This window comes from Rhodobacter ferrooxidans, from assembly GCF_000176015.1.
GTDB classification, from domain to species: Bacteria; Pseudomonadota; Alphaproteobacteria; order Rhodobacterales; family Rhodobacteraceae; genus Pseudorhodobacter_B; species Pseudorhodobacter_B ferrooxidans.
The window spans coordinates 1-54,290 of sequence record NZ_ACYY01000020.1 but is presented as its reverse complement, the minus strand read 5'-3'; the positions used below and the strand labels follow the sequence as shown (position 1 = coordinate 54,290).

The 54,290-nt window shown below is 63.5% G+C and carries 58 protein-coding genes and 1 pseudogene (1 of these 59 running past the window's edge); 11 read left to right on the top strand and 48 right to left on the bottom strand.

Going from position 1 to position 54,290, the window contains the following annotated elements; translation table 11 throughout:
• The 15 genes from RSW2DRAFT_RS13510 to RSW2DRAFT_RS13445 all read right to left on the bottom strand — a co-directional run.
• Positions 1–99, bottom strand: the start of a protein-coding gene (locus tag RSW2DRAFT_RS13510) for a hypothetical protein (RefSeq protein ID WP_008031861.1). The gene continues 378 nt to the left of window position 1, outside the view; the window shows 99 of its 477 coding nt (coding positions 1–99); it begins with the start codon at positions 97–99; its stop codon lies beyond the left edge, outside the window.
• Between the two features lie 476 nt (positions 100–575).
• Positions 576–827 (bottom strand): hypothetical protein, encoded by a 252-nt coding sequence (locus RSW2DRAFT_RS13505; RefSeq protein WP_008031860.1) that lies wholly within the window; start codon positions 825–827, stop codon positions 576–578.
• Positions 827–1,501, bottom strand: a complete 675-nt coding sequence (locus tag RSW2DRAFT_RS13500; RefSeq protein ID WP_008031859.1) for a YcbK family protein — start codon at positions 1,499–1,501, stop codon at positions 827–829. The genes RSW2DRAFT_RS13505 and RSW2DRAFT_RS13500 overlap by 1 nt, the downstream gene beginning before the upstream one ends.
• Positions 1,502–1,572: 71 nt before the next feature.
• Complete coding sequence (locus RSW2DRAFT_RS13495; RefSeq protein WP_008031858.1) at positions 1,573–1,881, bottom strand: hypothetical protein; 309 nt, start codon at positions 1,879–1,881, stop codon at positions 1,573–1,575.
• A 10-nt stretch (positions 1,882–1,891) separates the two neighbouring features.
• Positions 1,892–3,814, bottom strand: a complete 1,923-nt coding sequence (locus RSW2DRAFT_RS13490; RefSeq protein WP_008031857.1) for a DUF2793 domain-containing protein — start codon at positions 3,812–3,814, stop codon at positions 1,892–1,894.
• 10 nt (positions 3,815–3,824) lie between these two features.
• Positions 3,825–7,775: a baseplate multidomain protein megatron gene (locus RSW2DRAFT_RS13485; protein WP_008031856.1), complete on the bottom strand. Its 3,951-nt coding sequence runs from the start codon at positions 7,773–7,775 to the stop codon at positions 3,825–3,827.
• Positions 7,776–7,778: 3 nt separating this feature from the next.
• Complete coding sequence (locus tag RSW2DRAFT_RS13480; protein ID WP_008031855.1) at positions 7,779–8,231, bottom strand: NlpC/P60 family protein; 453 nt, start codon at positions 8,229–8,231, stop codon at positions 7,779–7,781.
• Positions 8,231–9,115 carry a DUF2163 domain-containing protein gene (locus RSW2DRAFT_RS13475; protein ID WP_008031854.1) on the bottom strand — a complete coding sequence of 295 codons (885 nt, stop codon included), beginning with the start codon at positions 9,113–9,115 and terminating at the stop codon, positions 8,231–8,233. The genes RSW2DRAFT_RS13480 and RSW2DRAFT_RS13475 overlap by 1 nt, the downstream gene beginning before the upstream one ends.
• A complete protein-coding gene (locus RSW2DRAFT_RS13470; RefSeq protein ID WP_008031853.1) occupies positions 9,112–9,738 on the bottom strand; it encodes a DUF2460 domain-containing protein in 627 nt (208 codons plus the stop codon). The genes RSW2DRAFT_RS13475 and RSW2DRAFT_RS13470 overlap by 4 nt, the downstream gene beginning before the upstream one ends.
• Complete coding sequence (locus RSW2DRAFT_RS13465; protein ID WP_008031852.1) at positions 9,738–12,164, bottom strand: phage tail tape measure C-terminal domain-containing protein; 2,427 nt, start codon at positions 12,162–12,164, stop codon at positions 9,738–9,740. The genes RSW2DRAFT_RS13470 and RSW2DRAFT_RS13465 overlap by 1 nt, the downstream gene beginning before the upstream one ends.
• Positions 12,157–12,315, bottom strand: a complete 159-nt coding sequence (locus RSW2DRAFT_RS18725; RefSeq protein ID WP_449314183.1) for a DUF7697 family protein — start codon at positions 12,313–12,315, stop codon at positions 12,157–12,159. The genes RSW2DRAFT_RS13465 and RSW2DRAFT_RS18725 overlap by 8 nt, the downstream gene beginning before the upstream one ends.
• Before the next feature lie 71 nt (positions 12,316–12,386).
• Positions 12,387–12,824, bottom strand: coding sequence for a hypothetical protein (locus tag RSW2DRAFT_RS13460; RefSeq protein WP_008031850.1), 438 nt, complete (start codon positions 12,822–12,824; stop codon positions 12,387–12,389).
• A gap of 84 nt (positions 12,825–12,908) precedes the next feature.
• A complete protein-coding gene (locus RSW2DRAFT_RS18335; RefSeq protein ID WP_008031849.1) occupies positions 12,909–13,808 on the bottom strand; it encodes a DUF1186 domain-containing protein in 900 nt (299 codons plus the stop codon).
• A gap of 88 nt (positions 13,809–13,896) precedes the next feature.
• The gene (locus tag RSW2DRAFT_RS13450) at positions 13,897–14,835 is read right to left on the bottom strand and encodes a phage tail tube protein (RefSeq protein ID WP_008031848.1); all 939 of its coding nucleotides are present in this window, start codon (positions 14,833–14,835) and stop codon (positions 13,897–13,899) included.
• A gap of 25 nt (positions 14,836–14,860) precedes the next feature.
• Positions 14,861–15,283 (bottom strand): hypothetical protein, encoded by a 423-nt coding sequence (locus RSW2DRAFT_RS13445; protein ID WP_008031847.1) that lies wholly within the window; start codon positions 15,281–15,283, stop codon positions 14,861–14,863.
• A gap of 127 nt (positions 15,284–15,410) precedes the next feature.
• On the opposite strand from RSW2DRAFT_RS13445, the gene RSW2DRAFT_RS13440 reads away from it, so the two are divergent.
• Positions 15,411–15,908, top strand: coding sequence for a hypothetical protein (locus RSW2DRAFT_RS13440; protein ID WP_156790723.1), 498 nt, complete (start codon positions 15,411–15,413; stop codon positions 15,906–15,908).
• Positions 15,905–16,690, top strand: a complete 786-nt coding sequence (locus RSW2DRAFT_RS13435; RefSeq protein WP_008031846.1) for a DUF1828 domain-containing protein — start codon at positions 15,905–15,907, stop codon at positions 16,688–16,690. Before RSW2DRAFT_RS13440 ends, RSW2DRAFT_RS13435 begins: the two co-directional genes overlap by 4 nt.
• A gap of 53 nt (positions 16,691–16,743) precedes the next feature.
• Here RSW2DRAFT_RS13435 and RSW2DRAFT_RS13430 read toward each other — a convergent pair whose 3' ends face one another.
• The 9 genes from RSW2DRAFT_RS13430 to RSW2DRAFT_RS13390 are packed head-to-tail and all read right to left on the bottom strand — an operon-like array spanning position 16,744 to position 24,811.
• Positions 16,744–17,373, bottom strand: a complete 630-nt coding sequence (locus RSW2DRAFT_RS13430) for a DUF6441 family protein (protein WP_008031845.1) — start codon at positions 17,371–17,373, stop codon at positions 16,744–16,746.
• Complete coding sequence (locus tag RSW2DRAFT_RS13425; RefSeq protein ID WP_008031844.1) at positions 17,370–17,684, bottom strand: head-tail joining protein; 315 nt, start codon at positions 17,682–17,684, stop codon at positions 17,370–17,372. The genes RSW2DRAFT_RS13430 and RSW2DRAFT_RS13425 overlap by 4 nt, the downstream gene beginning before the upstream one ends.
• A gap of 12 nt (positions 17,685–17,696) precedes the next feature.
• Positions 17,697–18,719 carry a major capsid protein gene (locus RSW2DRAFT_RS13420; protein ID WP_008031843.1) on the bottom strand — a complete coding sequence of 341 codons (1,023 nt, stop codon included), beginning with the start codon at positions 18,717–18,719 and terminating at the stop codon, positions 17,697–17,699.
• 24 nt (positions 18,720–18,743) lie between these two features.
• Positions 18,744–19,124 (bottom strand): head decoration protein, encoded by a 381-nt coding sequence (locus tag RSW2DRAFT_RS13415; protein WP_008031842.1) that lies wholly within the window; start codon positions 19,122–19,124, stop codon positions 18,744–18,746.
• 32 nt (positions 19,125–19,156) lie between these two features.
• Positions 19,157–20,530, bottom strand: a complete 1,374-nt coding sequence (locus tag RSW2DRAFT_RS13410; protein ID WP_040672228.1) for a S49 family peptidase — start codon at positions 20,528–20,530, stop codon at positions 19,157–19,159.
• Positions 20,530–22,062 (bottom strand): phage portal protein, encoded by a 1,533-nt coding sequence (locus tag RSW2DRAFT_RS13405; RefSeq protein ID WP_008031840.1) that lies wholly within the window; start codon positions 22,060–22,062, stop codon positions 20,530–20,532. The genes RSW2DRAFT_RS13410 and RSW2DRAFT_RS13405 overlap by 1 nt, the downstream gene beginning before the upstream one ends.
• A 1-nt stretch (position 22,063) precedes the next feature.
• Positions 22,064–22,279 carry a phage head-tail joining protein gene (locus RSW2DRAFT_RS13400; RefSeq protein ID WP_008031839.1) on the bottom strand — a complete coding sequence of 72 codons (216 nt, stop codon included), beginning with the start codon at positions 22,277–22,279 and terminating at the stop codon, positions 22,064–22,066.
• Between the two features lie 5 nt (positions 22,280–22,284).
• The gene (locus tag RSW2DRAFT_RS13395) at positions 22,285–24,309 is read right to left on the bottom strand and encodes a phage terminase large subunit family protein (RefSeq protein ID WP_008031838.1); all 2,025 of its coding nucleotides are present in this window, start codon (positions 24,307–24,309) and stop codon (positions 22,285–22,287) included.
• A complete protein-coding gene (locus tag RSW2DRAFT_RS13390; protein WP_008031837.1) occupies positions 24,257–24,811 on the bottom strand; it encodes a hypothetical protein in 555 nt (184 codons plus the stop codon). The genes RSW2DRAFT_RS13395 and RSW2DRAFT_RS13390 overlap by 53 nt, the downstream gene beginning before the upstream one ends.
• A 123-nt stretch (positions 24,812–24,934) precedes the next feature.
• Between RSW2DRAFT_RS13390 and RSW2DRAFT_RS13385 the strand changes: the two genes are divergently transcribed.
• Genes RSW2DRAFT_RS13385 through RSW2DRAFT_RS13365 form a run of 5 tightly spaced genes read left to right on the top strand, consistent with a single transcriptional unit; the run spans position 24,935 to position 26,602 of the window.
• Entirely contained in the window at positions 24,935–25,156 is a 222-nt protein-coding gene (locus tag RSW2DRAFT_RS13385; protein ID WP_008031836.1) for a hypothetical protein, read from the top strand.
• A gap of 9 nt (positions 25,157–25,165) precedes the next feature.
• Entirely contained in the window at positions 25,166–25,567 is a 402-nt protein-coding gene (locus RSW2DRAFT_RS13380; protein WP_008031835.1) for a hypothetical protein, read from the top strand.
• Complete coding sequence (locus RSW2DRAFT_RS13375; RefSeq protein WP_008031834.1) at positions 25,564–25,791, top strand: hypothetical protein; 228 nt, start codon at positions 25,564–25,566, stop codon at positions 25,789–25,791. Before RSW2DRAFT_RS13380 ends, RSW2DRAFT_RS13375 begins: the two co-directional genes overlap by 4 nt.
• Positions 25,781–26,005: a hypothetical protein gene (locus RSW2DRAFT_RS13370; RefSeq protein ID WP_008031833.1), complete on the top strand. Its 225-nt coding sequence runs from the start codon at positions 25,781–25,783 to the stop codon at positions 26,003–26,005. The genes RSW2DRAFT_RS13375 and RSW2DRAFT_RS13370 overlap by 11 nt, the downstream gene beginning before the upstream one ends.
• A 9-nt stretch (positions 26,006–26,014) precedes the next feature.
• Positions 26,015–26,602: a DUF3489 domain-containing protein gene (locus RSW2DRAFT_RS13365; RefSeq protein ID WP_008031831.1), complete on the top strand. Its 588-nt coding sequence runs from the start codon at positions 26,015–26,017 to the stop codon at positions 26,600–26,602.
• A 96-nt stretch (positions 26,603–26,698) separates the two neighbouring features.
• Here RSW2DRAFT_RS13365 and RSW2DRAFT_RS13360 read toward each other — a convergent pair whose 3' ends face one another.
• The 18 genes and pseudogenes from RSW2DRAFT_RS13360 to RSW2DRAFT_RS17495 form a co-directional block, all read right to left on the bottom strand.
• A complete protein-coding gene (locus tag RSW2DRAFT_RS13360; RefSeq protein ID WP_008031829.1) occupies positions 26,699–26,893 on the bottom strand; it encodes a hypothetical protein in 195 nt (64 codons plus the stop codon).
• Positions 26,894–26,934: 41 nt separating this feature from the next.
• A complete protein-coding gene (locus tag RSW2DRAFT_RS13355; RefSeq protein ID WP_449314182.1) occupies positions 26,935–27,123 on the bottom strand; it encodes a DUF7220 family protein in 189 nt (62 codons plus the stop codon).
• Between the two features lie 22 nt (positions 27,124–27,145).
• Positions 27,146–27,655 (bottom strand): hypothetical protein, encoded by a 510-nt coding sequence (locus RSW2DRAFT_RS13350; RefSeq protein ID WP_008031827.1) that lies wholly within the window; start codon positions 27,653–27,655, stop codon positions 27,146–27,148.
• Positions 27,652–29,016: a site-specific DNA-methyltransferase gene (locus tag RSW2DRAFT_RS13345; protein ID WP_008031825.1), complete on the bottom strand. Its 1,365-nt coding sequence runs from the start codon at positions 29,014–29,016 to the stop codon at positions 27,652–27,654. The genes RSW2DRAFT_RS13350 and RSW2DRAFT_RS13345 overlap by 4 nt, the downstream gene beginning before the upstream one ends.
• Positions 29,013–30,272 carry a site-specific DNA-methyltransferase gene (locus RSW2DRAFT_RS13340; protein ID WP_008031822.1) on the bottom strand — a complete coding sequence of 420 codons (1,260 nt, stop codon included), beginning with the start codon at positions 30,270–30,272 and terminating at the stop codon, positions 29,013–29,015. Before RSW2DRAFT_RS13340 ends, RSW2DRAFT_RS13345 begins: the two co-directional genes overlap by 4 nt.
• Positions 30,273–30,768: 496 nt before the next feature.
• Positions 30,769–32,859 carry a 3'-5' exonuclease gene (locus tag RSW2DRAFT_RS13335; RefSeq protein ID WP_008031821.1) on the bottom strand — a complete coding sequence of 697 codons (2,091 nt, stop codon included), beginning with the start codon at positions 32,857–32,859 and terminating at the stop codon, positions 30,769–30,771.
• Between the two features lie 4 nt (positions 32,860–32,863).
• Positions 32,864–33,787: an HNH endonuclease gene (locus RSW2DRAFT_RS17220; protein ID WP_008031818.1), complete on the bottom strand. Its 924-nt coding sequence runs from the start codon at positions 33,785–33,787 to the stop codon at positions 32,864–32,866.
• The gene (locus tag RSW2DRAFT_RS13325; protein ID WP_008031816.1) at positions 33,787–36,711 is read right to left on the bottom strand and encodes a site-specific DNA-methyltransferase; all 2,925 of its coding nucleotides are present in this window, start codon (positions 36,709–36,711) and stop codon (positions 33,787–33,789) included. Before RSW2DRAFT_RS13325 ends, RSW2DRAFT_RS17220 begins: the two co-directional genes overlap by 1 nt.
• A gap of 3 nt (positions 36,712–36,714) precedes the next feature.
• Positions 36,715–37,557, bottom strand: coding sequence for a DNA damage-inducible protein D (gene dinD, locus RSW2DRAFT_RS13320; RefSeq protein WP_008031814.1), 843 nt, complete (start codon positions 37,555–37,557; stop codon positions 36,715–36,717).
• On the bottom strand, positions 37,554–40,622 hold the full coding sequence (locus RSW2DRAFT_RS13315; RefSeq protein ID WP_008031812.1) for a BPTD_3080 family restriction endonuclease: 3,069 nt from the start codon (positions 40,620–40,622) through the stop codon (positions 37,554–37,556). The genes dinD and RSW2DRAFT_RS13315 overlap by 4 nt, the downstream gene beginning before the upstream one ends.
• Positions 40,615–40,824, bottom strand: a complete 210-nt coding sequence (locus RSW2DRAFT_RS17505; protein ID WP_008031810.1) for a helix-turn-helix domain-containing protein — start codon at positions 40,822–40,824, stop codon at positions 40,615–40,617. The genes RSW2DRAFT_RS13315 and RSW2DRAFT_RS17505 overlap by 8 nt, the downstream gene beginning before the upstream one ends.
• A 57-nt stretch (positions 40,825–40,881) precedes the next feature.
• Entirely contained in the window at positions 40,882–41,562 is a 681-nt protein-coding gene (locus RSW2DRAFT_RS13310; protein WP_008031807.1) for a hypothetical protein, read from the bottom strand.
• A complete protein-coding gene (locus tag RSW2DRAFT_RS18555; RefSeq protein ID WP_008031805.1) occupies positions 41,559–42,305 on the bottom strand; it encodes a hypothetical protein in 747 nt (248 codons plus the stop codon). Before RSW2DRAFT_RS18555 ends, RSW2DRAFT_RS13310 begins: the two co-directional genes overlap by 4 nt.
• Positions 42,214–42,750, bottom strand: a pseudogene (locus tag RSW2DRAFT_RS18800) (DNA cytosine methyltransferase); the annotation flags it as partial. The pseudogene RSW2DRAFT_RS18800 and the gene RSW2DRAFT_RS18555, both read right to left, overlap by 92 nt.
• A 71-nt stretch (positions 42,751–42,821) precedes the next feature.
• Complete coding sequence (locus RSW2DRAFT_RS13295; protein WP_008031802.1) at positions 42,822–43,829, bottom strand: helix-turn-helix domain-containing protein; 1,008 nt, start codon at positions 43,827–43,829, stop codon at positions 42,822–42,824.
• Positions 43,826–44,221 carry a hypothetical protein gene (locus tag RSW2DRAFT_RS13290; protein WP_008031800.1) on the bottom strand — a complete coding sequence of 132 codons (396 nt, stop codon included), beginning with the start codon at positions 44,219–44,221 and terminating at the stop codon, positions 43,826–43,828. Before RSW2DRAFT_RS13290 ends, RSW2DRAFT_RS13295 begins: the two co-directional genes overlap by 4 nt.
• Positions 44,218–44,481 (bottom strand): hypothetical protein, encoded by a 264-nt coding sequence (locus RSW2DRAFT_RS13285; RefSeq protein ID WP_008031798.1) that lies wholly within the window; start codon positions 44,479–44,481, stop codon positions 44,218–44,220. Before RSW2DRAFT_RS13285 ends, RSW2DRAFT_RS13290 begins: the two co-directional genes overlap by 4 nt.
• Positions 44,478–44,726 carry a transcriptional regulator gene (locus RSW2DRAFT_RS17495; protein ID WP_394295241.1) on the bottom strand — a complete coding sequence of 83 codons (249 nt, stop codon included), beginning with the start codon at positions 44,724–44,726 and terminating at the stop codon, positions 44,478–44,480. Before RSW2DRAFT_RS17495 ends, RSW2DRAFT_RS13285 begins: the two co-directional genes overlap by 4 nt.
• 563 nt (positions 44,727–45,289) lie before the next feature.
• Between RSW2DRAFT_RS17495 and RSW2DRAFT_RS13280 the strand changes: the two genes are divergently transcribed.
• Positions 45,290–46,582, top strand: a complete 1,293-nt coding sequence (locus tag RSW2DRAFT_RS13280; protein ID WP_008031793.1) for a tyrosine-type recombinase/integrase — start codon at positions 45,290–45,292, stop codon at positions 46,580–46,582.
• 25 nt (positions 46,583–46,607) lie between these two features.
• On the opposite strand, the gene RSW2DRAFT_RS13275 is transcribed toward RSW2DRAFT_RS13280, so the two are convergent.
• On the bottom strand, positions 46,608–47,207 hold the full coding sequence (locus tag RSW2DRAFT_RS13275; RefSeq protein WP_008031792.1) for a hypothetical protein: 600 nt from the start codon (positions 47,205–47,207) through the stop codon (positions 46,608–46,610).
• A 303-nt stretch (positions 47,208–47,510) separates the two neighbouring features.
• Here RSW2DRAFT_RS13275 and RSW2DRAFT_RS18010 point away from each other — a divergent pair, with 303 nt between their 5' ends.
• Together RSW2DRAFT_RS18010 and RSW2DRAFT_RS13270 are read left to right on the top strand one after the other, a co-directional pair.
• Positions 47,511–47,732 carry a hypothetical protein gene (locus RSW2DRAFT_RS18010; protein ID WP_156790720.1) on the top strand — a complete coding sequence of 74 codons (222 nt, stop codon included), beginning with the start codon at positions 47,511–47,513 and terminating at the stop codon, positions 47,730–47,732.
• 282 nt (positions 47,733–48,014) lie between these two features.
• A complete protein-coding gene (locus tag RSW2DRAFT_RS13270) occupies positions 48,015–48,230 on the top strand; it encodes a hypothetical protein (RefSeq protein ID WP_008031790.1) in 216 nt (71 codons plus the stop codon).
• Positions 48,231–48,243: 13 nt separating this feature from the next.
• Here RSW2DRAFT_RS13270 and RSW2DRAFT_RS13265 read toward each other — a convergent pair whose 3' ends face one another.
• The 5 genes from RSW2DRAFT_RS13265 to RSW2DRAFT_RS13245 are packed head-to-tail and all read right to left on the bottom strand — an operon-like array spanning position 48,244 to position 52,315.
• Positions 48,244–48,558, bottom strand: coding sequence for a hypothetical protein (locus RSW2DRAFT_RS13265; protein WP_008031787.1), 315 nt, complete (start codon positions 48,556–48,558; stop codon positions 48,244–48,246).
• Entirely contained in the window at positions 48,555–48,899 is a 345-nt protein-coding gene (locus tag RSW2DRAFT_RS13260) for a DUF2190 family protein (RefSeq protein WP_008031785.1), read from the bottom strand. The genes RSW2DRAFT_RS13265 and RSW2DRAFT_RS13260 overlap by 4 nt, the downstream gene beginning before the upstream one ends.
• Before the next feature lie 2 nt (positions 48,900–48,901).
• Positions 48,902–49,111 carry a phage head-tail joining protein gene (locus RSW2DRAFT_RS13255; protein WP_008031783.1) on the bottom strand — a complete coding sequence of 70 codons (210 nt, stop codon included), beginning with the start codon at positions 49,109–49,111 and terminating at the stop codon, positions 48,902–48,904.
• Complete coding sequence (locus tag RSW2DRAFT_RS13250) at positions 49,111–50,913, bottom strand: prohead protease/major capsid protein fusion protein (RefSeq protein ID WP_008031780.1); 1,803 nt, start codon at positions 50,911–50,913, stop codon at positions 49,111–49,113. The genes RSW2DRAFT_RS13255 and RSW2DRAFT_RS13250 overlap by 1 nt, the downstream gene beginning before the upstream one ends.
• On the bottom strand, positions 50,906–52,315 hold the full coding sequence (locus RSW2DRAFT_RS13245; protein WP_008031778.1) for a phage portal protein: 1,410 nt from the start codon (positions 52,313–52,315) through the stop codon (positions 50,906–50,908). The genes RSW2DRAFT_RS13250 and RSW2DRAFT_RS13245 overlap by 8 nt, the downstream gene beginning before the upstream one ends.
• Positions 52,316–52,536: 221 nt before the next feature.
• Here RSW2DRAFT_RS13245 and RSW2DRAFT_RS18005 point away from each other — a divergent pair.
• The coding region (locus RSW2DRAFT_RS18005) for a hypothetical protein (RefSeq protein ID WP_156790719.1) at positions 52,537–54,290 on the top strand (1,754 nt) is incomplete at its 3' end.

Genomic DNA, 54,290 nt, shown 5'->3' with positions numbered 1-54,290 from the left:
TTTGTGCGCAGCCAAGGCCGGGATGGCTTCCCGCCAAGTTCGAAAAGCGTCCACCGAAATGGACAGCAGCTCACGAATCTGGCTCTGAGTGTAACGCATGATACCTTCTTAGCCGGGAATATTCCCCGTATCAATCCGGGGTCGGCCCCGTGTTTATATTTGGTTTGTTCAATTTCTTTGTGCCAAAGGTTCTAAGTAGGCGCTCCGCTCGACATATTTGAGCGACCAAGAAGAGTAACTAAGCTGCTCGCTGTGGGGTGCGCGCGGGTCGGCCTCTGCAAGGCGACGGCTTGTGCACTATCCGGCAGTGGGGGAAGTTCCCTGCAGCTCCTTTAAACCGTAAACCTGTGAAACGGGCCGGGCATGGCCCTGCAGTCAAGGCGTCAGGCGTTTCCTGCTGGCTATTTGCCCGGCCCGGCTTTCACCGACACGCCCGCGCCTGATCGCGAATTACGGCGTAATCGCTGAGCATCCGAACGACCATCGCACTATCCGGCAGCGCATCCACTTCGTCGGCAACACGGGCCTGTTCGACCGGGCTGTATTCGACGACAGACGGGCACGGGGCCTGCCCTTCAAAACCGGCCATCGCGCATGCGCTGAGCCAGAGCATCGCGATCAGCGGGGCGGTGGCTGGCGGCGTCCAGCATCTGGCGTTGGATTTCATGGGTTCTCTCCGATGTTGAAAGACGCTCGGCCAACCGCCCGGCGCGCTCACCGGCGCGGCGGAGGTTCAGCAGGAACAGGGCGATGGTGAGGGCGGCCAGCAGGAGGCCCAGCGCTTTGCGCGCCGGGCCGCTTGCGAGGATGGCGGTGATCCAGCCCATCACCGCTGGCCCCGCTTCCAGTCGTCGATCCGGGCGTGGATGGCGACGGCGATGCCGATCAACGCCACGGCGATGAAGACCCAGCGCAGGGTGTCAAGGTAGGGCACTAGGGGAAGGATCGCCGATTGGGTTTCCGCTAGGACCTCCTGCGCCACCTCGACACCCGCGGCACCGACGGTCGCGATACCTGCTGCCCCACCGCCCTTAAGTGTGCGGCTGTCGGCCAAGACTTCACGGGCAGGGGGGATTTCCGACACGAAGGATGTGGCACGAACTGGGAAGGGTTCGCCCCAGGACCGTGCGGGGCCAAGATCGATGTGCATGAAACCCGACCGGGGATAATACCCGAAGCCCAGAAAGCCCACCGCCCGCGCGGACGCTTCAAACGGCACCGGGTCGTGGTTCGACATGGCGATGTCAAACGCCGTGCCCAGCATGTGCTTGGACGCAGGTGCCCCGCCGACAGCGCGGTTGTGGCTAGGGCTGCGATAGGCCGAGCGGACGATCATCGGCTTGCCGAGGCGATTGCGCAAGGATTGCAGCTTGTCCAGCGCTTCGGTGTTGATCTTGATGGCCCCGGTGCCGCGGCAGGCGATTTCCGCCGGGGAAAAGCTGGGCCAGCGCCAAGCACTTTCAGGCACGTCGCGGTAGTGGGCATAGGTCGTGGTGGGCATGATGGTCTCCAGAAATGCAAAACCCGCCTCTGGGGCGGGTCGGGTGGGTCAACAGGGTGGTGGATTGTTTGTCAGTCGCTGCGACCGTGCTGGAAGGCCTCAAACATCACATTGCGCATGGTGCGGATGTCGGTCTCGATGCGTTCAAGCCGGTCGGCATCGGCCTTGCGGTCCTCGGCGCGCTGCCGGTCTACACGGTCGCGCTCGGCGACAAGCTCGCGGTCGAGCCGCGCCAGCATCGCGTCATTGGTGAAGGCGCGGCGCGTGACGGCAGCGAGGAGCGCAATGAACCCGCCGATCAGCGCGGTGATGGCTGCGGTCAGGCCATTGTCACGGAAGGCCTGGCCGACCTCGTGGAGGATGGTGGTGCGTTCGGTCATGGGATGTCCTTCAGTAGTCGGTTTCGAGATAGAGGCCCGCGCAGTCGTAGGCGACGGCAGCCGCAGTGGCGCCGTTGTTCAGGTAGAAGCGGGGCGAGAGGAACTGGGTGTTGGCAGGCAGATCGGCGATGATCTCTTCCTCGAAGATCGCGCCGCTCACCTCGCCGACCACCCGCACCCAGACGGAACTGCCGTTCGGCGGAGTGGCGATGTACAGCGTCAGCACACCGCCGGTACCGATGGCGAAGGATGCGCCCATGTCGGTCAGGGTCGGTGCGCCGGTGCCGTCGTTAGCCACCAGCTGCCAGTTGGCATGCGTCCCGCGCTGGAACCCGATCCCGATGCAATTCAGCACGGTGGCCAGCGTCAGCGTCGTGGCCAGCGCTGCGGTGGAGCCATAGAGGCCGAAGAACCCCATGCCCGTCGCCTGCAGCGTCGCCAGGGAAATCCGGGAGACGAAGGTCCAACCGCCAAGACCAGCCGCATTGCCGCGCCAGCAGGCCCAGCCCGCAGAGCGCTGTTCTGCCGCTGCACTGGCCGTGATGGCCGAGGTCAGGCGCCATCGCCGCATGGAAGCGGCGAGGTTGGTAGCGGCAAGGGTGGGCGTGGACACGGTGCCGACCGAGGTGATCGGCAGGCCCTCCGTGGTGATGACGGTGCTGACCGACGGCGACCAGTTTGCAATGCGGTTCACCCCGAAATGCGGCTGCAAGGGGAAGTCCCGCCCCGAGGGCCGCATCACATCGACCCAAGGGGCCCCCGCCCGGTTGCGGGCATAGACGGCAATCTTGCCTGTTGGGGGCGCAGCGGGTACTGACGCAAGACCGGGCAAGATCGTCGGCTGCGGCAACTCCACTTGGCCGTTGGTGCTGTCGATCCGGATCGCCTCGTAAAAGGTCGAGCCATCCGGACTGACCTTGAAGCTGAAGTCGTCGTTGCCCAGTAGCCCGATCAGCGCCCGTGCAGAGAACCCGGTCTTGAAGGCAAAGGCGGCGTCGTTACCAGCTACCGCCTTGTTGACCGTCACTTCGATCCCGGCCCCCGCGTTGTTGAGCAGGAGCGCCGGGGTGTTGACCGAAACCCGGTTGTAGCTGTCCGCCGTGGCACCGCCGAGGCCGAGAAGCTGGGCAGTGAGGTTGGCCTGGGGCATACCCACCTGCGTCACCGCATTGGCGAATGTGACGGTGGGCGTGTTGACCACCGTCGTTCCGCCAGCGCCAGCGGTTGCGGACCCGATATTCACTACGGTGGTCGAACCGGATGCGCCGCCGGTGCCAAGGTTCACGGTCTTGGTGACGCCAGTGGTCGTGGCTCCGGTGCCCATACCGTAGGTGGCGGTCGTCGTCGCCGTGCCAATGGTTGCCGCCGCCGCCGACACGGTGACTGTACCTGAGGCGGTCAATGTGCCGGAGAAGGTCTTGTTGCCGCTGAAGGTCTGCGTGCCAGCAAGGATTGCCAGTTCGGATGATGTGTTCGGCAGCGTGAAGGTTCGTGTCGTACCGGTGCTGATGCCCGACAGCGAGAACAGCGCCTTCTTCGTCGGGTCGGCGTCGTTCACCAGGCTGAAGACGGCATCCGACACATCGACCGGTTCGCCGACAAGATCCCAAGCCGACCCATTCCAGACGACAAAGGCCGCCTCATCCGCAATCCACGCCAGCCAACCCGGGCGCGGGACCAGGCGCAGCCAGACGCCATCGACCCAAAAGGCGACGTTCAGATCCCAACCCGCCCAGAGGCCGGTCGCGCCGGAGGCCACGATGTATCGGTCACCGTCTGTCGGGCTGGCGGGCGGGGCTGTCAGATCCCGGTCCAGCACCGAAAGCTGGACCATGGCATCCAGCAGCCGCAGCGCCTCGTTGTGGGTGACATGTTTCTGCCCCTGCGATGCCAAGATGTAAGGCAGCAGGAGGTGGGTGGTGATGTCGGACATGATCCTGCTTTCAAAAGGTGAGCGTGACGGCGCGCCCAGCGCCCCGACCGATCAGGGCCGAGAGCTGGTAGATGCAGATGGAAAGGGATTGGCCGGGGCCGAGTGCTGCGCCCCAGTCGGCGATCTGCTGGGCGGCCGTGTAGAGGACGCTCGTCGTGCTGGCTGTCAGAGTGCGTTTGACAATGGCGCCGTCGAGGATTTCCACCGTATAGGCTTCGCTGTCCTCGGCCAGCGGCACCTCTGCAGCCTCCCAGCTGTCGGCCGCCAAGGCTCGTGAACGCCGGATCCACCGGATCGTCAGATCGCCGGGGCTGCGGGCCGTCCGCCATGGCTGTTCGACCTGACCCACAGAAAACGGCCGCAGCCCGACCCCTATCGGGGTGAAGGTCCTGGCGGCGTAGCTTGCGTCGCTGACCGGCCGCGAGGCCGGGCCAACGCGCCAGTTCCACGGCAGGCCGATGTCGGCTTGTGCCAACTGCAGTGGTGCAATCGTCGTGTCGAGGATCACTACGCGTGCACCTGAAAGCGCGGGGTTGCCCATGGCGAGTTCCGTGCCGCGCTGGCCTCGCAGCAGCCGGGTCAGCCGATAGCGTCCGGGCGCGATCAGCTCTGCTATTCCGGCCTGGACGATCTCCCATTGGCCGGGTGCGGCCTCCAACGCCAGCACATTGGCCCCGGCGAACAGGGCGAGATCGGTCACGCTTTGCAGTGCGCCGCTGGCGAGGTCGATCACCAGCGCATTGCCCAAATCGAAGCGCGACACTGGCCCGGCGTAGAAATCCGCTGCCAGCGTGCCGATCTTGGCCCTCTGGCCGAACGTGGTCAGCAGGGTGAAGCCATCCAGCGCCGGGCTGCGGAACACCGCCATCTCGCCGGGCCACGGCTGGGCATCGGCGGCGATCAACGGTTGATGGGCCGGGATGCTGTCGCTGAGCTGCGGCAGGTCGAGAAACAGCACTTCCGGCACGCCGAAGGTGACCGGACGGGCTACCGTGGCCGCCCGTGCTGCGCCCGGCGGCAGGTCGTAGACCGCGCGATCCTGACGCCGCGCTTCGATGCTGCGTGCGCCTGCATCCCCCACCGAGATCAGCCGGAACTCAGTCAGCCGCGCGTCGTGGTCGAGATGGATCACGTCGCAAGGATCGAGCGCCAGCCGGGAGGGCGGCAGTTTGAACACGGCACTTTCGCGGCCCGTCCATGTTTCCATCAAGGCCCGGCGACAACGGCGCTCGGCCTCCTCTGGCGGCACTGCCACCGCGAAGGACTCCGAGGCGATGCGGGCCGCGGTCACGGTGATGCGCTGCGCTTCGACGATGACCGCGTCGTAATCCTCGTCGGCGCGCGCCAACTGCCACTTCAGCGCCTGCGGAAGTTCGGTTTCCTGCGCGCGGGTCAGTTCCATCACGTCGCCCGAGCCAGAGGCGGCTACCATACCGTCGGGTGTGATCGTCGCGACGGCTCCTTGGCCGCGCATCAGAAAGCGGATCATGCCTTCGCTCTCGACCGCATCGAAGCCGAAGTGCTGCGCCAGCATGCTGATCGAGGCGCGCGGACTTTCCAGCGCGGTGATGACATAGCCTTCGACGGCACCCCAAAGGCCGGAGACATCCATCCGGTCCTCCGCCAGCCCGGCGCGCAGGCAGAGGCGGCGCACAAGGGCGGCGAGCGAGACAGCCCCGAGCCTCCCGGTCAGCCAATGGCCCAGCCGCCAGTTCGGCCCGTCCGACCAGATGTCGCTCGCCTGCGGAAAAAACGGATAGGGGCGCGCATCCCAGGTCCAGGCGGCGCAGTCGGCGACGTTGACCATCGAGGCACCATAAACCGCCGATACCGGGTTGTTCGCTGTGGCGCCCCAGAACAGATGCGTTGCCTCGAGGTAGGCGCGCTGGATCGCATCATCCCGCCAGCCCCGCGAGTGGTAGGGCACCTGGCTTTCCGACGACTTCGGATCGAAGAACACGTTCGGCTGGTTGGTGCCACGATCCACGGCCGGGCAGCCCAGTTCGGTGAACCAGAAGGGCTTTGACTGCGGCACCCAAGCCGTGGCGGCACCGCTTTCCACCCCGCCCGGGCGGTTGAAGTGCGGGTTGCTCCACCAGGCATGCAGATCCTTGAACCGGAACACCCACGGCTTGGCCACGCCGCCGTCGGTGATCGGCGTCCGGGTCTGGCTGTCGCGGTCGGTCGGGCTGGCGTAGAACCAGTCGAAGCCTTCGCCCCCCGCGATGTTGGATTGCTGATAGGCCCGGTCGTAGATTGCAGGCGCAAGGGTGGCGTCAGCATGGTCGAAGCCATCGCGCCAATCGGAGATTGGCATGTAGTTGTCGATGCCGATGAAGTCGATGTTGGCATCGGACCAGAGCGGGTCGAGGTGGAAATACACATCGCCCGACCCATCGCCCGGATGGTGGCCGAAGTATTCCGACCAGTCGCCCGCGTAGCCGATCTTCGTGCCCGGCCCAAGAACGGCGCGCACGTCGGCCGCCAGCGCCTTCAGCGCGGTGACCGCCGGATAGGTGCTGGCACCGTTCCGGATCGTCGTGAGACCGATCATCTCGGAGCCGATCAGGAAGGCATCGACCCCGCCCGCTGCCGCACAGAGGTGGGCATAGTGCAGAATCATTCGGCGAATACCCCAATCCGTGCCGCCGGTCCAAGTGACCGAGGTGCCGGAAACCGCGAAGTTTGCGGGCGTGGCGTTGCCGAAAAAGGCTGAGACCTGCGCGGCGGCTGTGCCGGTCTTGTCGACCGACCCCACAAAATCCGCAGCAGGCGAGCAGGTGATCCTTCCCCGCCACGGCAAGGCGGCCTGCCCGACACCAGCCGCGTTGTCGGAATACGGGTTCGGCAGCACGTTGTCGGGCGGCACATCCATCATCAGGAACGGATAAAACGTCACCCGCAGCCCGCGCGCCTTTATCGACTGAATGGCTTGCACCACCGAGAAATCGGCCGGGGTGCCACCATAGACCGGCTTGCCGTCGATCTGACTGATTACCGGGGCGGCGGCCCGCGCCACGCCGTCCACCGACCACGATGGCACCGTGGTCTTGGCCGCGACCTCGACCTTTGGCCGCACAGTGCAGTGGCCCGCGCGCAGATCGTCGCCGAACCAAGCCACCACCAGGCTGACACTGGCCACGGCCGGAGCCAGCGCCTCCAGTCGGTCGAGCGACACCTCCAGATCGGGCGTGTCCGCGATGGCATTGACGTTCTCGGCGGTACTCGTGCCTACATCGGTCTTGGTCACCACATCGGTGGCATAGGCGAACTCGCCGGAAGCCGGGATCATGGTCACCGCCTGCACCAGCCCCTCGGCGGTGTCGGGATCGGGAAGGGGCGCGAAGACCTCGAACGACAGTTGCGGCAGGCGGTTGCCAAAGGCGGTCAGCGCGAGGTTCTCGAACACGACATAGGCGAGGCCGCGATAGGCCGGGGTGCTGGTGGCACCCATCTTGGCCGCGATGAACGGGTCGGCGGTCTGCGCCTCGGAGCCGGAATACCAGCGCCAGGTCACGCCAGTCAGGTCCATCGGGCTGCCATCCGCCCAAATTCGCCCGATGCCGGTGATCGGCGCTTCGGTCAGTCCCACCGCAAAGGAGGCGGAATAGAGGTATTCGGTGGTGGTGACCTTCGGCCCGCCGCCCTTGCCGCCCGAGCTTGAAGTGTTCACCTCTTCCAGAAAGTCGGTCGCCCAGATGATGTTGCCGCCGAGCCGCATCCGGCCATAAAGGCGCGGGATCACGGTGCCTTCGGTGGCAGACGTGATGCGCAGGCTGTCGAGCCGCGTGCCCTCGATGCGCTGGCCGGGCGACAATGATGCCACCAGCGCGGAATCGATCACCGATCCGATGGAGGAGCCGATCATGCCGCCGATAGCGGCACCGGACAGGCCGAGGATGGTGCCGCCGAACCCGGCCCCGAGGGCAGAGCCGACGGCGCCCAGAACGAGGGAGGCCATGGATCAGGTCTTTCCAGAAAAAGGTGCGGTTGCCGGAAACCGGAAGGCGAAGGCGATGCGGCGACGCCATGTTGTGGTCAACACTTCTTCAATCACGCCCAACCGGTCGTAGGCGTGGATGAAGCGGTCGGGCGCGGTGAGGATGCCGACATGCTTGGCAATGGCGCGCGGGGCCATGCGGAACAGCACCAGCGCGCCGGGGCCGATCTGGGCCACGGGGATCTCGATCATCATGCCGCGCGCGCCATCGGCAAGAACCTCACGGATACCTGTCTCGCCCCAATCCCGGCTGTAAGGCGGGATCGCTTGCGGCTCGGCCCCAACCAAATCGCGCCAGACGCCACGTGCCAGACCAAGGCAATCGCAGCCAACCCCGCGCAAGCTGGCCTGATCGTGGTATGGTGTGCCGAGCCACGCGCGCGCCGTCGCGATCACGGCCTCCGGGTCGGCGGCCATCACAGCACCACCCCCTGATTGGCGTCGCCATTCGAGGCATAACGCAGCACCGCATCCTGTCCCGGAATGTTCGGAAATCCCCGAAAGTTCACCGCATTGGCAAAACGGTCGCGGCAGGTTTCCAGCCGCTTGTCGCAACCGGCCCGGATCACGAAAGCATCGCCCACGCCCACCGCCCGCACCGGGGCTTCCAGCAGCGAAATGGTGACGCCGGTATCCGCGACCTCGTGCATCATCACCTCCGCGCGCCGCCCGACCGATCCACCGCTGGTCCACTCCACGGTGCCGGAAGCGAACCAGCCGGTCGCGAATGCCCCGAGGCCGGAGGCGACAAATCCCCGGTCCCTGATTGTTGCAAGAACCGTCCCGCTGCCTTTGAAGGCGGGCGCTTCCAGATTGACGCCACAGCGTCCATCGCCCAGCGCTGCATCGCAACTGGCCTGATAGGCGCGGCCGACGGTCTGGTTCAGCACATGCGCGAGGCTGCGCACTTCGGCGACGAACGCCATGCGGCCGCGCCGGATCTGTCCCACCGCGCCAAGGCGCATCAACACGCGCTGGCTGGTGTCGACCCAGTTCACCCGCCAGAGCTCGACCTGTGCCGCGTCCCAGCGCCCGTCGATGATATCCGTTTCGGTGATGCGGTCGGAGGTCAGCACACCTTCGGCATCCTGCGCATCGACGGAAAGGTCTGATCCGGATCGGATTTCCGAGGCGGCAAACCCGCTCTCCGGCTCGAAACCCGTGCCGTCAAAGGTCAGCACAGCGTCATGATCGGTGAAACCGAGGGTCACCCCATCGACGCGGATGATCCGCCAGCACCAGGACAGGGTGGTGGTGCCATCATCGAGATGGGCTTGAAGTGCGGGGGAAAGCGACTTCATCGCCGGATCTCCAGAAGGGGGATGGACGTGATTGACCCCAGCCGTTCGATGTCGAGGGTGACGTCGAGCATGTCGGTGTCAAAGCGCACCGACACATCGAACTCGAACCCGGCGCGGACGATGACGCCGTTGCCGGGCGCGGCGGTGAAGGTGACAAAGCCAGTGGTCGCATCCAGCGTCCAGCCTGTCAGCTGTTCCACAGTGCCCAGCGCCACTTGGACCGTGCCCGCCACCGGTTTGACGATGGTCCGGGTCCAGGACTGCGCGCCTGATGTATACCGTTTGACCAGCTGGAACGTCGTCAGGCTGCCGGTGCCGGTGCCGATCTGCTGGTCGGTCGGCGTGATGGCCAGCGACGGCAAGCTGGATTTGTAATCCGCCCAGTCCTTGTAGCGGAACCCGTGAAGGCGGCCGTTGCGGGCTTCGAAGAACGCGACGACCGCCGCCAGATCGTCGGAGCGGCGGATGCCGTAAGCAACGTCAAAGCGCCGCCGGGAATTGACCCAGCTGGCATTGCGCTCTTCATCCCCACTCGCCAACTCGACGATCTGCGTGCGCCGTTCCGGCCCGCCGCGCGCGCCCCGGCTGATGTTGTCGGGAAACCGAACCTCGTGAAACGCCATCACATACCCCTCCGGCCAAGGGACACCGCCCGGGCAATGTCCGATGCAACTTGCGTGCGCGACTGGCGGAAGCTTTCGGCGTCGCGGGTCTGGATGGTGACGTTGACCGCAGGCGCTGAGGACTGCCCCTGTCCGTAGCCAGTGGCATCGCGGCGCGACAACACCCGCTCACCGCGTTGCAAGATCGCAGGCACCTCGTCCGGCTTAAGCCCAGCCCAGCCGCCCGAATGCATGCGCGGCGCTCCGGCGAAGGTCATGGCCGGGACCATGCGCCCGGTTCCTGCCAACCCAACGGTGCCACCGGAGTGCAGGATATCGGCGAAGATGCCACCCGCCCCGGTCAGAGCGCCGGAGAGCGCGTTGGCGATGGGACCGAGAATGAAGGTCCGCGCCGCCAGCTTGGCCAGATCGGCGATCATCGAGGTAACGAGGTCGCTAAAGTCAAGCTTGCCGGTTTTCACGAACTCGGCCACGGCGTTTTCGGCAGAGGTAAAGGCGCTGACCAGCGTGTTGCCGATGTCGCCGCCGATATCGCGGGCTTTCGCCGCATAATCCGCAAGGGTGGCGACGGCGGCTTCCCATCCGGTCTTGGCCACTTCGGCGCCCGCTGCCGCTGCGGCCCCCGCGCCACCGGCAGCGCGCCCGGCTTCCGTCATCGACTCGTCCAAACGGTCGGCAGCGTCTGTGGCCCCGTCCAGTGCGGCCTCGCCCTCGCTGCCCGCTCCGGCGACAGCATCCTTCAGCGCCTGCCAGCTTTGCATCGGTCGTGCGGCTGCATCTGCGAGCATGCCGGAGGCTTCACGATAGGCCTCGGCTCGGGCTGTCGCCTCTTCGGCCATGCCGGTGAGGCCAAGGTCGGGCGTGGTGACATAGGTTTGCGCCATCGCGGCCGAGAAGGCTTCAGCGGCGGCCGTTCCAGCGGCGGCCGCCGATCCCGCAAAGGGATTGTCGATCCGGCCCAGCGCCACAGGATCAAGCGTCCCGATCTGGGCCCCGCCTTCGCCGACGGCCCAATCGGGCAGCAGGTCGAGTGCCGCGTTCAGCCCGTTGATGAAGTTGTTGATGCGGGTGACGACGCCATTCAGCATCGCCTCAACCCCGCCGATCAGACCGTTTGCGGCTTGGAAGGCAAAATCGCCGATAGCGCTAGGCAGTTGGCCCCAGATTGCCTTCACTGCATCATAGGCGCCTTTGAAAATGCCTGCCGCCGAATTGCCGAAACTGGTCACCGCCTCCACCGAGGACTGCATTGCACCATAGATCGTGGCCTGCAGCCCCGCCCAGCTGGCCTCGATCTTCGACCAGGCAGACGCGGCCCCAAGGCCGATGCGATCCCAGACCTCCAACGTCAGTTCTTTCAGCAGGCCAATCGCTGCGCCAAACCCGCCCGCGCCTGCGACGAGCCGGGTGAACTGGAACACCAACTCCCCTGCGCCGACGATCAACGCGCCGATGCCGGTGCGGATCAGGACACCGCGCAGGATGACGAGGCCGGTGGCCAGGCCCCGGACTGACAGCGCTGCAGCGGCCAGCCCCGCAACCCAGCGCCCTGCCATCAGGGTGGCAAAGGTCGCGGCATAGGTGGTGATGCGACCGATGTTGTCGAAGAGCGCATTGATCGCGATGCCAATCGGCCCGGTGCTGCGTGCCATGCCGGCCAGTGTGTTCGCCACCACCTCCAGCGCCGGAGCGACGGCGGCGGTCAGCCGGTTGGTCAGTCCCAGCCAGATCAGGCTCAATTTTGCGATGGCATCGCCGGTGCGTTCGATCTGGGCGGCGTCGCTGGCGCTGACCGCCACCCCGAAATCGCGCACATCCTGCGCCGCCTCGCGCAAAGTGGCTGGATCGATGCGCAGGAACGCCAGCGCAGCCTTGTCGCCAAAGAGGTCGGAGGCGACAGCGGCGCGTTCTGCCTCTGGCACAAAGCGGTTCAGGGCCTCCTGAATGGTGACGATACGCTGGTCGAGCGGCAAGGCCTGCAATTGCGCCGCCGTCAGGTTCAGACGTTGCAAGGCCCCGACAGCCGATCCGGATCCTGCGGCCGCTTCCGACAACCGCGTGGTCAGTTTCTTCGTGGCCTGTTCGATCTCACCAAGAGACACGCCTGCCAATTCGCCAGCCCAAGTCAGTACCTGCAGGCTTTCCACAGTGGTTTTCAGGGACGCGGCCATGTCCGCTTGCGCGCCGATGGTCTCCAATCCGGATCGGACCATCGCAACGCCAGCCGCTGCTGCCGCGACCGTGATGGCGGCTAGGGCAATCCCGGCCTTGCGGGCAAAGCTGGCCAGCCGGGTGTTCGCCATTTCCATTTCGGTCGAGAGACGCCCGAACCCGCGTGCCCCGGCATCGCCAATGCCTTCCAGTTCCGCGCGCACCTGGCGGCCGCCTTCCGCCACGAGGCGCACACTGACCCGTTTTTCAGCCATCGCGGCCTCCTTCCATCTGTTCGTTCAGTTTGCGCACCATGACCGCCTCAATCTCGGGCAGCAGTTCGGCGGCGATCAGGGTGTCGATGCCCAGCGCCCCGGCCAGTGCGAGGGCCGCGCCCATGTCCCAGCCGAGGATCGCGCCAGGGATTACGCGCAGCTGGCCACCAAGGCGGCCGACCAGATCCCAGATCTGCCAGCCGTCCAGTGTGTGCGGGCGGTTCAGTCTTGCGGGGCAGTCTGGACAAGGGCCCGCGCAGGCCGCGCAGTATCTGTCGCCACCGCCGAAGGACCAGTCGGCGAGGGCGCGGAGACGTTTTTTTCGGCGTCCAGGATCAGGCCCTTGGCGACGTATTGCGTCTGGAAGGCCTCGAAGACTGGCCAGATTTCCAGCAGCGCGTCGATCCCTTCAGGGGTGACGGGCACAATTGTGCCCATGGCATCACCGACGCCCTCCCAATCCAGCACCGCGCGGCGGGCCACTGCTTTCGCCATGGCGAGCGCCAGTGCCTCCTGCGTGGCACCCTCTGGCAGGGCCTCGATGGCAGGGTCGGCGCGGGCGGACACCATCAGCGCGGTGGTCAGCGGGCCGACCAGAAGGCGCAAGCCGGGGGCGAGGTCCAGCCATTGCGGCGTGGCGGTCAGGTTCAGTCGGATCATCGGTGGGCCTTTCTCAAAACAAAAGCGACGTGCCGGGGCACGTCGCTGGGGAGGGTGGTCAGTAGAGAAGGGGGACTGTTCAGGTCATTGGAGACAGCATTTCTTGAATTTCTTGCCACTGCCGCAGGGGCAGGGATCGTTCCGCCCTACTTTGCCGGTGAACACGGCGTTGAACGGATCACCGCTGCGGGGCATCAGGGAGGACAGGACGTTCAGTGTCCCCGCAGCCTTCTTGGCCAGATACTCCGGCGTGAAGCAGTACCACCGTGCAAGTTCTGCGATGGTGTCGGTGATCAGCGTGTTGCTCGACAGGCTGGTGAACCAGTCGGGCCGACCGGCATCCAGCGTCGCCTGAAGCCGCTCGGTAAAGTCCTCGAACCGGCTGTGATCCGGGGTGATCAGACCACTGTCGAACACGGCGCGCACCGCCGTGTCCATGTTTGCAAGGCCAAGGGCCGCGATGCATTCGGCCCAAGACCACCAGACTTCCTCGCCCGTCCTGGTGCCAGTGAGGTCGAAGAAGTCGATCAGGAACTGCGTGATTTGTGGCCGCAGGTCCGGGTTCTCCAAGGCGACGATGGCCAGCGTGTCAAACATCTCGCCGCGCACGAAACCATCGGCATCATTATCCAGCAGGATGTCGAACAGCGGTTGCAGATCGCCGTCAAACACCCCTGCCATGACACGCGCGGAGGCTTCGGTGATCGAATCCCCCAACAGTGCATCCAGAAATTCCGGATCGCGCCGGAGCAGGGTGGCCAGCGGGCGATAGGCCCGCGTCTCCCGCCATTCCGCCAGCAGGAAGAACATGAAGACGAAGGCATCCATGCCCTCAAGATCGTCCATGCCTGCGGATTGCAGCCTGCCGATGTAGTCCAGAAAGACCGGCACCATCTCTTCGCGCGATTGCCCTGCTGCTTCCAGCGCCTCGCGCGGCAGGGGGCCACTGGCCTCCAGCGCAGCCATGATTTCGACGGGTGTCATCTGCGGAACCTTTCAACGGGGAATCGTTGAAGGGGATACCGCTATTCCGCGTCCGCCTCCACTGTGCGGATGGTCCTTCATACTCAATTCAATAGGCCGCAAAAGTGTTGACCAGCACAGCTGTGCACATTCGGGCAGGGCTGGTGGCTTTGGCGGCCTGCCAGTCGAACGTCGCCTGCACGCCTTGCGGCCCGGCGATTTCGATCCGGGGGATCGGCAGATACACGGCATGCGCGGTGAAGGTGAAACTGGCGTTCGCGCCGAGGCTGTAGTTGAACTCCAGCTCACAGGGGCTACCGTCGATGGCTTGGGTCACCAGCGTGCTGTCCGAGAACCGCACCTCGATCCGCCCGGTCAACGCCGCCATTGTCGGGTCTGCGCCATCGATGCGGCCATCACCGCGGATGGTTTCGATCCGGTCGAGGTTGTTGGAGTAGGTGATCTCGGCCGAGACCACATTGCCCAGCGCGGCGCCATTCCGCTTCACCGTGCCGTTGAAGTGACCGAAGCGCTGCAGGCCCAGCGCGGTGGGCGTGCCAGCAGCGGTCGTGGCGGCGATGGTTTCCCCCTGCGCCACCAACTTTGCGGTGGCGGTCAGCAGACCCGACCGCTGCATCTGCCAAGACAGCTGATCCAGGACGCATCCGGAATACATCGCAAAGCGCGGCACCTCGGGCATGGCTGTCTCGATGGACATGCTGGGCAAGGTCCAGTTGCCCGACTGGAATGTGTGGGTCTTCGGCGTGGTACCAGCGGTCGTGGGCTGGCCGAACGCCGCCTTCAGCCAATAACCGAAGGCTTCCACATCGATGGGGATCACCACTTCGCCGTCGGCAGTAACCGCGTCCTTGATCGGGGCCAATGGATCGCGGCCGTAGCCCAGCAGTTCGGATTCCAGCAGCGGCTGTTCCGACCCGAGTGTCGCCCGGGCGAAAGGCATCAGCCGGAACCCACTGACCGGCGGGGTGCCGTAAACCGTCTCATACGCAAGCGCCATCTGCGCCCGCGCGCCTTGCGCACGTGCCATGGGAGTCTCCTTTATGTAGGGATGGTCAGGCCAGAGGGCCGGTAGTGGTGTAGTGCAGGACGACGGTGATGACCGCCGCCTTCAGCGCCGCCGCGCCCTCGATGGGCAGGTCAACCGAGGCTGGGGCTTCGGGTTCGACCCAGTCGCAGAGGCCGCCAAGTGTGCGGTCGGCCTCCAGTGCGGTGCCGATGGCGGCTATCAGGGTATCGAAGGTGCTGGCCCGACCTGTGCCAGCCTGGACGACGACCTCCAGTTCGGCCCGGTGCCGGTAGTGGTAGCGCAGCGGCGACAGCGTCACCTCCGGCTCGCCCGGCTGGCCATCGCGCAGGATGATCAGCCCCGATGCGGGGATCCGTTCGGGTAGCACTTCATCGCGCAGGGTGAGGGCGGCAAGCGGCTGCAGCCGCGCGTGCAGCGCAGCCAGGACGGTATCGCGGGTGGTGGCCATCCTGTTCGCTCCTGCGATTGTAGGTCTGGAAAACCTCCATGGCGACACCCACAAGGTTCCCTTCGGGATTTATTCGCGCTTTGCGAAGCCTGTGCTACTATTGGCAAAAAGGTGATTTGGAGCAGTCATGGCAAAGGGCGCAGCATGGGTCCGTTCTGCAGAGAAAGAACAGGTTAGCACCGGAAGCTGGACAACTGGCAAGAAGATGCCAAAGACCACATTTCCACTTCGCGGCAACCAATCCTATCGTCTGGCCGGAACCTGGACTTGGCGTCTGATTTCGTTTGCGGTGGGCACAGATCAGTACCGCGTTCTGCTCGCGCACAAGGCACAAAAGCAAGAATTCATGGCTATGTTGGGCCATCTGGTGGGGCGCGATATGACAGTGTTGTGTCGGATCGAACACCATGGATCGCATCCAGGTTGGCACATCCACTATCAACCCTTTGAAACCAAACAAAGCGGTGTCGTGATCGGGGCCGACGCGAGGAAGCGACCTTGCGGGCGAGATAGCCGATTTGGCACCGATGTGATATCGGGCTTCGATGACTGGGCGGTTTCTGTCGCTCACAGCCTTTTCAACCTGCCGCATTCACGCGGTGATAGCGACGAGACCCTATTGTGAAGCAGGAACTCTGCAGAGCCTTTTGTGACAGTGTCAGCGTGACGGAGCTTCCCTGTGGCTTCGGCATCAGCACGACTCTGTTTGAAATCGAAGGCGATCCAGCAGGCCTGTACGCAATCGGTCCCGACAGCACCGGTCACTGGAAACTGGAAGACGCCGGGCGGTTGCTGCCGTCACTGGTCGCATCCGGCTACGATCTTGCATCTGATCAAAGGAAGAAGGCGCTCGCCTCGATCCTTGAAACCGCTGACGCCACATTCGATGACGACGCACTGGAAATTTCGACTGGTCCAATCTCGAAATCCGAAATTCCAGCGCATGCGATCCGGCTCATTGTGGCTCTCGTAAGGGTTTCTGATCTGGTACAGATGACAGCGGATCGCGTTCGCAGCACGTTCAAGGAAGACGTGCGGACGGCGCTTGCATCGTCGTTGCCTGAAGACGTGGAGATACTGGAGAATTCTCCAGCAGATGATCAAAGCGCAGATTTGCGGGCTGATCTAGTTCTCAAACAATCTGGTCGCGCCCCGGTGGCGCTGTATCTTGCACAGAATGACCTATCGCTAGTTGAGGCCATGCTTCTGCGGTCTGAAACGCAGGGTGCTGGTGAAACCCGGCCGTTGGTTGCGGCGCTGCTCGAGCGTGAAAACGCCGTTTCCAAGCATACACGGACACGAGCTATGAACCGGCTGGATTCAGTCGGCGTCTACGAGGGTGACGAAAAGCAGGCCGTCGCCAAAGTCGTCCAGTTTGTTTCTAGCGCACCTAGGGTGGCAGCCTAAGGGATTGGACGGTTGGCCTGACACAGGCTGCTCTCTAACGTCCATTGTTCAGGCTAGGTCTTCCCTGCCACCCAGTTCGCCACGATCAACCCCGGAACGCCGTTCACCGCCCGCTCCGCATCCCTTGCGAGGTCCAGCCGCTTGCGCAGTTTGACCTGCGGCACAAGCAGGAAGATCGGCACGGTCGCCACGCCGCGTCCGGTCTTTGACTTTGAGGCAACGGCCCGTCCTTTCGAATTCAGCCTTCCCTCCGCCACCAAGAGGCTCGGCCCATGGCGACGATAGATGAACCGCAGGCGCAGGCCAGTGCGGCGTTCCCATTCGCCTGGCGTGATGCGGCCACCCTTGGTGCTCTTCCCTGCGGCCGGGGTGGGGATCGCCAGCCAGAACCCGTTTTTGGAGCGGATCAGCGGCCCCGTGTCATGCGCGCCGATGATCACCGGCGCGTTGGACCAGACCAGCGCGGCCGCGTTCAGGCTGTCGCCGGATTTCGGGAAGCTGGCGAGGCGGATGCTGTTTCCCAGCCGGGTGCCAAGGCCCGCGCTGGTGATCTGCCCGCGCCAGGCGGATTTCAGAGAGGTGCCCGCCTCGCGCATGGCAGCGGACACCGCCTTTTCCCCGGCGGCGATTTCAGCCTGCATCAGCGCCACAATGTCGGGATCGAAGGCGATCTTCAGCTTCATGCGGGCCTCGTGTCCAGCGACCAGATCAGGCGTTCGCGGTCGAGCTTCGGTTCTCCTTGCAAGATGAAGTCCTCCGCGCCGATCCTGATCAGATCGCCCGGCGCGGGGGTGGGCAGGTCTGCGATGCGGGCGTCCAGTCGAGTGGTTTCCGACAATATCCGCCCAGCGCCGAAGGGCGTGATCTCGTCGGGCGATTTGCGGATGACCCGGACGGCAACGCCCGGGCCGACCCCGCCCGCAAGCCACAGGGCATCCACCGCCATGTTGCGGTCGGCGAAGATCATGTTCATGGCGGTGGTGAAGGCGTTCATCTATGCCCCCGATCAGTTGGAACTGAACAGGCGGATCGCGGTGCGCGGCCGCTTGTTGACCGGCAGGATCGAGGCTTCCGTCAGGATGTTGATCCAGCGGTCCTTCTCGTCCATCAGCTGGCGCGCATAGAGCGGCAGGCCGATGGTGTTGGCGAGGCTGATCTGGTTGGCCGGGCCGCCATAGGTGGTGAAGGTGTCGATGGTGCCGATCGGGAAGGCGACGCCTTCGCCAGCCGGGATCAGCCGTTCCGCCGCCCCGGTCGAGAGGGTAACGGTGCCGCGATATTCCTCGAACAGGATGCCTGCGAAGGGGAAAGCCCGCCGCACATCCTGGCGCAAGGGCTGCGCCCCTGTGGCCGCGTAGAACTTGTAGGCGTCCTGCGTCAGGGCGTGGCCGATCAGCTTGTCGAAGAACTCCGGGCTGACCAGCGCGTAAATGCTGATCATCGACTCGCCCAAGAGGTTGTCCTCCACCGCCCGGATCGCCTCGCGCACCTTTTCCTGCACCTTGGTGGTGGCGGTGCCGAGGAGGAAGTCCACCGAGATTTGCCCGAGGCCAAGTTCGGTGAAGTAGTTGTAGAGGGTGATGCCAGCGCCATCCTTCACGATGCCGCGCAGGGCATTCATCTCCATGTATTCGCGGGTCTGGGCATGCTTGCGGCGCATCAGCGTCAGCTTGCGCAGCATCACGGTGGCCAGCTGGTCGTTCTCGTTTCCGCCGAACGCAGGCACGCCCTGAATGTCCGATGCCAGGATCACATCATCATGCGGGATCCACGGCAGGCCGAACGAGCGCATCGAGCGGCCCTCGCGGCTGGCAACCGTGGCGGGGGCACCCAAGGGCACCGAGGGCAGCACGTTCAGCGCCCCCTCGAACTGCTCGATGATGACCGATCGCTGGGTGATGCCTTCGAAGCGGAACAGGCCGATTTCGCCCAGCCTTGTGTAGAGGTTCGGCAGGATGTTGATGGCCTGAGTCATCTCGGCAAGCGAATAGCCGCCCGCGTCGAACGGGTTGCGAATGATGGCGTTCATGGTTTTCTCCGGGAGGTTGGGGGGTCAGGCGCTGGTGCGCGGCACGATGAGGGCGGCGGTCAGCTCGGCATGCTTGGTGGCGGTCTTGGGCGCGTCGTTGACGGTCGCGTCAAACACCAGCGCCGCTTTCGAGACGATGGCCGGGCCGCGCGCCAGAATGACACCGGTCGCATCGCCCGCCGTGGCATCAGTGGCCGTCAACAGCACCGCCACCGCCACGGCCGAGCCATCGACCGCGCCGACGGCGGCCAGCTTGTATTTGCCGCTGGCGGTGATCTTGCCTAGGACGGAGCCGACTTTGTAGTTGGTGCCGGTCAGCAGCGTCACCGCCTCGTTGGTGTAATTCGGGTTTTCCGAATATTTCAGAACGTCGCCCATGGTGGGCGATTGAGTGAGAGCAGTCATGGTTCAGTCCCTTTCGGTTCAAGGTGAGGGCGTCAGGCGGCTTTTCCAGCAGCGGTGGCGCGCTTGACAGCGGCCAGCAGCGGGCTTTCCGGCGCGGCCGATTTCGGCGGCGGCACGACGGCAACGGCGCTGGCATCGCCGCGCGCGGCCAACTGGTTCAAAATGGAAGCGCGCAGCGCGTCGGGCCGGAGCCCCTTTTGCACGGCTTCGGCCACGTCGATGGAGAGGCCAAGACGGGCCGCCTGCGCGCCAATGGTGGCCAGTTCCGCCGCCTCGGCACGGGCGAGGGCGACAGCCGTGGCGGCTTCGGTCGGCGCGGGCGCGGGCGGAACCACCGGGGCGGGGGACGGCTCGACAGGCGCTGGCACGGCCTGCACCTCGGTTTGATCGGTGGCGGGCGCTTCGGTCGTGCTGGTTGCGTTGGGTTTCATGATCGACTCCTTGGACTGGTGGGATTGCACCGGGCGTCCGGGCCCAGCGCTTCGGATTGTGCCGCGCCCGTTCAAGGCTGCGGCGAAGGCCGCGAAGGCAGATGCCGGGTCGGAAACTTCATCCGCCAGGCCCGCTGCCACCGCCTCTGCGCCGCGGTAACATTCAGCTTCGGTGGCCAGCGCCGCCTCGGCTGTCAGGCGGCGACCGCGACCGGCGGAGACGGTCTGGGCAAACAATGTGCGGAGGCTGTCGATCTCGCCTTGGATGCGCGCCCGCACTGGGTCGGGCAGCGGCGCGTAGGGATTGCCGTCGACCTTGTGCGCGCCGGAGTGGATCAGCGTGACGGTCACGCCATCGTCGGCGAGCTGCCCGCTCAGATCGGCGTGCATCACCACAACGCCGATGCTGCCCACCGCCCCGGTGCGCGGCAGGATGATCGAGGTGGCCTGCGAAGCCAGCGCGTAGCCCGCCGAGAAGGCATGTTCGGCGACAAAGGCTTGCACCGGCTTTGCTGTCCGCGCCGCGCGGATCGCATCGGCGAGATCGAACACGCCCGCGACTTCGCCGCCAAAACTGTCGATCTCCAGCGCAATGCCACGCACGGCGGGGTCGGTGACGGCAGCGGCAAGTTGTGCCGCGATCCCCTCATAGGACGTCTGCCCCGACGATTGCCCGATCCAAGCGCCGCGATGCACCAGCACACCAGACACTTCGATCACCGCAATGCCATCGACGATTGCGAACGGCGACTGGCCCTCGCGCCGGTAATCCGCTGCCAGTCCGTTGGTCAGGATCCCGGCGCGGGCGTGCGTGGTGGCAGCAACGACATCCTCTGGCGCGACCTCCAGCCCCGCCAGTCGCAATTGCCGCCCGGTGATGCGCGGCCCCAGCCCGGCGAGGAATGCCATGGCCTTGGACGGCTCGACCAGCAGCGGCGTGTTGAACGCCCGCTGGGCAATCTGGGCGTGGAACATCATGGTCCCTCCTGCGGGGCGGTGTCTTGGGTCGGATCCTGGTTGGGATCGGCGGCGTTCTGATCCGGCTCGTTCTGATCAGCATTCGGATCACCCGCACCCGGCCCTTGCGCCGGGGATCCCGGGCGGCGGAAGTCGAGGCCCAGCCTGCGCTCACGGTCACGCTCGGCGGCAATCTCGCGGTCCACCTGTTCGGCGTCGTAGCCGCGCTCGGCGATGGCTTGGGTGCGCGATTTCAGCCCGGCTTCGATCTGGGCAATCTCAGCATTGGCGTCCTTCAGCGGATCGACCCAATCCCACTTGGTCGGCAGCCAGTCGACCGCCAGATATTCGCCGCGGCGGCGGTCATACCCCGGCAACCGCAGTGCGCCCGCCAGCACGGCGGTGTCGATGAACCGCGCCCAGATGGGGCGGCACATCTGGAACACCATCACCGAACGCTGCCAGGCCGCGACGCGGCGGCGAAATTCGATCAGCGACAGCCGCGAATTCGAGAAGTTGCCCTTCGCCCCGTCGTTGCTGAGATATCCGTAGGGGATGCCCAGCGCGGCCGAGATTTGCAGCAGGGTGCGATACTGGAACGGCTCGTAAGTGCCGCCGGAATCGGCCGGGGCGCTGACGGTCACTTCCTCGCCGGGGTCAAGACGGACCACCTGACCGGGGGCCACCTCGTATTGATCGAGCGGCGCATCGGGGTCGAGGGGCTTCAGCGGGATATCCGGGGCCGGTGACGTGACGAACATCGCATACATCGCCGCCACCTTTTTGCGGTCCAGCTCTGCGTCATCATATTGATCGAGCAGGAACAGCTTCACGATGGCGGGGGCAAAGCGTGAGACGCCGCGCAACTGGCCAGCCTCGGCCGGGTCAATGATGTGCAGCACTTCCGAGGCTGGCACCCGCACCGTCTCGCCCGACAGCCCCGGATCGGTGCTGTCGCCGGGATGACGGCGCAGGAAGTGATAGGCGACGCGGCGACCGATAAGGTCGAACTCGATGCCTTGGCGGATCACGTTGCCGCCCGCCGCCACGGCGTTGTGGGGAAGCGGCAGCATTTCCGAGGGCAGCATCTGGACCTGCAACGGCACCACGAGGCCATCGTCTGCGCGGCGGGGGCGAAAGCGCAGGAACACCTCGCCGGTCATGAACACTTCGCGGGCTGCGCGGCGCTGAAGGCCGTAGAAATCCGTCAGCCCCTCGGCATCGGCCTCGTCGGTCCAGGCCAGCCAAAGCCGCTGCAATGCGTCCTTGCGCGCCGGGGTTGCGATGGTCGAGTTCGGGCTGATACCGTTGCCGACCGTGTTGGCGGCCCAGCTTTCGATGGCGTTGTTGGCATAGCCGTTGTTGCGCACCAGCCAGCGGGCGCGGGCGTTCATCTCGGGCCCTGCGCCTGCGATCAGCGCGTTGACATGGGCGCGCGAGGTGGTGAAGCCCTTCAACCGGCGCTGGCCGGAAGTGGCGTCAAACCCGCCGGGCAAGCCAAAGCCGCCGACCCAAGCGCCGACGCGCGCCCGCCAGTTGGTCCGGGTCATGTCACAAGTCCTTGCTGGCGAAGGTCCGGAACACCCGGGGGCGCGCGACCGCGGGATCTGACGCCGCAATCCGCCGCTCAAGATCGAAGATCGCTGTGGCAAGCTCGGCGTCCGAGCCATAGGTGATCTGCCGCCCGTCATAAGTGATAGACCGCACGCCGCCAAAGCGCATTCCAAGAAGGGCGCTGAGTAGCGCCTGCATTTCTGCCAAAGTCATTTTTGCTACCTCATATACGATGGACGCACCGCGCCGGTGCGGCGGCGGCGCGGTGTTTGCACCGCCCCGGCGGTCGGGGCGGCCGGGATCGCCACCTCGGGGGCGGCGATCACCTTGGTTTGCACGCCCGCTTGGGCTTCCAGCGACCGCCACGTCGCCTCGTCCCAGCGATCAGCGCCGAGGATCCACGCCGCAGCGCGGGCATAGACGCGGGCGTCCAGCGCCTCGTTGCGTTCGCGCATCTTCTGCCATTCCTGATGGCCAAAGCCGCGCTTGTTGCGCACCGTGACCAGTTGTTCCGCCACCAGCTGCTTCAGCCATTCGGTGTCGGCCCAGCTGGGCAGGTGGATCGTGCCGGGTGCATCGCAGACGCCAACGACGCGATCCTCGTCCGAGGGACGTTCCAGACGCAGAAAGCGATACGTTTCCGCCTTGAAGGTGGACACGGCGATGGTCCAGAGCCGCGCGCCGCGCCGCAGTCGCTTGCCGCCGATGGTGGCGTCGACGAACGTCGGACCCGACACCGGCGTTGGGCGGTTGAAGCTTTCCACGCCCTTGATCGGTGTCGCCTGGCCGTAGCCCACGGCGCGCGACCAGGCGTAAACCGCCGGGGCTTCATAGCCGGTGTCGATGGCGAGCTTGGACAACTGCATGACCGCGCCGCTCTCATGGACCCATGTCCGCCCCAGCAGCGTCGTCAGCTTGTCCCAGCAGGCCGGGTCGTCGGGGCCGCCCGGAATGACGATGTGTTCCACCAGCCAGGACTCCAATCCCCGGCCCCAGGCCCAGACGTCAACCTCGATCCGGTCCTTTTGCACATCGGCCCCGGCGGTAAGGAACAGCCCGAGGCGCGGCACGGTCGCCGCAAACACCTCGCGGCGATCCGCCAGCCGTTGCCATTCCGGCGCGTCGCCGGATTCCACCCACGTCTCGCCCAGCAACGTGTTGCGCGCGACGCGCAGCATCTCTTCCGAGCCTTGGGCGGCGAGCCAGCCCCGCGCAATCTCGGCCCAGCTTTTCCAGCCCAAGGGCGAATAGAGCGCCGAGATATGGAAGCCGATGGAATGCGGATCGGCAGAAGCGGCGGTCGCCCGCCATTCACCTTGCTCCAGCATCTGGGTCTTGTGATGCTCGGCGATGGGGCGCTCGCAGGCCTCGCAATGATAGGCTGCCGTGTCGGGCTGGCCCTTGGCCCAGCGCAGACGGTCAAACTGCAACCACTGCATCGCGCCGCAATGCGGGCAGGGCACAAAATACCGGCGCTGATCGCTGGCCTCGTATTCCCGCTCGATCCGGCTCAGGCCCCGGATCGTCGGCGTCGAGACCATGAACACCTTGCGCCGGTGCGAGAAGGTCGTGGTGCGCGCCTCGGCCAGCGTGACCGGATCGCCTTCCTCCTCCACCGAAGGCTTGTAGCCGTCCACCTCGTCAAGAAAGATGTAGCGCGCGGGCATCGAGCGCAGGCTTGCGGCCGAATTGGCCCCGGTCAGCACCAGGATGCCGCCGGGAAACTCCTTGGACAGCATCGAATTGCCCGCATCGCGCGACCGCGCCGGTTTGACCCGTTCGCGCAACGCCGGGCTGTCCGCGATCAGGGGATCGATCCGCCCGCGCGAGGTGCGCTTTGCCAACTCGATGGACGGCATCACCGCCAGCATCGGCCCGGGCGCGTGGTGGATCACATAGCCGATCCAGTTGTTGCCAGCCTCGGTCGCGCCCACTTGTGCGGCCTTCATGAAGCTGATCCGCTGCGCCGGATGGCCCGTCGACAGCGCATCCATGATCTCGCGCAGATAGGGGGTGCGCGCCGTGCTGTAGCGTCCTGGTTCGGCGCTGAGCGACGACAGCCAGCGATGCTGGTCGGCCCATTGCGACACCGTCATGTCCGGGTCGGGCGCCATGCCCCGCCGCCAGATCCGCAGAACGTCCTCGGCCCCGTCAAACCCGAGGTCGAGGTCAGCGGTCACGTCAACATCGTCACCCCAAGGAGACGCGGAGGTCTGCGAGGGCGGCAAGCTGTTCTCTGACATAAGCTTCCAGCACTCTCTGCAGGGTCGCAGCCTCGATCAGAACGATCTGTCCCGTTTGCTTTTCCACCTCCAAAGCCAATTTCGCAGCCATCAGCGCAGCCACCCTGTTGGGCCACGTCACCCATGTGTCGCGTTCCTGCCGCGCCAGCCTGAACACCAAGGCCTCCGCCCGGGCGCGATCCACCAGCACGCCCTTCTTCTTCTGGATCGCCAACTGACGTTCCTGCGCCTGATAGACGGTCAGCGCGGTGCGGGCCTTCAGATAGGACGAGCTGTCGGCTGGGCCGGAAAACCCGCTATCGCCGCCGGTGCGACCGGTGCCGCCGGTGCTGCGCCGCTGCTGGTCCGGATCGGTCATCTCCCCGCGACGCACATCGGACGCCGCCGCGTTGATCGACCCGTCGGCGTAAACCACCAGCCGACTGGCCTTGCGCGCCTTCTGGATCGCCCCGCGCGACAGGCCGGAATGGGCGGAATACTCGCGCTCGGACATACCTTTCATGGCGATTGCATCGTCCTCAAGTCATTGGAAATAAACAGGAAAGCCGGACTATTTCTGTTGATTACACTCGCGCACAGAGCGACTCTCGGATCAGGAAATCACCCCGGATCGGAGATCCAGATCATGACCATGGCCACCACCACCATCCGCATCGACCTCGCCACGCTGCCCGACCATCTCGACCGCAACCGCCCCAGCGTGGTGGCCGAAGTCATCGAGACCGCGCTGCGTGAGGGCGGGATCAAGGCCGACTGCTCGGACCTCTTCTCGCACCTCAAGATCGACCTGCCGACCGCGCAACTGGCCGCCGCCAGCGCGGTGCTGGTCGATCTGCAGCTGATCTGAGGCATCCCGATGAGCACGCGCGCGCAGATCGCCATCCAGATCGGCCCCGAGGAATGGGCGCATGTCTATGTGCATTTCGACGGCTACCCCGCCCACATGCTGCCCGCGCTGGCCAGATGGAAACCCGAAGACATCCTCACCGCCCGAGAAATCCGGCAGGTCACGCTCGAGGCGCTGGATTGCTTCAGCCCGCCCCGTGATCCCCGCATCCTGCCGCGCCCGACGCGGGAATTCGCGCACCTTTACATGTGGATCGGATGCCAGTGGGTGCATGTGGTGCCGCAGGTGGATGCGCCCGGAGTGCAATCAGAACGCACTGATATTGCTTGTATTTGCCTACACTTGCCGCCCCGCCAGAGCGATGGTGATTACACGGAAACGATGCAACTCACCCCGGAGACCACGCCATGACCACCCGCCGCGCCACCGACAATACCAAAGCCCTCGACGCCTTCATGACCACCAAGTTCCAGATCGACGCGATGCTGGAGCGTCTGATGGCCCTGAGCGACGACCATTTCGAGACCCATCCCGACGACATCAACTGGGGCCATGTCGGCACCCTGAACCACTACGCCAGCCTGCTGCGCCAGATCACCGACAGCGCCTTCAAGGAGGGCGAACATGCCGATTGATCCCGCCCAGCGCCATCAGATCGAACAGGACGCCCTCACCGCCGCATGGGAGGCCGAACGCCTCGCCGCCTTTGACGACGCCATCGCCCTGCTGCGCGAGATCGCGGGTCTGGAGCGCGACGACGATGGCGATGTGATCATCGGAGCGGATGCCGACGGCCACAACGACCTGATGTCGCGCATCGCCGCCTTCCTTGCCGCCAACGACCAATAGGGGAACGCCATGACCAAGCTGACAGAAACCCAGACCATCATCCTAAGCGCCGGAGCCCAGCGCCCCGACAACATCGCCCTGCCACTTCCCAAGGGGCTGGCCGGGGCGGCGGCCAAAATGGCCGTCAACAGGATGATCGCGCTCGGCTGGCTTCAGGAAGTTGATGCCAACCTGCGCCGCAATGAGCCGCTCTGGCGTGAGACTGGCGACGGCCACGGTACCACGCTGGTCGTCACTGACGCGGGGCTGCTGGCCATCGGGATTGAACCGGTGGAAGCGAACACCGCGCGGATGGGCGCATTGCGTACGCAGACCGAAGAACCCGCGTCGTGCACCACCACCGAATCCAGTCCCGCGCCGATGCCGCACACTCTGCGCGAGGGCACGAAGCAGTCGACGTTGATCGCAATGCTGCGTGCCCCCGAGGGTGCCACGATGGAGGCGATCATTGCTGCCACGGGCTGGCAAGCACATAGCGCCAGGGGTGCCATGTCCGGTGCCCTGAAAAAGCGCCTCGGTCTGAACGTCACCTCCGAGACGGAAGACCAGCGCGGCCGCGTATACCGCATCAAGGATGCTGATCGGGCACAAGCCTGATGAGGATACAAACCGACAGGGCAGAGACGGTCACTGCCTCTATGTCAGCAGCATCCGATTACGCCCAATCAATGTCCCGCTTGCGGCGTTGGTAATTCATTGCCACGACAGCAGATCGCGCGCTGCGGCTTGCAGGATGTCCTGAGCCATGCGCGGCTCGCATGTGTAGATGCCGCCCGGTTCGGGTTCGCCAACATTATCCGCAAACCAGCGCCGACCCTCGTCCGAAATCGGGCGCAGGATAACGATGGTCCCGTGATTGCTGATCTCGATGTGCTGCCAGTCGGACATGGTTTGAATCTAGCATTCGTGGCCGCGCACCGCCAGCGCAGTCAAGAGCGCCGCCAGTTTTCAAACAGCCTGCGCAAGGCGTAGCTCCGCAGAAGCGACATGGCGCTGAACAGCGCGCCGATGGCGAGGTTTTGGCCGACGCTCGGGTGCAGGCCAAACCATGGGAACACGACGATCTGCGTCGCCACAGCCAGCGCATAGCCCACGATTAGGTTGGTGACGGATTCGATCAGCGACAGCGGCGCGATTGGTTCACATTACCGGCTCCGTGGTCTGAAATTCCTCACGGATGACCTTGGCGGTCTCGGTCGCCATCAAGTCGCAAAGCACGCGCGCTGCAATACGGCCCACATTCACGATGATGCAGGCGTTCTCGTTTGGCGCGATCAGGAGGTCCTCGTCTTCGGCATTGCGGATGAACTCGCACGGAGTTTTGATCGTGAGGTGGTCGTCACTCGGGCGGATCAGCCAAAACACCCCGGCGCAATCATCGGGCTTATCGATATGACCTCGCAGAAACGGAGACAGCTGTTCCTGCACCAGCCCGAATGCGATAGACGGGCCAAGGCCGAGCCTGCGCAAGTCCTGTGCCGCCGCAATTGCCACCGCGTCTCGCCAGCTATACCAGCGCGCCTTGCCGGGCTTTGGCGTGTCTTGCGGCCGAAAGTCGTTGCGGGATATCGCCTGGTTCAGGTCCGCGCGTGTGATCGGAATGATCCGAATGAGGTCGGCGTTTCGCCAGATAGGGGCGTTGATGATCATTTCTGTCGTGTCTCCTTGCCAATGTTGGTCTCGTTACGATTTTCCAACTGCGCCTTTCGCCCCGTCGCCATTTCCCACCGCCGCACGGCAACGTCGCAATAGACCGGGTCCAGTTCCATCGCGAAGCAGCGCCGCCCAGCGCGTTCGGCGGCGACGATCTGGGTGCCGGAGCCGCAGAACGGCTCAAAGATCAGGTCGCCCGGATCCGAGAATGCCGTCAGCACCGCCTCGACCAGCGCCACAGGAAACACGGCCGGATGCGATCCTGCAGCGCCCAACCCGCCCTTGTGGCGCATGATCCGGAACACAGAGTCAGGGATGCGGTGGCTCTGGATCGCGTTGCCGGTTCCGGTCTTGGCGTGAACGGTGCCGTCGGCCCCGCGCAGCCCACCGCCGCCCAAGGTTTCCCCCGCGTGTTTGGACGGGACGGTCTTGTGCGGTTTGCGAGGCGCGCGGTTGAAGTGGAAAATGAACTCGTGCGACGGGGCCAGGCGGCCATTCCAGTCGCCCGGCAAACCCGGGCCCTGATCCCACACATACCAACCAAACCGACGCCAGCCAGAGCCGCGCATCCATTCCACCCATCCTTCCCAATAGGGCTGCCATTCGCTGTCGCGGTGCACGAGGCCGAGGTTGACCAGGACCTGCGCGTCGCCCGCGACCGGGGCGACGGTGAAGACGCCCTGCATCAGCGCATCCCAATCCCCGACCTTTTCCTTGGCCGCGCCATAGTCGCGTTGCTGGGCATAGGGCGGCGAGGTGAACATCAGCGTGGCTTGTTCGCCTTGCATCAACCTGGCGACGGCCGCCGGATCGGTAGCGTCGCCACAGCACAGCCGGTGGCGACCGAGCTGCCAGATATCGCCCGGCTTGGTGATGGGTTCGGCAGGTGGATCGGGGATCGCATCGGCCGCATCGTCAGAAATCGTCGGGCGGTCGTCGGCATCGGCCAACAGCGCGGCCAGTTCATCTTCCGGGAACCCCAGCAGCGAGATGTCGAAATCCTCGGCCCGCAGAAATGCCACCTCGTCGCCCAGCGCGGCATCGTCCCATTTGGCCAGCTCGGGCAGTTTGTTGTCGGCGATGCGATAGGCCCGGCGCTCGGTCTCGTCGAGATGGCTAAGCCGGATCACCGGCACCTCCTTCAGCCCCAGCATCGCGGCCGCCAGGACCCGGCCATGCCCGGCGATCAACTCGCCATCGTCGGCCACCAGGCAGGGCACGGTCCAGCCGAACTTCGCCATGCTGGCGGCGATCTTGGCGACCTGATCGGTGCCGTGGATCTTTGCATTGCGGGCGTAGGGGCGCAGCCGGTCGAGAGGCCAGGATTCAATCCGGCTCGGCAGCAGGGGCGTATTCATGCGGCCAGCCTCTTGGCCTTCAGGTCGGCGAAGGTCTCGCCAGTCTCGGCAAGCACCGCATTGGTGCCGGTGAATTGCTGCCAGCGCTCTATGGCCAGATCGACGTAGGCTGGGTTCAATTCGATGCCGAAGCACACCCGCCCGGTCGTCTCGGCCGCGATCAGCGTTGTGCCGGATCCCATGAAGGGTTCGAACACTGCTTGCCCGGGGCTAGAGTTGTTCAGGATCGGGCGGCGCATGCATTCCACCGGCTTCTGGGTGCCGTGCACCGTCGCGGCGTCCTGGTCCTTGCCGGAGATGTGCCAGAGGGTCGTTTGCTTCCGGTCCCCGGCCCAATGGCCCTTGCCCTTGACGCGCACCGCATACCAGCAGGGTTCATGCTGCCAGTGATAATCGCCGCGGCTGAGAACCAGCCGATCCTTGGCCCATATGATCTGCGACCGCACGGCAAAACCTGCCGCCGCCAGACTGTCGGCAACCTCGCCCGCATGCAGCGCGCCGTGCCAGACATAGGCGACGTCGCCGGGAAACAACGCCCACGCCTCGCGCCAATCGGCGCGGTCATCGTTCAGCACCTTGCCGGTGCGTTTGGTCTTGGCCGCACCCGCCTGATTGCGCCAGGACGGGTCGTATTCCACGCCATAGGGCGGGTCCGTCACCATCAGCAGCGGGCGCACGTCGCCCAGCAAGCGGCCAACAACATCGGCGGACGTGCTGTCGCCGCAGATCAACCGGTGCGATCCAAGCTGCCACAGGTCGCCCGCCACTGACACCGGCGTGACGGGCGGTTCCGGAATGTCATCCTCACCCTCGACCGCGCCACCGTCGACCTGATCCGGATCGTTCAGCAGCGCGTCAAGTTCATCTTCCGGGAACCCCAGCAGCGAAAGGTCGAAATCCTCGGCCAGCAGAAAGGCCACCTCGTCGCCCAGCGCGGCATCGTCCCATTTGGCCAGCTCGGGCAGTTTGTTGTCGGCGATCCGATAGGCCCGGCGCTCGGTCTCTTCGAGGTGGCTGAGCCGGATCACCGGCACCTCCTTCAGCCCCAGCATGATGGCGGCCAAAACCCGGCCGTGCCCCGCGATCAATTCTCCATCGTCGGCAACGAGGCACGGCACCGTCCAGCCGAACTTTGCCATGCTGGCCGCGATCTTTGCTACCTGGTCCGTGCCGTGGATCTTGGCATTGCGGGCATAGGGGCGCAGCCGGTCGAGAGGCCAAGATTCAATCCGGCTCGGCGCGAAGACCAGGTCCATGGGCGGTTCTCATTTGGGCGGGCGGACAAGCCGAAGCGCACCGGCGAGAAGGCCAGCGCGTGCTTCAGGATCCGCGATGTCGGGAAAACGAAAGCGCCCGCGAGGGGTTACCTCCGGGCGCTATTCTTCGATGATCAAGGGGTACGTCAAGGGGGGCACCTGTGTCAAACGAAAAATGCACGTGGATTCAACGGCTTCCCGGCAGATGGCTTCCGCTGGCTGGCTTCCGGCAAGGTGGCTTCCGCAAACTGGATTCCCTGGCTTCCGCAAAAGAATCCAGCACGCCAAGATCGTGATTCCGCAAGCCTTTGATAACGAGTCGCTTTTTCCAAGATCACCCGGCAGGTGGATTCCGCCTGGATTCCCCGGTGAAAGTGCCTGTCGCTAGCGAAACGCTGCGCTGCGCCCCCCCGCATACAAAAAGGGCTGGGGAGGAACCATGCCAGGGGGCCTCAGTTTTGACCGCGCTGCGGACTTGCCGGATCAATAGGTCTGATCAAGACCCTTTCAGGAAATCATCGACGAACTCGGACACCGGCGTGATGCCTGTAACCAAGAGATGGTCGCGCGCGCGGGTGCATGCCACGTAGAGGAGGTGCCGTTCGGTGTTGTAGACCTCTTCAAGGTCAGCATCATCAGCCACCGATTCAATGCGATCCGATTGGGGAATGACATCGTCGTCGCAGGCCATGACGACAACGGACCGGAATTCCAGACCCTTGGCGAAATGCATTGTGCTGATGGCGACAGCGCCACTCTCAACCTCGACCTTGTCGTTCAGTTCAACGGCGCGCGCACCGGCAGCCTTCACCGCAGCGCGGGCGCGCTTCAGTTCCGCATCGGACCGCACGAAGACGCCCACCTCGCTTGGTGCGCAGCCCTCCTTCAGCCGTTCATTGATCCAGTTGCCGACGACGCGACACTCATGGTCGGCATCGGCGCATGCCATCACCATCGGCGGCGGACCGTCGAACATCGACACTGTGCCACGCCGTCCCTCTGCGTTTCCGTCGACGTCTGAGACCGTTGTCGGAAGAAGCCTGTCGGCATGAAGGCGGATTTGATGGGACGTGCGATAGTTGATGCGCAGGGTGAAGGACCGGCCGCGCACGTCCAAGCCCAGCGCCTTCCACGAAAATGGCTGTTGGAAGATCCGCTGACCGAGGTCGCCTGCAAAGAATAGCCCATCCGCACGCCCTTCCGCCATCGCGGCGAAAAACCGTGCTTCAGCCACACCCAGATCCTGAGCTTCGTCGATGATCGCGAAATCATAGGGACGAGCGGATTTTCCCACCAGGCTATCCGTCAATCGCCCGAACACGTCCGACCAGGTGACAATGCGCCGTTCCACCAGGCCCGCCCGCACCCCTTCGAAGATGGACCAGAGGGCTTCGCGCTGTTTGCCGCCGATCCTGGTCTTGCGGCCAAGGCGGGACACGTCCCGATATTCGTCCCACGACCGCAGTTGCCAAGCGTCGACAACATCCTCCCATTCTCCGACAAGGAAATGGGTTGAGAAGCGATGACCTTCGACCTCTGATGCCGCCTTGGTGATCAGAGAGCGGATCAAGGCGGGTGCGGCGATCTGGGGTTGGCCGAACCGTTCGGAATAGAGGTCATAGCCAACCGTCGAGATCGCTTTGACGACGATCCGGGCGGCAATCAATGGCTCGCCTGCCACCAGACTGGCCAATTTGACCCGTAGAGAATTGGCCAGCGCTCTGGAGAAGGTGGTCAGCAGCACGGTCGAGCCGGGGTTAGCGCGCGCCAGATGTACAGCGCGGTGCAGCGCCACGATGGTCTTGCCCGTTCCCGCCGATCCGGACACACGGGTCGGACCGGAGAAGGACTTTTCGACCAGTTCGGCCTGAGCGGGATGCAGGAACACCGCCCATTTGTCCCAGGGGTAATCCAGCGCCTGCTTCAGCTCTTCGGCGTTGGTCAGCACCCGGAAACGGCGCTGAGCATCGGGATGGGCAAAGGGGTCGGCTTCGACCGGCGCAGGCTCTGGCGGATGCGGCTTTTCACCGACGGCCAGTTTCAACAGGGCTTCCTGCGCCTCTTGGGGAAGGTGTTCGATGATGTCGAACAGCGTGTCCTCGGTGGCCGCGCGAACGTCATTCACCCATTCTTCGGGCACGCCAAAGGCCATCAGTTCGAATTTGCGCAGGTTGTCGAACAACTTGACGGCTGGTTTCGCGGTGGCCGCCGGAATAACCGGCGACCCCTTAGGCTTGAAGATCTCCACCTCTTCGACCCGTTCGCGAACTTCCACCAGCTGCATGGCGCCCGTGGTCGGGTGTCGTTCGATCTTGCGCCGTTCCGCCCATTTGTAGGCGTCGTCGTGGTGATCGACATAGACCAGCAGGATGCTAGCGACCGTGCGGTGGACGATGATCCGGATGTCGGCATTCACCCGCACCGACCAGAAGTTCGTGTCCTTGGCGCGGTCCAGCTTATGGAACGACAGGCCGTTGGAAGTCGGATCCAACTGGAGATCGAAAGCCGTGGTTTTGGCCGCCTTCTGCTCCTGTGCAGTCAGGCGCCCTAGACTGTCGGTGAATGTGTCGGCGATCCGGAATTCCATCACATCAATGCTCTGTCGATCGATTGCGTTCCATTCTGCAGAACTCTTCGTAGTGCTTCTGGACGACGACAGGATGTGGGCGTCGCTCTGGAAGATCACGTTCCATTATGCGCTTTTGATCGAAATCCTGATACTCGGAATTCGATAAACCACGGGAAACAGAGAAGACTAGGTCTCCATTATGGTAGTGGAGGCTGATTAGGTGCCTGTCGAAAAGGCGGTGAATGTCAGCTCGCAATATGATGCCGTTTCGTAAGTGGTTTGTGTTGACCCCGCCATACCGATGCAGGTGCGCTGCCTCCAATGCATCTCTGACCGTACAGCCAGAAAGCGCACAACTTTCCCATTGCAAAAGAACGGCTTTCCTGAACTCGCGCGCGCCTTCGCGGATCGTAATCAGGGATTCCTTCTTCAGACGATCATCAACCTGAGCAGCGGGGTCAAAACCCAGTGGCTCATCCTCTTCAGCGAGACTCTGCGCGTCGGGCTGTCCCGTGGAGAGGGTCACCGTAAGCCGAAGGCGGTCCCCACCCAGCATACGGTAGCGGTCGATCAAGCCAAACGCAGGCTCTACCGCTCTGATGAAACCTTCTTCGTCCAGAAGCAGAATGATTTCCGGCGGCTCACGATTAGAAAGAAAGCCCAAGCAGCCTGCGTCAAGGGAACGAACCGATTGGTCGGCTGTCTTGAAGGCGTAAGGAACGGCCTGCTCTCCCGTTGCATACCAGATCGCGAGTAGAGTCTTCTCGAAAAAATCGGTCCGTCGCTGCTTCGTTGAAGCAACTTTCCTCAGTTCCTGGGGCGTGTACTTCTCGATGTCCTGGCCGACGTTGAACGGGTGTGACCCCTCCCAAGGTGGGATGACGACATTGAGCAAGGGCAGTGTGTCGCGTTCGGTCGGCGTCAGTCTCGGTTTCCGCACTGCCATCACTCCACCGCAAACACCTTCATCACCTCGTCGCCGAGGTGGTTGATCACCTTCACCGCGATCCGGCCTGACTTCGGTTTCGCGAACGGGCGCGAGGTGTCGGAATACAGGCTTTCCCAGGCTTCCTCGTCGATCTCGGCCTTCAGCGTGGTTTTCAGCGCCTTGTAGGGGTCGTTGGCACCGAGGAAATAGGCGTGGCGGACGAAGAAGGATTCCTCGTTGTAGTCGGTGTCCAGCATCCAGAGGGCAATGCCGTCGGTGCCCTCGCTTTGGACTTCGCCGGTCTGGGGCTTGAACACGTCCACGCCGAAGACCTGGACCGCCACCATCCCGTCGCCTGCATCAGTGATGCGGATATCAGGTTCGCCGAAAATCACGAACAGGTTGCCCGCACCGGTTGCTTTCAGGTCGGCAGCCATGTGCAAGTCGGGGTTCATCCGGGCCTTCAGCACGCGGATGCGGCCCAGCTTGTCGAACTCGGACGAATGGGCGTCGTAGTTGAAGGCGCAGGCGATCAGCACGTCGAAACTGGCGTCGCCTGCCTCGCGCGCGGCGGCGACCAGATCGGGGCGGGAAACGGTGCCGAATTCGGGGCCGATAAACACACCGGCGCGGCGCTGGGTGTCGCCTTCCATGAAGTTGCCCTCGGCGCTGATGTAGGTGCCGGGCCAGCCGGTCAGGGCGGTGAAGGTGATCCGGTCCTCCTTATGCGCCTGCTGCACGCCTGCGGCTTTCAGGTTTTCCAGGATCATATGGGCGAAGTCGGTGTAACTGTCGCCGCGTTCGGCCTTCTTGCGCCTGCCCTCGGCGGCCTCGTAGGTGTCGATCAGCTCGTCATTCCAATCGACGGCGAGGGTGCGGTGGGGCGACAGGCTTTCCACGGTGAAGGGGCCAGCGACACGGGTTTTGGTGTTGTCGGAGAAGGGCTTGTCGTAAAGGAATTCGAACTCGGCCTTGGCGGCGATGCTGGCGTCGATTTCGCGCTGGCGGGTGATGCGGGCCTCCCAGAACCGTTTCAGGGCGGATTGAGCGGTGGCGGGCCAGCCGGAGGGGGCTTCGCGCGGGATTTCCCATTCCATCAGGCCGTTCGCCGGGGCCAGTTCGCCAGAGGGGAGTTTCACTTCGCCGGCGGCGCGGAAGTCGATCTTTGCGCCAGCGCGGCCGCCGGTTTCCACCTTGAACGGGGTGGGGTGGCCGGACAGGGCGGTGTTGAGGGCGTCGCGGGCGGCATCGACGGCGGGTTGCAGGCGGTCCCAGATCACGTCGATTTCGGCGTTGTTGGCGATGGATTTCAGCGTGATGTGCGGCACGCGCTCATAGACAAAGCCCTGGCGGATGCTGCCCTGGGTAGCGGCTGATTTGGGCGGGGTGCGGGTAATCTCGCCTTCCTTCGCTTGGCCTTCCTTGCTGTCGGCCAGAAGGTAATAGGGATAGCGCGCGCCCATCAGGCGCGACCGGGCGAGAGCCACGGCGACGCGAGAGGTGTCGATGGTGATCCAGCGCCGCCCCCATTGTTCGGCGACATAGGCTGTGGTGCCAGAGCCGCAGGTGGGATCGAGCACCAGATCGCCGGGGTCGGTGGTCATCAGCATGCAGCGTTCGACAATTTTGGAAGAGCTTTGGACAACGTATGTCTTCTCTTCTGAAAAACCGGTCATAACGGTATCGCGCCAAAGATTATTTATTGGAGCTACTGCAAAATCGTCCAAGAAACGTCGGTACATGAGTGTATTGCCAATGGGCTGGAAGCGTCCAGAAAAACCAAGCCGCACAAATCCAGATTGATTGGATTTCCAACGTGATTTTTCAGAAGGGCGATACTGCTTTCCAGCTAGGTCAACTGGAAACCAACTGGCGGCCCCCTCACCTTTGTCCCGACCAATGCTTTGACTGGTTAAGTTATCTGCGGCAAAGACACGGAGGTTTTTATCAAGTGTGGTTCCATCGCCCTTAAACCGAGATACAGTCATATCACTTGGTTCTAAAGTCCAAGTATATTGAGTGGTTCCTTCGGAGCCGAGAGTTTTCCTGTTGTAAAGCTGTCGATATTTTGCTGCTGATTTCTTCTTAGCGAAATACAAGACATAGTCAAACACGCCAGAGAGTTCCAACGAGGTTGCGCCACTTGTTTTAGTAACTGCTATCGACGCGATGAAATTCTCATCCCCAAACACCTCATCCATCAGCGCCCGCACGCGGTGGACGTTCTCGTCGCCGATCTGCACGAAGATGCTGCCGCTGTCGCTCAGCAGATCGCGCGCCACGGTCAGCCGGTCGCGCAGGTAGGTCAGGTAGGAATGGATGCCGTCCTTCCAGGTGTCGCGAAAGGCGCGGACCTGTTCGGGTTCGCGCGTCACATGGGTCTTGTCGCCATCCTTCACATCGCGGGAGGTGGTGGACCACTGGAAGTTGGAGTTGAACTTGATGCCATAGGGCGGGTCGAAATAGATGCACTGTACCTGACCGCGCAGCCCCTCACGCTCGGCCAGCGAGGCCATCACCGACAGGCTGTCGCCCGAGATCATCCGGTTCGACCAGTGCTGATCGTGCTGGTAGAACTCGGTTTTCGCCTCCATATCGTCGGGCAGGCCGTTGAAATCGGCGAACATGTCGAACTGCGGGGCGTCGCGGGTCGCCTTGGCGCGATTGGCGCTTTCGCGTTTCAGGTCGTCGATGATGACCTTGGGGTGGACCTTTTCCTGGATGTACAAGGGGGGCGCCTGAACGATCAGGTCGGACCAATCCTGTTCATCCTTGCCGCGCCAGACTAACTGCGGGTCCAGATCGCGGTTGCGGCGTTCGTAGGCCAGCTGAATGGGCGTCTTGTCCTGATCCCGCATCAGGCTTTCGAATTCCGCCGTCGGAATGTTCTTGCGCGTGGCGTCATGGGTGAGGGTTTCGACCTCGATGGGTTTCTTGGCCATGGGTCAGTCTTCCAGTCGTTCAGGTTTTGTCAGCGACTTGCGCTCGTCCGAGACAAGGCGGCGCTCAACCTTTTTGATGTCTTCGTCGGGTGCAAGGGCTTCTGGACGGATGCCGCGGCTGAGCAGCGTTTTGCGCACGGCGTCGTTGTTGGTGACATGCTCTGCCGAGATCACAGGCTCGCTGGACATGCCATGGGCGCGAGCGTTGAAGATCGTGATTTCCGTCGCAAAATCCTTGGCTTTCAGGATGATCGTTGGCGCGAAATCCGCCAGGGGACGATTGTCCGGCACCTTCCAATGCGATTTCATCGCTGCAGTGGACTTACCGAACAGGGCGTGGTCGCCCTTGCTGCGGATCGTTGCGAAGTCCTGGTTGCCACCGGTTTGTTCATAGATGACGCCCGACAGTTCCTTTTCGGTTTCCGTCAGCTTCTTGCGGGCGGCGAGGCGTTCGGATTCCAGCATGCGCTGTTCGATCAATTCTGCACGACGCGTCTGGATGGCAAAGTAGGTCTGCGCGAATGCTATCTCGGACTTTGCCGGGTCGCCGTTCTGGGCGATAAGGTAGCAGGCAAAACGGGTCAGCATGATGTCGTCAATCTCGCGGCGGCTGCCCGAGCCAAGTTCGACCATTTTCCCGACGTCGGCAAAATGGTCGCGGACATCATGGCCCGATACCTCACAGGCTGTTTTCGCTTTGGTGATCACATTCAGGAAGTTGTCCCACTTCGCGTATCCGAGCAAAATCTGCAGATCACGGGCAAGCCAATACTCGACTCCCGACTCAGTTTGCTGTGCGTGGCCTTCAAAACTGACGGTGAGTTGCTGAATGACTTCTGTTTTCACGCCAGTTCCCCTTTGGAAATATGCATATTTATCAGAGTGTTGAAATCTTCTTCCATCTCATAGACGGCCGTGAACTCAGCGAACGCCCAGCGCCCGAACTTTTCAAGGTTGTTGACGCCCGGCACCCAGTAGCTGCGCATGGTGTTGGCCTTGTCCTTGGCATCCTCGCCTCGGTAGCCCTTGACCTCGACGATCAGGTTCAGCGGGTCGGGTTTGTCGTCGGCGGTGCGGCGGCCATCGTCGATCTGAACGATGAAGTCGGGGATGTATTTGTGCGGCGTGGAGCCGGTGAGATAGGGCACTTCCAGACCAAGCCCCTGGTTCTTGACGTAGGACAGGACCGCAGGGTGGCTTTCCGCGACCCGGGCAAACTCAGCCTCCCATCCGCTGTCGCAGACCACCCAGTTGACGTGGGACTTGTTCGGGGCCGTCTGCCAGCGCAGTTCCTTGGATGTGGTGAAGTTTACGAACGCGGTGGTGCCGGTGGGGTTGTAGGGATCCAGGATCGCCTTGACCGGACGTTCACCTTGCAGGGTCAGGGTGATGGCAGCTTTGATCCGCTCGGCCGCCATATCGGCGATTTCCTTGTAGACCAGCTGGGCGGGGTAGGTGCCGCCACTGCATTTCAGATAACCACCGTCCAACCATTGCCGTGTGACGCGTTTCAACTGACCGAACAGGTGCAGCTTCGGTACCTCGCCCGGATCGCGGTATTTGGTGTAGAGCAGGTGTCGCGCCAGATGGAACAGGATGGTGGACGACCGCATGTCTTCCAGATGCTCCAGCGTCAGGTCCACCCCTTCGCCGATGATGCCCTGATTGGTGGTGCTGGATGGGCCGAGAAGTTTCGGGGTCAGTTCCAGCACATGGTCTGGGCCGAAATTCGCCTCCAGCCGTTCATCGGGTAGTTCGACGCGATAGCCCTCGACGCGGGGAAAGGTGATTTCCAGTGCGTCGCGCTCGGGTTTGACCGCATGGACGCGGACGGTTTCGCGGGGCTTGGCCGGGGGAGACACCACAGGTTTGGCGGCGAAATCGAAGGGGATGCCGAGGACATCGGCATATTCGACGTTGAACAGGCCTTCTTCGTTCAGTTCATACGACTGGCGGCGCAGCGCGCGACCGACGACCTGTTCGCACAGCAATTGAGTGCCGAACGCCCGCACGCCCAGAACGTGGGTGACGGTGTTGGCATCCCAACCTTCAGTCAGCATCGAGACGGAAACGACACAGCGGATCTGTTCGCCCAGCTTGCCCTTCTTGCCGACGGTGTTCATCACCTCGCGCAGCAGGGTGGATTCGTCGATGCTGTCGCCCGCGTGAATATCGCCAGTGCGCTCGATCATCTCGCGCTTGAACTGCTCGATTTCCGTCGCGGCCATTTCGCGGAAATCTTTGTCCAGCGCCTCGCCAGACTCAAGCTGGGCGGAGTCGATCAGGATCGTGTTCGGGCGTGGCATCCGGTTGCCGAAGTCATCGTAGTTGCGGAACAGGGCGAGACGGCCGTTTTCCAGCGTGGTCTCGGTGCCATCATCGCTGACACGGTCAAAGCCGGAAACGTACTTGTAGATCAGCTCCGATGTCGCCGTGTTGTTGCAGACAACGATGAACACTGGTGGGACGCCGATCCCTTCCTCCTGCCAAAGATGAAAGGTCTTTTCATAGTGGCCGTAGAGGGCCTCAAGTGCTGTCAGCAGTTCGGCAGGCAGGCTTAGCGGATCAAGCGCCTTGCCCGCGACGCGCCCCTTTTTGGGAAGCTTCTTACCGATGTGTTCCCAAAGGTTGCGGAACTTTGGCGTGTCGCCACCTTCGATATTGTCAGCCACAGGCACGCGCGGCAACTTCACAATGCCGCATTCAATTGCGTCCATCAGCGAGAAATCCGACATCGTCCACGGGAACAGCGTGCCCTCGATATAGCCAGAGCCGCGCAGGAAGAACGGGGTCGCTGACAGATCGTAAACCAGGCTGATGCCCAGCTTGCGCTTGACCGCTTCCAAGCCAGAAATCCACATGCGGGCCGCTTCGTTGTTCTCCTTGGCCTCGCTCTTGTCGTCGCCTTTCAGATCATCCTCAGTGTCACCGACAGCATCCTTGACCCGCTCGCGGTAGCAGTGATGCGCCTCGTCGTTCAAAACGACGATGTTCTTCTGGCCCATCAGGTCGCCCATGACGCGCTGAATCATCTCGCCTTCGGTTTCCAGCGTCTGGACCTTGTCGCCACGCCAGCCTTCAAGGGCCTGGCGGGTGCCTTTGGCGATCACTAGTTTTTCACGCAACTTGAAGGCGTGGTAGTTGGTGATGACGATCTTGGCGCTCTGGATATCGCGCAGCATGTCGGGCGGTGTGATTTCACGGCTGCGATAGTAGCTTTCCGGGTCGTTGGGCATCAGTACACGCAACCTGTCGCGGATGGTGATGCCAGGGGAAACGATCAAGAATCGGCTGGAAAACGCCTTGCTGTTCGGGTGGCGCACGGCATTGACGGTTTGCCAGGCGATCAGCATCGCCATAACGGTGGTCTTGCCTGCACCCGTCGCAAGCTTCAGCGCCAAACGCAGCAGTTCGGGGTTCGCCTGTTCATTCGCCCCTTTGATGTGGGCCCAGAACTTGGCAACGCGCGGCCCCATCTTCGGAGCAACTTCTGTCAGCCAGATCGCGGTTTCCACTGCTTCGATCTGGCAAAAGAACGGACGGATGCCCTCAAATCTGTGGTGCCGCCAGTGTTGCAGCAGGCGTGCGGTCTCTGGCGTCACCAGCCATTGATCGGGGTTCGGCAGATTGCGCCAGGATTCGACATACCCCCGAACCTCGTTGATGATCGGGGTGGGGTTGTATTCTTGATCCGATGTCGAAAGTTCGTCATTGGCGCCGAGCAACAGGGACGCTTGTTTCGTGTTCTGCCGCTGCTTTTTCGTTTTGGGAACGGGTGTGATGAGATCGGAGCGCCGCCGGTTATCAAGGATGCGGTTTGTGGGTTGACCATCCTGATCAAGTTCCCAATGCCTGCCGGGGTACGCATAAGGCGAATTCAGGATCGGTTTTTCGAAGAACTGCTCAGACATCCGCCGCACCTTTTCCAAGGTTTTCTTTTACGGATGCCTTCTGTTCATCGATCCATCGATCAATATCGTTATGCCTGAAGCGCCACTGACCTCGAACCTTGAATGCCGGGATTTGGCCTCCGCGCGCCATCGTGTAGACGGTTTTCTCTGCAACCTTCAACAAAACCGCGACCTCTGGCAAAGTGAGAATAGGGTCCGACATGGACCTGCTCCTTCTCGAAATGTGAAAATTGAAGCTGCCAGACTTTGCCAGCCTTTACTAGCGGTTGATTGCTCTCGGTTGCGTCGAAAACCACGGCCGCTCCTTCGGCATCGCCGTCGTCACCTCCACCTCCCGCAGCATCCTGCCCGCGATCAGCCCGTCCCGCACCCAATCCAGCGCCTGCCACCATTCGTCATATCCGCGCCGTGCGTAGGCGATCTGCTCCGGATGCGGCCGCCAGGTGACAGGGCAGGCCAGCAACTCGACTGTTCGCCACTTGCCGCGCGTCTTCACCCGCTCGGTGCCGACGACGATGGTGGCCGCGCGTTCGCCATACTGGTTTTGCTTGGTCTCGACCGGCACGCAGCGTGGCACGGCGCCGGGCATCCAGTCTGGCGTCATGCCAGCGCGCGCCAGTTCCACCACGCAGATCGCCATGCGGATGCCGCCGAGGTTGGAGGGCATCCCTGCCACCGTTGCCGCAATCACCTCAGCGTCAGCATGGGTGTAACTGCCCATCTTGTGTTGGCCGCCATCGACCTTGCAGCCCAGCGCGGCTTGCTGCAGCAGGACATACTCCAGCCCGAAACCGAAGCCTTCGTCGGTCACGTCCGTCGGCGGTGGCAGTTCCAGTTGCGCCTGTTCCACGCGGAATGCCCAATCCAGAGCCGCCTGCACGCTCAGCTCGCGTTTGACCTTGCCGCCGCCTGCGCGCCCGATCCGTCCCTGGACGCTCATGGCTGCAACCCTTCAAGAAAATCCATCTGCGCCGGGCGCTGGGCCTGATCCATCGGCCGCCAGATCCACGGGCCCGAGGCCGTGGGAAGCTGCGAGAGATCGCCACGCATGTGCTGCTGCCAGAGGGTGAACTCCGTTGCCGAGCAGGCGCAAAGCGCGTGCCCGATGGGCCAGCCCATCAGCCATCCGACAAAGAGCGGGTTCAGCCGCCGCCGCGACCGGCCCTTCAGGATACGCCGCGAGACGACGCGCCCATGCGAGGCAATCATCGAAGCCCAGAGCGGGCGCGAGATCGGGGCGTGCGGCGAGGACCGCCGCCCATCCGGCAAAATCGCCGGGGCCGGGCGGGTGAAGCCCTGTTCGGCCCGGTAGTGCAGGATATCCATCCGGCTTTTGCCATCCGCCCGGGTGACGCTTGCCTCGCTTGATCCCTTCCAGTTCTGCGCCGCCGGAGTCGGCCATTGCAGCGCCTGTGCCGACAGCTTCGGCTCGCCCCGGCTGTTGATCTTGCCGCGGAGCCGATCCATCTGGTCGTCGGCCACTGGCCTTTGCCACTGTGCTGCCTGCGCAGGCAGGGGTGGCATCCCGCCCGACCCATAGCTCTGACCCGGCCCACCCTTCGCGCCATCGGTGGCTTTCGGCGTCGACCAGTTGGTGATGCCCAGCGCCAGCGCCTCGGCCTTGCGGGTGAAGTCGCTGTTCCCGGCTGGGTTGTAGCGATCCGTGCCGGGATGCAGGCTCATAGGCGTGGGCCAGGATGAAGATGCGGAGCCGTTGGTGCGGCGCGCCAATTTCTGCCGACGAGAACAAACCCGCCGCAGGCGTGTAGCCCAGTCCCCAAAGCTCTCGCAGAACGGTTTCAAGCCCGAGGGTGACGTGACCGGGCACGTTTTCGAGGAACACCCATTCGGGGCGGCATTCGCCGATGACACGTGCGACATCGGGCCAGAGGTGGCGCGGATCGTTGGCACCATGGCGCTTTCCGGCCGCGCTGAAGGGCTGGCAGGGATACCCGGCGAGGACGATGTCGAAGGCACCGCAGAAGGACCGGGCATCGAAGGATCGTAGGTCGTCCCAGATCGGAGCTGGGGCGAAGTATCCTGCGCGTTGGGCGGCGATGAGGACGGTCCGAGGCCAGACCTCCCACTCCACGAATGCGCGGGTGTGGAAGCTTGGTTCGGCCAGCATGACGCCCAGATCAAGGCCTCCGCCGCCTGCGCAGAGGGACAATCCGTGCCGGGGACGTGACACCATGCCATTCACCGGATCCCCCGCATGCGGAGTTGTTCGGACGTGACCAAGCCCCGGGCCAGCATGGCGTCACGCGTGGTGTTGCTGATCGAACTGACGGGCAGGTAACGACCGGAATTCAGGATGTCGGCGTAGAATGCGGGCAGATCGATGATCGGCTTCGCCGCCGATGATGCCGCCGCCTTTGGCTTTCGCCGTTTCCGCCCCGCATCCTCAATCTTGCGCTGGACAGCACGCTGCATTGCGCGGTCCAGTGCCTTGGGCCCATCTGGCGGTTCGGGGTGCTCCTGGCGGGACGCCCCGGCGCTGGCGACAATCTCCGCCTCGGTCAGCCCCAGCTCGTCACGCCAGCGCTGGACGTGCAGCCGGGGCGGCCAGCCTTTCCACCAGCCGGGCAGGGCGGCGGGGTCGAGGCCCAGCGCGGCAAGCAGCTTCCCGAAAAATTCATTCGAGATCGCCTCGTGCGCTTGCGCACCCTCCTCCTCCTTTACTGGTTTACTTAGTGGTTCCCTTACAAGGTTAGTGTCCGGATTCCGGACACGGCTTTGGGCATTTTCCGGACACGGGTCGGGACAAAATCCGGACACGGGTTCCTCCGGATTGCCGTGTGCGATTTCCGGACACGGCTCGGCCGGAATCGCCCCGCTGACAGCGATTTCACAGGCAGTTTCAGCGTCGTGGCCAAGGTGCAAAAACCCGTGTCCGGATTCTGGACATGGCTCGGGATCATGTGGTGCAAAGCCTTCCTCGAACCCCAAGATGTAGCGGGTCGGCAGATGTCGCTTAGTGACGGGATCGATGCGAGGCACCCGCCGAAGGAGGTGCTCCGCCTCCAGCCGGTCAAGATGTTCGTTCAGGGTGGAGCGGCTGATCTCGCAATCATGCGCCAGCCTGTCTTGCGACGGAAAGCAGCCAAAGTCGGGGTTAAAGCGATCACACAGGTGCCAGAGCACAATCTTGGTTGTCGGCTTCAACCCGCGCCGCTGGATCGCCCAGTTGGTGGCGTCATGGCTCATGGCGCGGCCCTCCGTGATGGAAGCTGCGCGCGGCTGGTGAAGCCATTGTCGGCCAGCGCGCCCAGCGCGTCGTCAACCGACCTGACCAGCGCCCAGCCAAACCCCTGCGCGCAGACCGTGTCGCGGAAGACCTCTTGCGATTTGCGCATTCGGCCGGTTTCGCTTTTGACCTCGAGGAACAGCACGCGGCCGCCGCAGATCACGATCAGGTCGGCAAATCCGGCATGGACGCCCATGCCGACGAGGATCGATTGGCGCCTGGCACCTCGGGGCCCGGCTTCGGTCACCTCGTTGGCACAGTGATGGACGATGGCGTCGCGGGGCAGGGCGAAGCGCAACGCCTGCACGATGGCGCGCTGGGCATCCGCCTCGGGGGTGCTGCGCCGGTTCATGCGGCACCGCCCTTCGGGAAGGCGGCAGCGGCGACCGCGTACAAGGGCCGCCTGTCCAGCAGACGCAGCAGGTCGATGGCCTCCGCACATTCCCCGGCATCGTCCGTCTGCCCGGCCACAATCCGGGCCGCGAGGATGACCAGCGAGTCCGGATGCCGGGTCGTGTCGGCCAGAATGCCGCGTGCTTCGGTCACGCGATCAAGGATCCAGTCGACGGAAGTGGCCGACCCGACCAACGGGTGCGAGAGGGCGGCGGTCATCGACGGCCACCTGCGCGCCGGGGGCTGGGCACTTCCTGCAGCTGCAGCCAGTCGCGCACCCCGTCACGGCGATAAAAGACCTTGCGACCGGCGCGCACGCAGGGTGGCCCGAAACGTTGGGCCTCCCACCGGCGCAGCGTGTCGACCGTGACGCCCAATTCAAGGGCGAGGTCGAGGCGGCTGATCCAGCCGCCCAGCAAGCCAGCCGAGGCGGGTCGTGCGGATGATCCCGTTGCTGTCATCATGTGTCCTTCCGTTGATCGCCCGGAAAGGGCTGATTTCTGGAGACATGAAGCGCAGGCCGTCAGGGGTGGCGGGAAGGCGCGGGGTGGCACTGAAAACCGGTTTGCGCGCCACCCCTTGTTTCATTGACGTTTTCGGTGTTTTGGCGGCTCTCGTTGAGGCGTGGCTAGGCTGATTGCGGCCCGCCCCGCCCCGACCACAGGTCCGGTTTGGGTCTGCTTTGCCCGTTTGGCCCGGATTGGCCGACATTCGGCAGCAAATGCAGGGTTTCAGGGGGTGGCAGGGTGGCAAAGGCACGCTGAAATCGCGCCACCCTCTGAATTCATTGAGGATTTACAGATTTGGCACGAGAATTCGGCCTCTTGGGGCTTGTTGCTGCCCCGTGTGACCCGGAATGACGGCCTCGGCGGGCCGCCGATTTCTCGAAACTCTCAATAAAACAAGGGGTGGCGCGGCAGGGGAAAATGAATGCCACCCTGCGCCTCCCCGCCACCCCGATCCGCGTGCTTCGCTTGATAAGCCTGCGAATCTACGCCTGTGTCGGAGGCGAAAGGGGAGACCATCCATGGCCAAAAGCATGACGCGACCATCGCCCAAACGGCTGCGATTGAACGATAAATCCGTCCGGGAGGCAGCGCCGGAAACGGATCGCGATTACCAGATATTCGACACGGAGGTCCGGGGTTTTTCCATCCGGATCCTGCGGTCGGGCAGCCGGTCCTTCGCGCTGGACTACCGCTTTGCCGGGGCCCAGCGCCGCATGGCCATCGGGCGCTGGCCCGAATGGACCGTGACGGCAGCCCGCGAACGGGCGCGCGACCTGCGCCGCGAGATTGACGAAGGTCGCGATCCGCTGGGCGAGCGTGGCGAGTTGCGTGAGGCCCCAAGGTTCAGCAACATGATCGACCGGTACCTCGACGAGCATGTGCCGCACCTGGCCCCCACCAACGCGTCTGACCAACGCTCGATGCTGAGCAAGCTGGTGGCCCCGCATTGGGGCCGAAAGCTGGTGACCGAGATCACACCGCATGATGTGGCGAAATTGTTGAACATCATCGCCAAGGGCAGGGCGCGGCCCTCAAAGGAAAAGCCCAACAACCGCGCGCGCAAGTTGCAGGGGCCCAAGCCGACGCCGATCCGCGCCAACCGGGTGGGCGAGGTGCTGCGCAAGATGTTCACCCTTGCCATCGGCTGGGACTGGCGCGCCGACAATCCGGCGTCGGGCTTCAAGAAGCGGATCGAGAATGAACGCGAACGGTTCCTGTCGCAGGACGAAATCGGCAAGCTGGCCGAGGCACTGGACGCCGCGAAGGATCAGCGCGGGGCGGGCATCATCCGGCTGTGCATGCTGACCGGCAGCCGTGTGGGCGAGGTGCGGCAGGCGCGCTTTGAACAGTTCAATCTGGAACTGTGCAGTTGGTCAAAGCCAGCCGCCAGCACCAAGCAGCGCAAGATCCATCGCATCCCGATTTCGGCCGAGGTTGCGGCCATCGTGCGCCAGCGCGGGCTGGTCGTCCCAAAAGGCAATCCTTGGCTGTTTCCCGGCGACACGCCCGGCCAGCCGGTGAAGGAAATCCGCCGCTTCTGGATCAACATCCAGAAAGACGCCAAACTGCCCGATGTCCGGATCCACGACCTGCGCCACACCTTCGCTTCCCTGCTGGTCAGCGGTGGGGCCTCGCTGGAAATGATCGGCAAGCTGCTGGGCCATTCGCAGATGCAAACGACCCAGCGCTATGCCCACCTGATGGATTCCCCGCTGCGGGCGGGTGTCGATGCCGTGGCCAGCATGTTCCGGCCACGGCCCGTGTTGGTGCATGATGCCGATGCAGAGCCGGTGGACCGGAAGTCCGCGTGATCGAACCAGCCCGGCGCAGGGTCGCTCAGGCGTCCTCGCGCCGCAAGGCACGCCAGATCGGCGTGATCCGGCGCCGGATGCTGCGGCTGTCGGGCATCTTGGTGCCGTCAGACCTGTTGGCGAACCACTCCTGCATCTCGGCGACCAGGTCTGCTTGCGTCGCGGGCAAGCCGTGTTCATGGATGCGGACGATCAGCGCGACGTTCATGCCCTCCCAATCATAGCCTGACCCGGAAACGGTGTTGATCGCCACCTTGCGGATCAAATCGTGATCGTCCTCAAAGTCGAAGACGTCTGTGGCGAGGATCAGCATGTCGGCGACAGCCACGGCCACCCCGCCTGCGGGTTCGGTGATGATCAACCAGTTGGACGCACCGGGCTGCATTATCCGCTGCACCACCCCCTCGGTCGGGCAGGGACCGCTGCGCCGAAACAAGGGCAGTAGGTCCATCGGTGACAGAGTGACCTTGCCCGCGACAGCGGTATCCCCGCAGTGCACCAGGCTGATCCCCGTCTTGATGTTCAGCTTGCCGACATCTGACCAGCCAACAATGTCGGCGAGGGAACAGTTCCAACGAACTGACGTTTCGTACAGCGTGAAAAATACGCGCGGTGGTAAAGCCACGATGAATCCTTCCTCAAAATGACCAGAGGAGGGAACGTGCCTGTACCGCCTGCTGACCAAGGTTTCTTGTGTGCAAAGCGGGAAAAATCGACATACAGGATCAGGGCGCTGACGCGCCTTCTTCGACCCATAAGTGCCGGTTTCTTAACCTGTTCTGCTTTTGATTGAGGACTGCTCTCCCCATGCGTGCAGGCTGCACCCGGCCTCGATTCGGGGCAAGAGGGGGATGACGACGAATCTGTGGATAAACGCGCGCCAAGGAAAATCTGTGGATGGCCGCCTCTGGAGACGCCGATTTCCGCCATGGCGCCGCCCGGCGCGATGGTCAGCGAGGATCGCAAGCGCGCCATCCATGTCAACGCCATGTCAACGCGCATACGCCATTTTCGCGCGGCCAATGCCGGTGAAAATCGGTCAATGTCGGTCGTTGCAGGGATGGAAAATCCGCCAGATCAAAGGCTTGGCGCGCAAGTCGTTGAAATGCATAAGCTATTGGAATCGCGGGGTTTTTGGCTCATAACCTGAAGGTCACAGGTTCAAATCCTGTCCCCGCAACCAGACTTTCTAACAACATAACAATGGCTTAGGCCGATGTAAGGCGCCCCACGGGGCGCTTTTTGCGTTTGCAACACAGAACAACACGTTTCTTCGCGATTCCAAAGGCTTGCAGCCGTTCCGATTTCCTCCGTGCAACACCCATGCGACATGGAAATGGTCGGATGTTCGCGGGACGTTCCATGTCCGATTGAACTTGACCTCCGGGCAAACCAGAGCCGTCATGTCCTCGCAACCAACTCGGGGACCATCATGCCCAAGACCAACGACGCCGCGCTGGACGCCTTCATCGCCGCCAAGAACGAGATCGACGCGATGATGGGGCGGCTGGTGGCGCACAGTGCCGACCACTTCGGATACAGCCCCGAGGACGTGACTTGGGGCCATGTCGGCACGCTGGACCACTATCGCGCCCGCCTTCGCGAAATCACCGACATGGCGTTCTGCGAAGGCGAGCACGCAGACTGAACATATCTACTGACTAGACGGTCAAGCCAAAGCACGTGCCCATGGCCAGCTTGCTGATGGCAGCATGTGCGCCCACGCGGTGTTGATCCTGCGGCAAGTCCCAAGTGGGGAACAGCCCAGCGACCGCCGCCATATGGTTTTCCACCTCACCGATGACCATAGTGATGTTCCATGTCCCATTGTATTCAGTAGCCGACCTCCGGAGATCGGCGCACAGGGCCATGATCGCTGCGTAATTGCGCATCGCATCAAGCTGGCTCGCCCCCTTCGTGTCAGCGACCAACAGGGTGAGACCATGCAGAACGGCGCGGACATCTCGCTCCATCATGCTGCCACGGTCCCCACGCCATCCAGCCGAACAGCGACGCTGGTGATGCCGTTCCCGGCGGCCTCGGTTGCGATGCCCACCGGGAAACGCCCAGTGCCCGGCACGTTGATGTTCTTGGCCGTGTTGTCCCACGCCACGCGTGCGCCGACTGTCAGCACGGCGGCGGTGGCTTTCGGTAGCTGATAGACGCCGATGGTGGCAAGTTCGACCGGTTCGCCCACAGCGGCGGAGTAGGCAGCGACGCCGAAGATGTTTCCGACGATCACGCCCTCGCCAGAGACGGTGCCGCCTGCGGGAGCGGGCACGGTGATGACGTCGCCTTTCTGAATATGGTTCTTCATGGTCAGAGCCCTTTCGAGGATTGGATGCGGACCACGGCGATGCGCGCCGTGATGCCGGTGATCTGCCGGTTGAGGTCGCCCAGCGCGGCCGCCATTTCTACGTCGGTCGCATAGGTGACCCGCTTGCCGTCGTATTCGACGGTGCGGATGCCCTGATAGCGGGCGGCCATCAGGGCGTCGCGCCAGGCGGTGAGTTGGGCGAGGTCGGCCATTACGCGCCTGCGTTCTGGAACCAGCTGCGGTGGTCGATGAAGCCAGCGCCGAAGTCCAGGATCACCCGGATTTCCACTCCGTCGACGTCCCAACCGGAGCGGCTTTCGACCTGGGGCCCTTCGTTGCCCGAGAGGTAGGCGAACTCGAGGCCGTCGATCTCGCCGGGATCTGCAGTGACATACCAGCGGGTTGCGCTGGACAGGCGTGGTTCGACCACCAGCGACATGGCACCCGAGAAGGGGTTCACATCGGCGGCGGTTGCGGGCGCGATGGTGGCAAGCCACTTCTCGGCCACCGTTTCCAGCGCGGGCGGGACCAGCAAGTTCTTCGGCGTCACCCGGATGATGCGCCCGTCGATACCTTTCTGGGTGCGCAGCGCCAGCCGGGCGGCGGAAAGCGTGGCATCGGAAATCACAGCGCCGCTCGCCGCCTTGTTGCCGTGATCGACATGGAACAGCGCCTTCGTGTCCGACAGGGTCGGGCCGTTGCCGCTGTTCGCCTCCAGGAGGGTGACGAGGATCCGCGCCTCGGTCTCGGCCGCCCCCTGGCCCATGCGGCGGGCAAGGTCCGAGAAGGCCCCGAGGTCGTCGTTCACCAGCACCTGCCGCGTGATGCCGATCTTCTTGGCCCAAGTCTCGATCTTGTAGGCCTCGCGCGCCTCGGCCATCGTCCCGGCCTTGATCTCGCCGTGCTCGTTCAGCTTTTCCAGCAGAGGGGCCTCGCCCAGCATGATCTTGTTCACCGACCGGAAATCCCGCGCCGAGGTCTGGCGGCCAAGACGGCGGATGCCTGAGGGCGCAGCCTGATAGGCATCGCGCAGCACCCGGCCCACGGTATTGCCGAGAATGATCGGGAAGTCTGAGGTCGTGTGCAGGGCGCGGGTGACGAGGCTGGCGGGCGACAGGGCCATCGTGGACTCGCCGCGCAGGGTCAGCAGTTCCTTCGCCATGTCGACCGGCGTGGCATAGGTATAGCGCCGCGCCGGTTCGCTGAGATCGTGGCGCGGGTTGATGCGGGCATAGAGGGCCTCACCCATCTGGTGGGCGCGCAGGGCTGGGTCGTCCTGGCTCTCGCCCATTTCAACGCGGACCTGTTCTGTGCGGATCGTGGGCGCGCTGCGGGTTGCCAGCGCCTCGAAGGCGGCACGGCGTGCGCTGTCGGCATCCGCCGCTGCGTCGATCTGGCCGTCGATCCAGGACTGGTCCAGCCCGGCGATGCGGGCGATGGAACGGATCTCCGTATTGATCGCGGCGCGGGTTTGCGCCTCGGGCGGGGCAGGCGTGATGGTCGTTTCGGTCATGTTGGTCTCCATGCGAATGCGGGCACCCGGGTCAGCCGGGGTGGGGACAAGGGAAATCTCATGGGGCGTCCAGCGTACGGCGGTCAGCACCCGCGCGCCGTTCTCGATGGTCTCGGCCCATTCCTCCACCGAATAGCCGACCGAGACGTGCCGCAGGATCCCGGACAACACGTCCTGCCAGAGGGGTTCCACCTCGGGGCGCGAGGAAAAGCGGATCAGCGCCGTGCCACGCTGGCCATCGACGGCGGCGGATTGCACGCTGCCCAGCACATCGCGGACGGCGGATTGGCGATGCGCATCGAGGACGCTGGCCCCTTGCAACCGCGACAGGTCCACCGCCTCGGGCGCAAGGCTGAGGCGTTCGATGTACTGGCCAGCCATGGCGCGGCGGCGCACGGGCGCGCCGGTGGACCAGATCACCTCGACGGTGCGGTTATCGCGGTTGGCGCTGGCCGGGGCCAGGTCGGCGCGACGGGTCAGAAGCGTGATAGTGTCATTCATCTGGAACGTCCTCCTTCTGGACAGGCGGTGCGCCAAAGCTCAGGCCCAGCGCATCGGTGCGCGCCTTGTCGGCAGCGATTTCGGCATCGACCTGTTCGGCGTCGTACCCCCGTTCGGAAATCGCCTGGCGTCGGCTTTTCAGACCTGCGTTGATGGCGAGGATCTCGGCCTCGACGTCTTTCTTGGGATCGACGTAGTCGAACTTCGGCGGGAGCCATTCGCAGCCGAGATATGCCGCAGGATCACGGTCGAAATCGCGCGCAGGCAGATCGCCCGACAGCACTGCCAGCCGTACGAAGCGGTCCCAGACGGGGCGGCAGAACAGGTGCACGACCACATTGTGCTGCAACTGCTCGACCCGGCGACGAAACTCGATCAGCCCGGCGCGGATAGAGGAATACGTCACGCCCTCGAGATCGCCCGAGACCAGTTCGTATGGCAAGCCCATGCCAGCGGCCACGGCGCGAAGGTGGTTCTTGACGAAGGGGCCATAGGCATCGCTCTCGGTCGGGTTGGAAAAGCGGATGTCGGTGCCGGGTGGCAGGGGGATCAGGCTGCCGGGCTCCATACCCACGGTCAGCGCGCCGTTGGTGTTCGTCCCGCTCAGGCCGCCCGCCGTGCCGTCCGGATCGGTGATGAATCCGGTGAACAGCGCCGCCACCTTGGCCTTGACCAGCGCCGCATCCTCGAACTGGTCCAACTCGTGCAGCCGCAACAGCACCGGGGCAAGCCAGGTGATCCCGCGCAACTGTCCAGCCGCCAGCGGCTTGAAGAGATGCAGGCAATCCGTGGCGGGCAGGCGCAGCGGTTCCAGCCGCAGGGAGGTCAGCGGATCGCCGGGCCGATCCCGCATCACCCAATAGGCGGTGCGCTGCCCAGCGCCGTTGAATTCGATTCCCGCCCGGATGCGCGCGCCACCACCGATGTCGCGATGCAGGTCCAGCGGCACCTGGTCCCGATCCAGCAGGTCGATGTGCAAGGGAACGGCGGTCGCATCCGGCAACACACGCAGCCGTGCGAAACTTTCGCCGCCCTCGACCATCGCCCGCACGGCCATGGCCTGCAGCCCATAGAAGTCCGCTAGCCCACCGGGATCGGCATGATCGGTCCAGCGCAGCCACAGCACCTGAAGCCGCTCTCGTACCGCCCGGTCGGGATGGGTAGATTGCGGCTTGATCCCCGCGCCGACGACATTGCCCACCAGGCTGTCCACCGCCGCCGCGACCCATGGGTTGTTGCGTGCATACCATCCCGCCCGCCGAGCCGCCGTGGTCGCGCCCGCCAAGATCGCCGTGTTTAGGCCATCGACGCTGCGCGCGCCTTCCCAACGACGACCACCACCCGCCGCGTCAAAGCCGCGCGTGCGTGTGAGGCCGAGGAGGCGATGAAGGAGCGTCCGCATGGAGCGGAGTCTCTCACGCTCAACGGTTCTGGGGTATCAGAGCGGTTGGGAAGGGTCGGGAAAGCTTTGAAACGAAGGCGCCCAGTGCTGGATCGAACATCGGACTAGTCCGGGAAAACACTGCTCCTGTGAGTCGGGGATGTTGTTGCCGATGCCGTTCTGCTAGAAGCAGCCATGATCTCAAGCCATTGGCGGCCGGGGCTGATTTTGGGGGCGTGCCGTTGAACAAGAAAACCTTCAACATTCATGGTGATAACATTGTGGAATGTGTTCGCGCGTTTGACTACATCGTCAGCGGTCTTGGCGATCTAGTTCACGAAGTTGTCGGCCCCAGCGTATCAGTGACATGTCCCGTCTATACGGTAATGCTGGAAGGCCAAAATTTAGTTTTTCAGTTTCTACCAGGCTACGGTGATCGTCGCTGGAATCAGGACGTTCTTGCTTTTGTCAAAAGATCTGGCGGGAGGTTGCGCGAAGCAGCCGACGCCATCGTGACGCTTATTCAAAACGGGGAAGAGCAGCCCGTCGCCGCTATTGAGTTCTGCGGGGCGCTGCCAGCGGGAAACCAAGCATGGCAGCGCCATGGCCGAGCGTTTTCTTTTGCCCATGCCGACGTACCTTATTTCTTCGTCGCAGAACTGGGCGGTTTTGAGTTAGACGCAGATCGTGGTCTTAAAGCTGAGCGGATGCCCAATCCGGCGATCCCATTCAGCTTTTTCGCCATGACGCGATATCATGGTTCCGTTTGTCTGCCAGTCTATGAGGCGAACGCCGGTGCCACCGAGGAAACGATTCAGCGCTTCGGTCCCATCTTTGGCAAAGAAAACTTTCTTGAGTTTCTGAGACTTGCAGTGCTCGGCCTACCGACGGAACAAGCAGCATCTCGCCTTGGCGAAAAATGTGTCGCGCTCGTGAAACTTCTTGCGGATTCAAAAAAGCGCAACGACGGGCTAACCGGTGTGCAGTGGAAAAGTGCACATGACGCTGTGATGGCAGGCCAGAGCTTACCAGATTTTCTCAATATAAATGCTCGCCTCGCGTGGAAGAAAACAACTTCGATCAAGAGTCTGACCGTTTCAGCTAGTGCTTTCATGGCGATAGGCGCAAAGGAAGCTTTCGGTCTGACATCAAAAGCACTGCCGCTGTCGTTTGTGCCAAAAGAGCATCGCTCGAGGTTCAGTGCGAAAGCAAAGGCTCTATATCCCGATATTAGCGAGCACTTTTTGGCATGGCTCGACAATGACAACCGCAATCTTGCGATCGCTTGGGTAACTGGTTTCAAGCCGGGCGGCGAAGATGGGCGACCGGATCGAGGCCTTTCCCCTTTCGCACGGATGCTTGTCGGGGACGAATGTGATTTACTGACTTTCGTGTATGGTCCGGCACCCGTAGCGCATTGGAATGAACTCGCACGCAATCCTGTTGCGCTCGCGAGGGACAACGGACTGTGGGAAGCTGTGTTGGGTGTGAGTGACGCGGTGCTGGTCGACAGCGCAACCAAACCGGCGGCGTTGCCGCGCGGCTACCTTAAGGATGCCTGGGCTGCGGTACTCAAGGAAGAAGACATCCCATTGATGGTCGAAGCTCGGGTACGAAGCTTTGGGGAACAAGACGTAGATACTGCGCTGCATGTGGCGTTTGAGTCACTTGGCGCGGACGTTGTTTTCGAAGGCATGTGCAACCCGCCAGGTGGGGATTGGTCCGGCATATCGTTTCGATGGGATAGCGCGGAATCTGAGCATCGCTGGCTAACTTTGCCGCGCGTCTCCGCTGAGGGTGCGAAGCGTCCTGATCATGTCTTTGCGGTTTTCGGACACAGCGATCGTCCAGTTTGCCTGTGCATTGAGTCAAAAGAGTTGGCGCGTTCGCTTGATGCAAACATTGGCCCACGATTGAAACGCTACACTGAAGCACTTTTTGAAAGCGCCCCAAGCATCAGTCGGGGCGAGAAGATTGCGCCGTGGGCAATCTATAA

Excerpts from the sequence above, each read along its gene's own strand:
- RSW2DRAFT_RS13480 (WP_008031855.1), bottom strand. The coding sequence starts at position 8,231 with ATGGCCGCCGACCCGGAGGCCGTGATCGCGACGGCGCGCGCGTGGCTC.
- RSW2DRAFT_RS13405 (WP_008031840.1), bottom strand. The coding sequence starts at position 22,062 with ATGACCCGGACCAACTGGCGGGCGCGCGTCGGCGCTTGGGTCGGCGGC.
- RSW2DRAFT_RS13390 (WP_008031837.1), bottom strand. The coding sequence starts at position 24,811 with ATGAAAGGTATGTCCGAGCGCGAGTATTCCGCCCATTCCGGCCTGTCG.
- RSW2DRAFT_RS13315 (WP_008031812.1), bottom strand. The coding sequence starts at position 40,622 with ATGTCTGAGCAGTTCTTCGAAAAACCGATCCTGAATTCGCCTTATGCG.
- RSW2DRAFT_RS13335 (WP_008031821.1), bottom strand. The coding sequence starts at position 32,859 with ATGGAATTCCGGATCGCCGACACATTCACCGACAGTCTAGGGCGCCTG.
- RSW2DRAFT_RS13245 (WP_008031778.1), bottom strand. The coding sequence starts at position 52,315 with ATGCGGACGCTCCTTCATCGCCTCCTCGGCCTCACACGCACGCGCGGC.
- RSW2DRAFT_RS13400 (WP_008031839.1), bottom strand. The coding sequence starts at position 22,279 with ATGACTTTGGCAGAAATGCAGGCGCTACTCAGCGCCCTTCTTGGAATG.
- RSW2DRAFT_RS13485 (WP_008031856.1), bottom strand. The coding sequence starts at position 7,775 with ATGGCCTCCCTCGTTCTGGGCGCCGTCGGCTCTGCCCTCGGGGCCGGG.
- RSW2DRAFT_RS13365 (WP_008031831.1), top strand. The coding sequence starts at position 26,015 with ATGACCAAGCTGACAGAAACCCAGACCATCATCCTAAGCGCCGGAGCC.
- RSW2DRAFT_RS13345 (WP_008031825.1), bottom strand. The coding sequence starts at position 29,016 with ATGAATACGCCCCTGCTGCCGAGCCGGATTGAATCCTGGCCTCTCGAC.
- RSW2DRAFT_RS13505 (WP_008031860.1), bottom strand. The coding sequence starts at position 827 with ATGGGCTGGATCACCGCCATCCTCGCAAGCGGCCCGGCGCGCAAAGCG.
- RSW2DRAFT_RS13325 (WP_008031816.1), bottom strand. The coding sequence starts at position 36,711 with ATGGCCAAGAAACCCATCGAGGTCGAAACCCTCACCCATGACGCCACG.
- RSW2DRAFT_RS13370 (WP_008031833.1), top strand. The coding sequence starts at position 25,781 with ATGCCGATTGATCCCGCCCAGCGCCATCAGATCGAACAGGACGCCCTC.
- RSW2DRAFT_RS13425 (WP_008031844.1), bottom strand. The coding sequence starts at position 17,684 with ATGAACGCCTTCACCACCGCCATGAACATGATCTTCGCCGACCGCAAC.
- RSW2DRAFT_RS13450 (WP_008031848.1), bottom strand. The coding sequence starts at position 14,835 with ATGGCACGTGCGCAAGGCGCGCGGGCGCAGATGGCGCTTGCGTATGAG.
- RSW2DRAFT_RS13440 (WP_156790723.1), top strand. The coding sequence starts at position 15,411 with ATGGCAAAGGGCGCAGCATGGGTCCGTTCTGCAGAGAAAGAACAGGTT.
- RSW2DRAFT_RS13495 (WP_008031858.1), bottom strand. The coding sequence starts at position 1,881 with ATGACCGAACGCACCACCATCCTCCACGAGGTCGGCCAGGCCTTCCGT.
- RSW2DRAFT_RS13465 (WP_008031852.1), bottom strand. The coding sequence starts at position 12,164 with ATGGCTGAAAAACGGGTCAGTGTGCGCCTCGTGGCGGAAGGCGGCCGC.
- RSW2DRAFT_RS13270 (WP_008031790.1), top strand. The coding sequence starts at position 48,015 with ATGCCCAAGACCAACGACGCCGCGCTGGACGCCTTCATCGCCGCCAAG.
- RSW2DRAFT_RS13410 (WP_040672228.1), bottom strand. The coding sequence starts at position 20,530 with ATGTTCCACGCCCAGATTGCCCAGCGGGCGTTCAACACGCCGCTGCTG.
- RSW2DRAFT_RS13260 (WP_008031785.1), bottom strand. The coding sequence starts at position 48,899 with ATGAAGAACCATATTCAGAAAGGCGACGTCATCACCGTGCCCGCTCCC.
- RSW2DRAFT_RS13380 (WP_008031835.1), top strand. The coding sequence starts at position 25,166 with ATGAGCACGCGCGCGCAGATCGCCATCCAGATCGGCCCCGAGGAATGG.
- RSW2DRAFT_RS13445 (WP_008031847.1), bottom strand. The coding sequence starts at position 15,283 with ATGGCCACCACCCGCGATACCGTCCTGGCTGCGCTGCACGCGCGGCTG.
- RSW2DRAFT_RS13460 (WP_008031850.1), bottom strand. The coding sequence starts at position 12,824 with ATGATCCGACTGAACCTGACCGCCACGCCGCAATGGCTGGACCTCGCC.
- RSW2DRAFT_RS13310 (WP_008031807.1), bottom strand. The coding sequence starts at position 41,562 with ATGAGCGTCCAGGGACGGATCGGGCGCGCAGGCGGCGGCAAGGTCAAA.
- RSW2DRAFT_RS13375 (WP_008031834.1), top strand. The coding sequence starts at position 25,564 with ATGACCACCCGCCGCGCCACCGACAATACCAAAGCCCTCGACGCCTTC.
- RSW2DRAFT_RS13475 (WP_008031854.1), bottom strand. The coding sequence starts at position 9,115 with ATGAAGTCGCTTTCCCCCGCACTTCAAGCCCATCTCGATGATGGCACC.
- RSW2DRAFT_RS13295 (WP_008031802.1), bottom strand. The coding sequence starts at position 43,829 with ATGAGCCATGACGCCACCAACTGGGCGATCCAGCGGCGCGGGTTGAAG.
- RSW2DRAFT_RS17505 (WP_008031810.1), bottom strand. The coding sequence starts at position 40,824 with ATGTCGGACCCTATTCTCACTTTGCCAGAGGTCGCGGTTTTGTTGAAG.
- RSW2DRAFT_RS13250 (WP_008031780.1), bottom strand. The coding sequence starts at position 50,913 with ATGAATGACACTATCACGCTTCTGACCCGTCGCGCCGACCTGGCCCCG.
- RSW2DRAFT_RS13395 (WP_008031838.1), bottom strand. The coding sequence starts at position 24,309 with ATGTCAGAGAACAGCTTGCCGCCCTCGCAGACCTCCGCGTCTCCTTGG.
- RSW2DRAFT_RS13385 (WP_008031836.1), top strand. The coding sequence starts at position 24,935 with ATGACCATGGCCACCACCACCATCCGCATCGACCTCGCCACGCTGCCC.
- RSW2DRAFT_RS13415 (WP_008031842.1), bottom strand. The coding sequence starts at position 19,124 with ATGACTGCTCTCACTCAATCGCCCACCATGGGCGACGTTCTGAAATAT.
- RSW2DRAFT_RS13280 (WP_008031793.1), top strand. The coding sequence starts at position 45,290 with ATGGCCAAAAGCATGACGCGACCATCGCCCAAACGGCTGCGATTGAAC.
- RSW2DRAFT_RS13430 (WP_008031845.1), bottom strand. The coding sequence starts at position 17,373 with ATGAAGCTGAAGATCGCCTTCGATCCCGACATTGTGGCGCTGATGCAG.
- RSW2DRAFT_RS17220 (WP_008031818.1), bottom strand. The coding sequence starts at position 33,787 with ATGGCAGTGCGGAAACCGAGACTGACGCCGACCGAACGCGACACACTG.
- RSW2DRAFT_RS13340 (WP_008031822.1), bottom strand. The coding sequence starts at position 30,272 with ATGGACCTGGTCTTCGCGCCGAGCCGGATTGAATCTTGGCCTCTCGAC.
- RSW2DRAFT_RS18010 (WP_156790720.1), top strand. The coding sequence starts at position 47,511 with ATGGCGCCGCCCGGCGCGATGGTCAGCGAGGATCGCAAGCGCGCCATC.
- RSW2DRAFT_RS13470 (WP_008031853.1), bottom strand. The coding sequence starts at position 9,738 with ATGGCGTTTCACGAGGTTCGGTTTCCCGACAACATCAGCCGGGGCGCG.
- RSW2DRAFT_RS18335 (WP_008031849.1), bottom strand. The coding sequence starts at position 13,808 with ATGACACCCGTCGAAATCATGGCTGCGCTGGAGGCCAGTGGCCCCCTG.
- RSW2DRAFT_RS13490 (WP_008031857.1), bottom strand. The coding sequence starts at position 3,814 with ATGTCCGACATCACCACCCACCTCCTGCTGCCTTACATCTTGGCATCG.
- RSW2DRAFT_RS13285 (WP_008031798.1), bottom strand. The coding sequence starts at position 44,481 with ATGACCGCCGCCCTCTCGCACCCGTTGGTCGGGTCGGCCACTTCCGTC.
- RSW2DRAFT_RS13350 (WP_008031827.1), bottom strand. The coding sequence starts at position 27,655 with ATGATCATCAACGCCCCTATCTGGCGAAACGCCGACCTCATTCGGATC.
- RSW2DRAFT_RS18555 (WP_008031805.1), bottom strand. The coding sequence starts at position 42,305 with ATGAGCCTGCATCCCGGCACGGATCGCTACAACCCAGCCGGGAACAGC.
- RSW2DRAFT_RS13500 (WP_008031859.1), bottom strand. The coding sequence starts at position 1,501 with ATGCCCACCACGACCTATGCCCACTACCGCGACGTGCCTGAAAGTGCT.
- RSW2DRAFT_RS13290 (WP_008031800.1), bottom strand. The coding sequence starts at position 44,221 with ATGAACCGGCGCAGCACCCCCGAGGCGGATGCCCAGCGCGCCATCGTG.
- RSW2DRAFT_RS13255 (WP_008031783.1), bottom strand. The coding sequence starts at position 49,111 with ATGGCCGACCTCGCCCAACTCACCGCCTGGCGCGACGCCCTGATGGCC.
- RSW2DRAFT_RS13360 (WP_008031829.1), bottom strand. The coding sequence starts at position 26,893 with ATGTCCGACTGGCAGCACATCGAGATCAGCAATCACGGGACCATCGTT.
- RSW2DRAFT_RS13265 (WP_008031787.1), bottom strand. The coding sequence starts at position 48,558 with ATGATGGAGCGAGATGTCCGCGCCGTTCTGCATGGTCTCACCCTGTTG.
- RSW2DRAFT_RS17495 (WP_394295241.1), bottom strand. The coding sequence starts at position 44,726 with ATGATGACAGCAACGGGATCATCCGCACGACCCGCCTCGGCTGGCTTG.
- RSW2DRAFT_RS13420 (WP_008031843.1), bottom strand. The coding sequence starts at position 18,719 with ATGAACGCCATCATTCGCAACCCGTTCGACGCGGGCGGCTATTCGCTT.